The sequence below is a fragment of the Aeromonas sp. s12 genome (genome assembly GCF_040907925.1).
GTDB classification, from domain to species: Bacteria; Pseudomonadota; Gammaproteobacteria; order Enterobacterales; family Aeromonadaceae; genus Aeromonas; species Aeromonas veronii.
In genome coordinates, this window is the sequence record NZ_JBFOCT010000024.1 from 122,673 (window position 1) to 170,555 (window position 47,883).

Sequence of the window (47,883 nt, forward strand, 5' to 3'; positions counted from 1 at the left end):
GGCCATCCCGCGGGATGGCCCTTCTCTTTATCGCCAGGCGATCACTTCTTCTTTTTCTTCTTGGCGGACTTCTTCTTGTCGACCGGCTTTTTCTTCTTCACCGGTACCCGCGCTTCCTTGTGTTTCGGGCGCAGCTCGTCGATCACCCGGCGCTTGAGGCGCTCCTCGGTGTAGCGCTCGATCTTGGCGACCATCGCCATGTCGTGGGCTTCCACCAGGCTGATGGCACAGCCACGGTTGCCAGCGCGGCCAGTACGGCCGATCCGGTGGACGTAGACATCGGCGCCGTAGGGCATGTCGTAGTTGATGACATGGCTGACGTTCGGCAGGTCGATGCCGCGTGCGGCGACGTCGGTGGCGATAAGGAAGGGCACTTCCCCTTCGTGGAACTTGCGGATCGACTCGATACGCTTGCTCTGCTCCATCTCGCCACGGATCCAGGCGCAGGAAATACCTGCAGCCTGCAGCTGGCCGGAGAGCTCCGCCAGACGCTCGCGAGTCTTGACGAAGATGATGGCTTTCTGGGTTTCCGGATCTTTCAGGATGTGGGTCAGCAGCGCCAGCTTGTGGGTGGCGTCATCGGCCAGATGGATCCACTGGGTGATGGGGCGACGTTCGCTGCGGGGCGGCTCGGCGTGCAGCTCCACCGGATCCTTGAGGATCTCGTTGGCGAACTTCTCAAGGCCGGCCCCTTCCAGGGTGGCGGAGAAGAGCATGGTGTGCTTGCGGTAGCGCGCCTCTTCCACGATGCGGTTCACATCCTTGATAAAGCCCATGTCCAGCATGCGGTCCGCTTCATCCAGCACCAGCACTTCGATGTCGTGGCTCTCGAACTCCTCTTTCTCGATGTACTCGAGCAGACGGCCCGGGGTGGCCACCACGATGTCGGTGGTCTTGGTCAGGGCAGGCAGCTGCTCTTCATGGCTGACGCCGCCAATGATGGTCTCGATGCTGAGGTTGGTATGGGCCGCCAGCGCCTTGGCGTGTGCGGTCACCTGCAGCGCCAGCTCGCGGGTCGGTGTCAGGATCAGCATGCGGCAGGGGCCCGGCTTGCGGCGCGGGAAGTCCAGCAGGTGCTGGAGTGCCGGCAGCAGGAAGGAGGCAGTCTTGCCGGTACCGGTCGGAGCGGATGCCAGAATATCGCGGCCGTCCAGGGCTGGCTCCAGCACCATCTGCTGGATGGTGGTGGGGCGGGTGAATCCCATCTCGGCCAAGGCCCGGTTGAGGGCGGGGTGCAGGTCGAAATCATCAAAGGACTGGCTCATGGCAATACTCGGTCATTAAGGAAACGGCAGATTATAGGCGATTATCTCGTCGGCTCCTATTGGTGAGTGTGTCTTAGCCGCTATAATCGCCCACCATTTTTGCAGATGACGGGGGCCAGATGGGACGTAGTCGCGGATTTACCTTCAAACAGTTCCATATCAATCACGATCGCTGCGCCATGAAGGTAGGCACCGATGGCATTTTGCTCGGTGCCTGGGCGCCGGTCGAACAGGCGCGTCGAGTGCTCGATATCGGCACCGGCAGCGGCCTGATCGCCCTGATGCTGGCCCAGCGCAGCAGATCTGACTGCCGTCTTGATGCGGTTGAGCTGGATATTAATGCGGCCAATCAGGCGCGGGAGAATGCGGCTGCCTCTCCCTGGGCCGATCGGGTGACCGTCATAGAGAGTGCCATTCAGGATTATCAGGCAGCCCCTTACGATCTTGTCGTCTCCAACCCTCCCTATTTCGTGGCAGGCCAGTCATTTAGCGATCCGGCGCGGGCGTTGGCCCGCCATACCGGCGCCCTCGACAGCCACGCATTACTGGCGGCCTGCGATCGTTTGCTGAGCCCGAACGGGCAGGTGGCGCTGGTGCTGCCGACGGCGATGGCCGATGAAATTTTATGCATTTCGGCGAATTATGATCTGCATGGCATTTGTTATACAGCTGTTATCACCAGAGAGGGTAAAGAGGCAAATCGTGTTTTATTGCTACTTGGCAGAGGATTAAACAGGTGTGAGAGGGGTGAAATTGTGATCCATTCTGCTGATGGGGCCTATTCCGACAGATATATCCAACTGACCAACCCCTTCTATTTGAAGATGTAAATTTCGTCTTGAACTATTTTTTCACGCCATTATGCTGGTTCCAGATCGAGCGCCCGCTCCAGACCAGCTAAAACCACTGGTTGCGATGAAAAAACATGCGGGGCTCTTTTTTTATACCCCCTGAACACACCCGGTCAGCGACCGATAAAAACTATAACAAGCAATAATTTACAAGACAGACGAGGTTGAACTTGACGAAATCACTCACATTGTCCGATGTACTCGGATTAGGGTTTATGACCTTCGCCTTCTACCTGGGCGCCGGTAACATCATTTTCCCGCCGTTGGCCGGTTACATGGCTGGTGAGCACCTCTCCCTGGCGATGTTTGGCTTCCTGGTTACTGCCGTGGGCCTGCCTCTGGTGACCATTCTGGCCGTGGCGAAAGCCGGTAACGGTTGGGCTGGCATGACCAAGCTGCTGCCTGCCGGTGTTGCGACTGCGCTGGCCGTTGCCATCTATATCATCATAGGCCCGGCTTTTGCCGCGCCCCGTACCGGTCTGGTTGCCTATGAAATGGGCCTCAAGCCATTCATCGGTGACATGGGGCAGGCGGGTCTGGCGGCCTATACCGTGATCTTCTTTGGTGTGGCCATTCTGGTCTCCATGAACCAGGGCAAGCTGATGGACGCCATCGGCAAATACCTGACTCCGGTACTGATGCTGCTGCTGCTGACTCTGGCGATCGGTGTATTCTTAGCACCGCAAGGCTCCATGCCTGATGCGTCCGGTGACTATCAGAACAGCCCCTTCGTGAAAGGGATCCTGGAAGGCTACAACACCATGGACACCCTGGCGTCCCTGATGTTTGGCGCCCTGATCGTCGATCTGCTGCGCCAGAAAGGCATCAACGATTACAAGAGCCAGTTCAAGTATCTGGCCATTGCTGGCTTTATCTCTGCCGTTGGTCTGAGCGTGGTGTACGTATCCCTGTTCCAGCTGGGCAACACTGCCGCCGGCGTGGCGACCGATGTCAGCAACGGTGGCGCTATCGTCAACGCTTACGTACTGAGCCTGTTTGGTCAGCCGGGTCAGTTCATTCTGGCGGCCATCATCACTCTGGCGTGCTTTACCACTGCAGTCGGTCTGATCTCTGCCTGTTCCGATTTCTTCCACAATCTGACCGGTATGGCTTACAAGAAGCTGGTGGTGTTGCTGGGCGTTATCTGTGCCGTGGTGGCCAACGTGGGCCTGAGCCAGCTGATCAGCCTCTCCATTCCGGTGCTGGTTGCCATCTATCCAGTTGCCGTGGCGCTGGTACTGGTCACCTTCATGAAGGGTTACTTCGGCCGTCCCCGTCTGGTGTTCCGTGGCGTGTTGATGGTTGCCTTCCTGTTCGGTTGCCTGGATGGTCTGGGTGCTGCCGGTATGAAGATGGATGCGTTTGCCTTCCTGCCGCTGTTCGACAAAGGCCTCGCCTGGCTGATGCCGACCCTGCTGGCCTGCGTAGTTGGCGTGATGGTGCGTCCAACCGAGATGGCTGCCGAAGCTGCCTGATCACACCCGATCTGATATTGCCAAGAGCCTGCCCCGTGCAGGCTCTTTTGTTTTCTGTGAGCCTCGCTTCTCGCCTCGCTTTGCTGCCGTAATTGTCACTGTACGCAGATAGCATCTGAGCAGCCGTATCTTGCCGCTATAACCAGTTCCCCCTTCTACAACCCCTTCTCACTTCCCATAGGGCACGTGCGACACCTGTTTATGGAGCGCCGAGTTGTTCGACGATTAATTCCGCAGCAGTAAATTGTTTCAAGATATTAATTGGTGATTGAGATCGAACTCCTCTTCTTTATGCTAAAGGTGGTGCGCCTCATCCGGTCCGCGGGCCGTGTGGGGGCGAGAGGTATTGTTACCGGTTATCTGCCAGGCAGTGGGTGCAATCAATAACAAGCTGATAAGGCAGATGAGGTTGAGTTTGACGAAATCATTGAAGTTGTCCGACGTATTCGGATTGGGGTTTATGACGTTTGCCTTCTATCTGGGGGCTGGCAATATCATTTTTCCGCCGCTGGCCGGTTTTATGGCTGGTGAGCATCTGCTGGCCGCCATGTGCGGCTTTTTGCTGACGGCAGTGGGCTTGCCGCTGATCACCCTGATTGCGGTGGCCAAGGGGAGTTCGGGGGGCGGCGCGAGTGGCTGGACCGGAATGACCCGCTATCTGCCCGCCGGGGCGGCGACAGCGCTGGCCATCGCCATCTATATCATCATGGGGCCCGCCTTTGCCATTCCCCGCACCGGTCTGGTCGCCTACGAGATGGGGCTCAAGCCCTGGCTCGGTGATGCCGGTCATGAGGGGCTGCTGATCTACACCCTGAGTTTCTTTGCGCTGGTGATCCTGGTGGCGCTCGATCGGGGCAAACTGCTCGATGCGGTCGGCAAGTATCTGACCCCAGCCCTGATGGCGATGCTGCTTATTCTGGCGGTCGGGGTCTTTATGACGCCGCAGGGCACCATGCCAGATGCCAGCGGTGAGTACATAGATGCGGCTCTTACCAAAGGAATGCTGGAGGGGTACAACACCATGGATACCCTGGCCTCCCTGATGTTTGGCGCCCTGATCATCGGGTTGCTGCGCCAGAAGGGGATCGAGGATTATCGCAGCCAGTTCAAATACCTGACCATCGCGGGGTTGATCTCGGCGGTCGGGTTGTCGGCGGTGTATGTCTCGCTCTTTCAGCTGGGCAACAGCGCCGGTGGGGTGGCGAGCGATATCAGTAATGGCGGCGCCATCGTCAATGCCTACGTCCTGAGCCTGTTTGGCCAACCGGGTCAGTTTATTCTGGCTGCTATCATCACCCTGGCCTGTTTTACCAGCGCGGTCGGCCTGCTCTGTGCCGGTGCCGACTACTTCCATGGCCTGACAGGTTGGGCCTATCGCAACTGGGTGATGCTGCTGGGGGCGCTCTGTGTGCTGGTAGCCAATGTGGGGTTGAGCGAATTGATCGGCCTCTCCATCCCGGTGCTGGTGGCTATCTATCCGGTTGCCATCGCGCTGGTGCTGGTGACCTTCCTCAAGGGATGGTTTGCCCAGCCACAGCTGGTGTTTCGCGGTGTGCTGACGGTCGCCTTTCTGTTTGGTTGCCTCGATGGGCTGGGGGCTGCCGGGATGGCGATGGACGGCTTTGCCTGCCTGCCGCTGTTAGACAAGGGGCTTGCCTGGCTGCTGCCGACACTGTTGGCCTGCATCGTCGGCATCCTGGTGCGACCAAGCGGGAAGTTGGCTGCCGAAGCGGCTTAATTCAGAAACAACGAGATAGCAAAGAGGCCAGCATCTGCTGGCCTCTTCTGTTTCTGCCGGATCCGTTACCGGATCAGATTTGCGGGCCTGACGGCTTGGGTTTGCCCTCCAGACCATACCAGTGGGTTTCTACCCGTCCGGCATGCCACTCGAAGGTGCCCCAAGGCTGCTTGGCTTCCCAGCGCGGGAAGTTGATGAGCACCCGGTTATCTTCGTACTTGTAGAGGGAGGTGCTGATCTGAATGTCCGACAGGATCAACAGCAGGGCCCAGCAGATGAAAATCCATTTCAATGCTTTCCACATAGGGTTACTCAAAGCAAATTTCGATAGTGGCGCGACCGAAATCCGATTCGAACGGCATCATGATCTTGGTGCCATCGGCACGGTGGGTAATGGTGTGGTTGGGGCCGGAGACGATGATGGGGGTCGCCATGTCAAACTCGTAGCCCTTCTCGCCCAGCATCCGCTTGGCACCGCCAGTCACCATGTTGGTGATTTCACCGACCATGTCGGTCACCTCTTCGTTGATGTTGGCGGGCGCTTCCCCCAGCATGCGGCGCATGATCTCCAGCGCCAGCCCCTTCTCGAAGCTGATTGAGAGGGAGCCACGGGTCTGCGGGCCGACCATGCCGATCAGGCCGGAGACGTCGCCGCGCGCCAGCTCATCCATCTTGCGTTTCGGTTTGCCCGGTTTGAGTTCCAGCTGTGCCATGGTCGAGAGCACATTGAGCAGGGATAGCAGGAACGGATTTACAAAATCAGCCTTCATGATGACTTCCTACAGTGGGCGTACAACGGGCACATTGGCCATGTGCCTCTATCGTCTTATTGGTAATAGTAAAACCATGCAAGTGGGCCTGCTCGGAAAACGCGCTATCGATCGCCGTATCGTGAAGCTCGACCACATCCCCGCACTCGTCGCAGATCAACAACTGCATCGGGTGAGCGTGATCGAAGTGGCAGCAGAAGATAAACGCGTTGAGAGATTCCACCTTGTGAGCAAAGCCCTGTTCGAGCAAAAAATCGAGTGCCCGATAGACGGTTGGCGGCTTGGCATTGGCTTCGGTTTGTTGCAGCTGGGCCAACAAATCATAGGCGCTGATGGCGTTGCCGTGTGCCGCCAGCAGCCGAAATACCTGACGTCGGGTCGGGGTGAAGCGGATCCCTCGCTGTATACAGAGTCGCTCGGCTCGTTGTAAAAGTTGGTCTTGATTCATGATCGCGCAGATACCCTTTCTATTAGCCGGATACTATCACAGGGCCTCGCATGGCGCGGCGACAAAATTCATTTTCTGGGGCTGCTTCACGTTGTGATAAAATCCGCCCCTTTCTTTAGCCAACCCGGATGATTTTTATGCAGGCGCAGCGTTTTTCCATCGCCCCCATGCTGGACTGGACTGATCGGCATTGCCGTTACTTTCATCGACTGATGAGCCGCCAGACCTTGCTCTATACCGAAATGGTGACCACCGGCGCCATCATCCACGGTAAGGGGGATTATCTGGGTTACAGCGAGCAGGAACACCCCATCTCCCTGCAGCTGGGTGGTAGCAATCCGGCCGATCTGGCCCACTGCGCCAAGCTGGCCGAGGAGCGCGGCTATGACGAGGTGAACATCAACGTCGGTTGCCCCTCCGATCGGGTGCAGAATGGCCGCTTTGGCGCCTGCTTGATGGGTGAACCGGCGCTGGTGGCAGACTGCGTCAAGGCGATGCGCGATGTGGTCGATATTCCGGTGACGGTGAAGACCCGTATCGGTATCGACGATCAGGACTCCTACGAATTTCTGCAGGCCTTCATCGAACAGGTGCGCGATGCCGGTTGCGACACCTTTATCGTCCATGCCCGCAAGGCGTGGCTGAGTGGCCTGAGCCCCAAGGAGAACCGCGAGATCCCGCCCCTCGATTATCCCCGCGTCTATCGGGTCAAGCAGGATTACCCGGATCTCACCATCGCCCTCAACGGTGGCGTCACCTCCATGGAGCAGACCCTTGAGCACCTGCAACACGTCGATGGCGTCATGATGGGGCGCGAAGCCTATCAGAACCCCTACATTCTGGCGCAGGTGGACAATCTGGTGTTCGGCCAGAACAACGCCGTGCCGAGCCGCCACGAAGTGGTGCGGATGATGCTGCCCTATATCGAGCAGGAACTGGCCAAGGGCAACTACCTCTCCCACATGACCCGCCACATGCTGGGATTGTTCCAGAATATGCAGGGGGCCCGCGCCTGGCGTCGTCACCTGAGCGAGAACGCCTGCAAACCGGGCGCCGGTATTCAGGTGGTGCTGGATGCCATGGCCAAGGTGCCGGAGTTTGCCAGCAGCGAGACGGCCGAATAAGCCTGTTGTGCCAAGGCAAGAGCAACAAAAAGCGCGTCAGTTGACGCGCTTTTTTATTACTGTCGCTTCAATATCTGAACTGGTTGATCAGCCGCGAGAGATCCTGCAGCCGCTCTACCAGCAGGGTGATGCCATCGAGGGCCTGCCTGCTGTTGTCGGCGGTGTGGCTGGCCAGTTGGTGGATCTGGTGTACCCCTTCATCGAGGGTCGCCGTGACGTCGGCCTGCTGACTCACCGCCTGGGCGATCTCGTCGCTGGTGCGGGTTACCTGCCCCAGCATCCGGTTGATCTGGGTGAGCACGTCGGCGGTGGTGCCCGCGTGCTGCTGGCAGCGTACCGAGGTCTGCGCCCCTTGTGTCATCCCGTCCGACAGCTGTTGTGTAGTCTGTTGCAGCGCCTGGATCATCTCGTGGATCTCGCTGGTCGAGGCTCGGGTCTTCTGGGCCAGCGCCCTCACTTCATCCGCCACCACGGCAAAACCGCGCCCCTGTTCGCCCGCCCGGGCGGCCTCGATGGCCGCATTGAGGGCGAGCAGGTTGGTCTGGTCAGCGATTTGACTGATCACCTCCAGAATACCGCTGATCTTCTGGCTGTCGCTGGTGAGCTGGGCCAGCACGGCATGGTTGGCATCCAGCTCCTGATGAAGTTGGTTGACGGCGGATCGGGTGGTCGCCAATGCTTGCAGCCCCTCATCGGAGACCTGCTGTACCTCTATAACCAGATTGCTCGCCTCATGGGCACTGTGGGCCACATCGCGAATGGAGTGGCTCAACTCGGTGATGGCGGTCGCCAGCTGCTCGCTGTGGGCGCGCTGCTGCTGCAGATGAGTATCAATGGTCTGGATATTGCCCCGGTCATCTTCGGCTGCCTGCAGGATCTGCTGGTTGGTGTCGGCGCTGCGCCCGACCACGGCCTTGAGCTCGGCCTGCTTCATTCGCAGGGCCAGTTCGACGGCCGCCAGGGTATCGCGCCGTCGGGTGTAGAGCACCTGACAGAGGTGGGTTCCCTTGTCTTGATCGGCAAGGGTGAGCAGATGAGCCAGCCGCTGCTGCAATCGCCAGCCGTGGATTGCCTGTGCCAACAGCAACAAGGCGGTGGGCAGCAGCCATAACAGGTTGCCGGTGGCAAAGGTAGCAAGGATGGTGAGCAAGGCAGAAGCGGAGAGCCAGAGGGTCAGCTGACCCGGTTCAATGTGAAACCGGCTCAGCCAGGGAAGTGCCTTGCCGCTGCGCAGCAGGCCATAGAGCTGCTCGGCCCAGGCCACATCGCTGGCGGCGGGTTTGGTGCGCACCGACTGGAACTCGACGATCTCCTTCTGCGCATTGAGGATCGGGGTGACGTAAGCGTTTACCCAATAGAACTGACCGCTTTTGGAGCGGTTCTTGACCAGCCCCATCCAGCTTTTGCCCTGTCGCAGCCGCTGCCACATGTCGGCGAAGGCCACCTTGGGCATGTCGGGGTGTCGCACCAGATTGTGGGGCACCCCTTCCATTTCGGCAGCACCGTACCCGGCCACATCACAGAAGTGCTGGTTGGCATAGGTAATATGACTGGCGGGATCCGTGGTCGAGATGAGTGCGATGTTGTCGGGGAAGTGTATCTCCCCCTCCTGATGGAGTCTGGTCATGTGTCATTCCTGAAAAAGCCAACTAACTGATAACTATGTTTTTTATTGTCGTTCTCAGTTAATCATTCTAAGGCTCTTCAGTGACCCGAACTTGGCTTGGGTCAATTAATCAACACAATGAATTGATGAAGTGAGGGTCAGCTGGCCGGTGTGAAATCGTGAACTTCGCCGCTTCTCGGTTTAAAGCGCGGATCGCTATCTTTGTAGCTGCGCACCAGCTCCATCGTCTTGCAAAAGCTGGTCTGCTTGTCGTACTCCTGACGAGCCAACTCGATGGCCCGTTCGGCACGGCGCCGCTCCATCTTGTCAGACTTGCGATCGCTGAACTGTTGCTGCTGGTGCAGCATCCAGCCGACAAACTCTTGCTGGCATTGGGATTCGCTATTGGCCTGCGCGGGCAGGGTCCACAACAACGAGAGCAGTATCAAATAACGCATGTCTGACTGGGCATTGAAGATTAATTGAACAGAAGGGGCGACATTTTAGGCTGGAAATCAGGGTGTGAACAGTATCAATAGCGAGGCCCTGCGGGGCCTCGCATCGTTGTGGCCGGTGTCAGTGTTTGACGAGGTACAGCTGGCGGCTGTAGGCCACATCTTCCGGGTTGTTGATGGGGTAGCCCTTGAGCCATGGCTTGATGAGTCGGGCATTGGTGTACTGGTAGATGGGGGCGATGGGGGCTTGATCCAGCAGGATCGCCTCCGCCTCGCCAAACAGCTTGCTGCGGCTGGCGGCATCCTGAGTGCTGGCCGCCTCTGCCAGTAGCTGGTCATAACGGGCATTGGCAAAGCCAGCCATATTGCCGCTGTGACGAGAGCCCCACAGGCCAAGGAACGCTGAAGGGTCGTTATAATCGGCGACCCAGGAGGAGCGGATCACCTCGAACTGACCACTCTGGCGGCTGTCGAGATAGGTTTTCCACTCCTGATTGGTCAGCTCGACCTCGGCGCCCAGCTTCTGCTTCCACATGCTGGCGATGGCCAGCGCCATCTTCTTGTGAATTTCCGCGGTGTTGTAGAGCAGGGTCAACTTGAGCGGCTTGTCCGGGCCGTAACCGGCCTCCTTGAGCAGGGCCTTGGCCTTGCTGTCCAGCGCCGGTTGGCTGCTGGTGGAGAGCAAGTTGACGGCCGGGGTAAAGCTGGCGGTCACATCCGGAGTGAAGTGATAAGCAGGTTTCTCGCCAGTGCCGAGCACTTTGTCGGCGATCAGGGCGCGGTCGATGGTGTAGGAGAGCGCCTTGCGCACCCGCACATCGTTCAGTGGTGCCTGACGGGTATTGAAAGCGTAGTAGTAGGTACCGAGCTGATCCGGGGTGTAGACCTCATTCGGGATCTGCTGCTTCAGCTTGTCGTACTGCTCCTTGGGGAAGGATTCGGTGATATGCAGATCGCCCGCCAGATAGCGGTTGGTCGCCGCGCTCTCCTGATTGATCGGCATGAAGATCACCTTGGTCAATACGGTATGGGCCCGATCCCAGTAATAAGGGTTGGGGGTCAGCTCCAGCTTCTCGTTGACCACCCGGTTGTTCAGCACAAAGGCACCGTTGCCCACCAGTTTGCCGGGTTGGGTCCACTGGTTGCCGTACTGCTCGATGCTGGCCTGATGGAGCGGCGACAGGCTGGGGTGGCTCAGCAGGTTCAGGAAGTAGGGCACCGGCTGGGAGAGGGTCACTTGCAGGGTGTGATCATCGAGGGCCTTGACCCCCAGCTCGCTGGCAGGCAATTTGCCAGCCACGATCTCGTCCACCTTGTCGAAACGGGCCAGTTGGGCAAACCAGGCGAAGGTGGCCGCCTCTTTCGGGTCGACCAGCTTGCGCCAGCCGTAGACGAAGTCGCCGGCCTTGACCGGATCGCCGTTGGACCAGCGCGCATCCGGGCGCAGATGGAAGGTAAAGAACTGGTTGCCCTTGTTCTCCCAGCTGGCCGCCACCCCGGCAACCGGTTTGCCATCCGGCCCCTGGGTCAGCAGCCCCTCGAACAGATCCCGCAGTACCTGCAACTCCGGCAGGCCGACCAGCTTGAGAGGGCTCAGGCTCGCAGGTTCATCCTTGAGGTGGCGAACGACAATCTGCTCGGCGGCGAGTTGTGTTCCGGCGGGAATATCGGCAGCCTGGACAGCAGCACAGCCCAGCAGGGCCAGCAAGGGGCTCCATCCTTTCATGGGTCGGATCCTTCAAATAGTGTGAAGCGGGGAGAAAACTCGGCGAGAAAATATCGCCGACAGATGGGAAATCATGATATCCCGTTTGCTGGTCTGACCGCCAGCATTCGACTCTCACTCCCAATCGGGGTAGAAGAGCGTTCCCGGCGTCTGTGCAGTTCAATGTGGTGAGGAGTGTCAAACGATGAAAGCATGGTTATTGCTGGCCTGTGTGCTGAGCCAGGGTGCCTGGGCGTTGGCCCCGTGCCAGAGCGACACGGCGGTGGGCAACTGGTGCGAGATCGGCATCGATGCCTTGCACCCGACCCAGGGGGGCGTCGGCCAGATCCAGGTCGATGAGACCCAGGCCATATTGGCGGGCATGAGCGCAAAGCAGCTCGACAAGTTGATGAAAAAGAAAGAGATCCCCGTGGTGATTGCGCCGGATGGCAGCTACTGGCTGGTGGACCGCCACCATCTCACCAAGGCGCTGTGGCAGCAGGGCGTCAAGGATGCCCGGGTCAAGGTGATTGGCCGTCTGCAGGACAAGGCCAACTTCTGGAGCCAGATGCAGAACAACCATTGGGCCTGGCTCAAGGATGAGAAGGGGCAACCACTGACCCCGGAGCAGTTGCCGACCAGCATCGACAAGCTGCCTGATTACCCCTATCGCACCCTCGCCGGACTGCTGCAGAATGCGGGCTACTTTCGCAAGGACAAACAGGTCTATTTCGTCGAGTTTGCCTGGGCCAGCTGGCTCGGCAAGCAGATGCAGTGGATGCCGGTGGACAGCGCCAATCTGGCGGCCCGCCTGCAACAGGCCAAACGGCTCGCCTGCGGCAGCGATGCCAAGGAGCTACCCGGTTATCCCGGCAAGCAGTGCAGCCTCAACCAGTCCAAAAGCGCGCAATGAGTGGATGTGCGATGACGGCATCCAGAGCATGCCGGAGATAAAAGAGGGCGACCCCAGGGTCGCCCTTATGCTGTCAGCGACTGGTTAGCGGTGGTCACTCATGGCGCTCCGCCCAGCGGGCAGCCGCCTGCTCAAGCAGGGCGACGTCACCTTGCTGGATCAGCGGTAGCAGATCGTTGACCTGTTGATCCGGCCAATCCCACCAGGCGAGAGCCTGTAGCCGGGCAATCTCCTCCTCGCCAAAGCGCATTCGCACCACCCTGGCCGGGGTGCCCGCCACCATGGCATAGGGCGGCACATCCTGATTGACCAGCGAACGGGCGGCGATGATGGCGCCGTCGCCGATGGTGACGCCGGGCATGATCAGCGCCTCCATGCCGATCCAGACATCGTTGCCGATGCGGGTATCGCCTGCGGGGCGGTAGCTGCGCTGGAGCGCCGCCAGCTCGGCGAACGGATAGGTGCTGATGAAGGCTGTGTTGTGGGTGTGGTTGCCGCCCATGATGATCTTTACCCCGGCGGCAATCTGCACATAGTCGCCGATATGGAGCCGGTCGATATGCCAGAGCGGCTCCCAGCCGGTTTCCGGGCTGCGGCTGAAGGGATCGCCATGGAGGTAGCGCACCGCCACCTCTTCGAAGGGGCCATCCCAGGCACCCGAGTAGTAGCTGTGCTGCCCCTTGAGGCAGATATTGGGGTTGGCCACCGTCAGGTGCAGGTATTCGACCTGCGACCAGTGTTGGCAGGTGTTCATGCTGGAACTCCTTTGCTGAATGGATCGGATGGGTTGCGTTCGCGTGAGCGCAGCTAATAGATCCAGACCAGCATGCGGGGCACGCAGAGCAGGGAGCAGCCCAGCATCTGCGGGAGGCGTGGTCGCATTGTGGTGTGCACCAAAGAAGGGGGGAAGGGCACGATCATAAAGTCGGGTGCCGGGTTTGCCAAGGTTGCGCAGAGATCCTGCACTAACCCTCTGGTTGATATTTATTCTCAATTAGCCATGATAATACTCCCACCATGACGGATTCGGGAGAGCGAAATGACACCGCAAAGTTGGCAACGATACATGCTGGAGGCGGAGCGTGCCTGGCAGGCCGGTTCGCTGGGGGCGGCGATCTGCTTTTATCAGCAGGCGCTGGGGGATGTTTACGAGATGACCCAGGTCGAGTTGACCGAACTGGCCACCATGCGAGTCGCCACCTGCCACCGGCTGGCCGACTTCTGGCGGGCGATGGATGAGCCGACTTACGAGCTGCGCTACCTGAAACTTGCCTCCGAGCTGGTGACTGCGCTGGTGCCACAGTGCCCCAATCGGGAGTGCGAGGCACTGATCAGCGAGTTGGGTTGCTGTCGTGGTGCCCTGCTCGCCTTTCTCAAGCGCCACCCCAATCCGGAAATTGCCCGGCTGATCCAGCTGCAGGACAAGGTGCAGGGTTGCGAGCTGATCGGCCGTTTTCGTCTCAACTGAACGGATGTGGGCGCGGCTCAGCCCCGCCGTTTGAGTTTCTGGGCGATCCGCTGCTGCGCCTCTTCCCCTTGCAGTGCCTGGGCGAAGGCGCGCGCCTCTAGATCGATGACAAAGTGCACCGCCTGTTTGAGCTCCTGTTTCAGCAGCGCCTTGCTCTTTTGCAGCGCTCTGGGCGGCTTGGCCGCCAGCTTCAGCCCCTGCTCGCGGGCAAAGGAGAGCAATCCATCGGCCGCCACCACCTTGTTGGCCAGCCCGAGTCGCAGCGCCTCCTCGGCATCAATCGCCTCAGCCAGCAGCAACAGTTCGGCTGCCTTGAGGTGTCCCACTAGACGTGGCAGCAGCAGGCTGGAGGCGAACTCCGGCACCAGTCCCAACTCGACGAAAGGAAGCTGCAAGCGGGCGTTATCCGCTAGATAGACCAGATCGCAGTGCAGCAGAATGGTGGTGCCTATCCCTACTGCAGGACCTGCAACAGCGGCGATCACGGGTTTGGGGAAGTCGGCAAGGGTGTGGAGGAACTGCAGTATGGGGTCGTCGGGCTCCAGCGAGCTCTTGCCCATAAAGTCAGCCAGATCATTGCCCGCGGTAAAGCAATCCTGCTGCCCCTGCAACAACAGGACATGCACCTCCTCATCGGCTGCCGCCTCTCGCAGCGCTGCCACCAGTTGCTTATAGAGCTCGGTATTGAGGGCGTTGCGCTTGTCGGGGCGGTTGAGGGTCAGGGTGAGCAAGCCATCCTGCTGCTCGGCAATGAGAATGGGGGCCATGTCTAAATCCTTGTTATTGAAAGGTGCAAAAAAGGTTGCTGCTGGGGTAACCTTGGCGCCGTTTAACAACATCATAAAAGGATTTCAACCATGTTTAAACGTGCGTTTTATTCTCTGCTGGTTCTGGGTATGACGGCGCCTGCACTGGCCAAGGTCGAGGCTGTCGACGGCTATGTGCGCCTGTTGCCGCCGGGCTCCCCCAACACTGCCGCCTTTATGGTGCTCAAGAATGACGCCGATCAGCCGGTCAAGCTGGTGGCGGCGGCTTCTGCTGCAGCGGGTCGTGCCGAGCTGCACACTCACCTGCACGAAAATGGCGTGATGAAGATGCGTCAGGTCGAGAATATCGAGATCCCGGCCAAGGGCGAAGCGGTGCTGAAACCGGGCAGCCTGCACATCATGTTGTTCGAGGTGGGCACGCTCTCCGAGCAGACCCCTTTCCCGCTCACCCTCACCATGGATGATGGTCAGAAGCTGGATCTGTCACTGCCGGTGAAGCCGATTGAGCCGATGGCAGAGATGAAGCATATGAAGCACTGACATTTGTCGTCGTTTGTTCAGGATTGACGCTGGGTATTTTGGCTGCACCGAGTAAAATAGTGCTCTTTTCCATGTATGCAAGAGGAAGTGACGTAATGAAAAAGACGCTGATTGCCGGTTTTGTGCTGGCTCTGTGCAGCCAGAGTGCCATGGCCGCTGACGACTGGCGTTTTGCCGCCGGTGCCGACGTATGGGCCGCCAAGGGCAGTGGTCAGGCTTATGGCACCAGTGCTGATGGCAGCTATGACGACAGCTACAACTGGAACGGCTATCTGCAACTGGAACACGGCATCATCTTCCTGCCGAACGCCAAGTTTGAAGTCTCCGATTTCAGCACCTCCGGCGGCAACTTCAAGAACGATCTGACTGCCTACGATCTGAGCCTCTACTACCGTCTGTTCAACAACGATCTGTTCAAGATCGATCTGGGTATGACCGGTCGTCACTACGATGGCGAGCAGGTCTACTCCGGTCGCAAGGGTTATGACGAAGATACCCTGATGGCCTATGCCGGCAGTGAAGTGAAGATCCCGGGCACCGGCATCGCCTTCTTCGGCGATCTGCGCACTCACGATGCGGACAACTATGACTACCGTCTGGGTGGTTCCTACAAGTTCTCCTCCATGCCGATCAAGCTGCGTGCCGGCTGGCGTGAAGCCAAGGTCGACTTCGCCAATATCGACCAGTCTGTCGATGGCTGGTTCATGGGCGGCGAATTCACTTTCTAATCTGACGTTGTCTGACAACGGGGGTGATATTCTTCGCCAACATCTATCAGAGTATTCTGTCGATGGATGGTTCATGGGCGATGAATTCACTTTCTAATCTGACCGTCGACTGACGACGAGGAGCGATAATGGGCCACATCATAGTGACAGGTGCCGGTTCTGGTCTCGGCCGGGCGCTGACCATCGGACTGGTTGAGCGGGGCCATCAGGTCTCCATGATGGGGCGCCGTTATCAGCGACTGCAGGAGCAGGAGCAACTGCTCGGCAGCGCGGTGATCGGCATCGCGGCCGATCTGGCGCACCATGAAGAGGTTGATGTCGCCTTCGCCGCTGCGGTGGAGTGGGGCGGGCAGCCCGACATGGTGATCCACTGCGCCGGGGTGGGCGAGTTTGGCCCGGTCGGTGTCTACACCGCTGAACAGATCCGCCGGGTGGTGGAGAGCAACCTTATCTCCACCATTCTGGTGGCCCAGCAGACGGTGCGGCTTATCGGTGAGAAAGGCGGAGTACTGGCCAATGTGCTCTCCTCCGCCGCTCAGGTGGGCAAGGCCAACGAGAGTCTCTACTGCGCCTCCAAATGGGGGATGCGCGGCTTTCTGGAGTCACTGCGCGCCGAGCTGAAAGGCTCGCCACTGCGGCTGGTCAACCTCTACCCGAGCGGGATCCGCAGCGAATTCTGGGATAACTCGGATCACGTGGACCCGAGCGGTTTCATGACCCCGGAAGATGCGGCGGCCTATATGCTCGACGCACTGGAAGCCAGAAGCAGCTGCCACGTGACCGACCTCTTTATCGGTCGCAATCCTTGAGGCGAAGCCAGCCATCCGGTTGCCGTCGTCAGCACACAGAAACAAAAAGCGCGCCAAATGGCGCGCTTTTTTATATCGGGAAGAGGGCGGAATTAACGGCCCAGCTTGGCCTTGAGCATGGCGATGATGTCGCTGATGGCCACTTCCTGCTTCTCGCCGGTGCGGCGGCACTTGTACTCCACCACGCCGTTGTCCAGACCGCGATCGCCGATGACGATGGCGTGCGGGATGCCCAGCAGCTCCATGTCGGCAAACATCACGCCCGGGCGCTCTTTACGGTCGTCGAACAGCACGTCCACACCGGCGGCTTTCAGCTCGGCGTAGAACTGTTGTGCCTGCTCGGCCACGCGCTCGGACTTGTGCATGTTCATCGGCACGATGGCCACTTCGAACGGAGCGATGGCGTCCGGCCAGATGATGCCGTACTGGTCGTTGTTCTGCTCGATGGCAGCGGCCACCAGACGGGAAACCCCGATACCGTAGCAACCCATCTCCATGGTGACGGATTTGCCAGCTTCGTTCAGCACGCTCGCCTTCATCGCTTCGGAGTACTTGGTACCCAGCTGGAAGATGTGGCCCACTTCAATACCGCGCTTGAGCAGCAGCTTGCCCTGGCCGCACGGGCTCGGGTCGCCTTCTACCACGTTGCGCAGGTCGGCAACTTCGTAAGAAGCGATGTCGCGATCCCAGTTGGCACCGGTCAGGTGGAAGCCGGTCTCGTTGGCGCCGCAGACGAAGTCCGCCAGATGGGCGGCGCTGCGATCGACGATGATGCGACCGGCAAAGCCGACCGGGCCGATGGAACCTGCGTCGCAACCGGCGGCAGCTTTAATCTGCTCGTCGTTGGCGAAGGTCAGCGGGTTGGCTACGCCAGAGAGCTTCTCGGCTTTGATTTCGTTCAGCTCGTGGTCGCCACGCAGTACCAGCGCGATGACGGCCTGCTTGCCGTGCTCATCTTCCTCTGCCAGTACCAGCAGGGTCTTGGCGATGGTAGTCGGAGCCACGTTCAGGAAGGCTGTCACTTCGTCGATAGTGTGGACGTTCGGGGTGGCAACCTTGGTCAGGGCTTTGGTTGCGGCAGCGCGCTCACCAGCCGGTGCCAGCGCTTCGGCCATCTCGATGTTGGCGGCGTAATCGGAGCTGTCGGAGAAGGCGATCAAGTCTTCACCGCTCTCGGCCAGCACCTGGAATTCGTGGGAACCGGTACCCCCGATGGAGCCGGTATCGGCCTGCACCGGACGGAAGTTCAGGCCCATGCGGGTGAACGCCTTGCAGTAGGCGGCGTGCATCTTCTCGTAGGTATCGACCAGAGACTCTTTGTCGATGTGGAAGGAGTAGGCATCCTTCATCAGGAATTCGCGGCCACGCATCACGCCGAAACGGGGGCGTACTTCGTCGCGGAACTTGGTCTGGATCTGGTAGAGGTTGAGCGGCAGCTGCTTGTAGCTGTTCACTTCGTAACGCACCAGCGCAGTGATCACCTCTTCGTGGGTCGGGCCCAGCACGAAGGGACGGTTGTGGCGGTCGGTCAGACGGCACAGCTCGGGACCGTAGTCATCCCAGCGGCCGGACTCCTGCCACAGCTCGGCGGGTTGTACCACCGGCATGGAGACTTCGACGGCACCAGCATTGTTCATCTCTTCGCGAACAATGTTCTCGATTTTCTTCAGTACCCGCAGACCGGTTGGCAACCAGGCATACATGCCGGAGGCCAGTTTACGGATCATCCCGGCGCGCAGCATCAGCTGGTGGCTGACAACTTCAGCGTCGGAGGGGGTTTCCTTGAGAGTGGAAAGCAGATATTGGCTGGTACGCATCGCGGTAGACCTTAGCTAGAACGGGCGCGGGGCCCAGGATAATTTCAAGGGCGGAATTTTAACAGGCTGGGCGTTATGGCCCAAGGGCTAAATTTGCCGCAGCCCGAAAGGTGGCAACGCCTGGCAGATAGCCTGGGGTAATGACCATTGCAACAAGCAGGCTTTTTATGCCTGCAATTTGGCCGGATCTCCGCTAAACTCTGCCACCTTTTCTCGATGGGCATGGCTTTGCCGCGTTCATCACCCCCCATTTTTAGTACTTTTGGAGCCGCTCATGCCGTTAGTGGGACATCAACACCAGATCGAGATCCTGGAACTGACCGACAAAGGAGATGGCAAAGGACGCCTGTTCGATCGCCCCCTGTTTGTCGAAGGTCTGCTGCCCGGTGAGCAGGCGCTGGTGGAGCTGACCGAGGTCAAGCCGAACTATCTGCACGGCAAGGTTGCCGAGCTGCTCCAGCCCTCTGCCGATCGGGTTGCCGATTTCTGCCCCAACACCGAGTGTGGTGGCTGTCAGGTGCGCCCGCTGGCCTATCCGGCCCAGCTCAAGCTCAAGCAGGCACTGGTGCAGAGCGCACTGGAGCAGGTCGGGCTGGGTGACACTCCGGTCAAGGATATCCTTGGCATGGAAAGCCCGTTCGCCTATCGCAACAAGGCGCAATATGCGGTGCGTGGCTGTGACGCCGGTGCCGAGATCGGTTTTTATCGCAAGCACTCCCACGATCTCATCACCGCCGATGATTGTGCGGTGCAGGACTCGCTGCACGTCGAGCTCAACGCCCGGGTGCGCAACTGGATGCGCGAGCATGACATCGCCGCCTATGACGAAGTGAACCACAGCGGCTGCGTGCGCAACCTGATGACCCGCAAGGGCTTCAAGAGCGGCGAGCTGATGGTGGTGCTGGTGACCCTGGGCGAGGAGCTGCCGTTCGAAGCCGAGCTGCTGGCAGCCCTGAGCGATCTGCCGGTTACTACTCTGGTGCAGAACATCAACGATGAGCGCACCAACCGCATTCTGGGCGCGATCAACCGGGTGCTGCTCGGCGAAGGGGTGATCCGCGACAAGATCCATGAGCTCGAGTTCGAGATCTCGCCGCTCTCCTTTTTCCAGAACAACCCGACCCAGACCGATGTGCTCTACTCCAGTGCCCTCGAGTATGCCGAGCTGACCGGCAACGAGACGGTGTTCGACATCTATTGCGGTATCGGTACCATCTCCCTGTTCCTGGCTGGCAAGGCCGCCAAGGTCGTCGGGATCGAGTCGGTGGAGAGCGCTATCAGCGATGCCCGCCGCAACGCTGCCCTCAACGGCATCGAGCACACCGAATTCCACGTCGGCAAGGCCGAGCAGCTGATGCCCGAGCTGCACGCCCAGGGTGTGACCGCTGATGTGGTGGTGATGGATCCGCCCCGCAAAGGCTGTGACAAGGCGGTGCTGCAGACCCTGGTCGCCATGGCGCCCCGCCGTCTGGTCTATGTCTCCTGCAACCCGCAGACTTTGGCCCGCGACCTTGCCTGGCTGGTCAAGCAGGGCTTCGTGCTGGACGAGGTGCAGCCGGTCGATATGTTCCCGCACTCCATGCATGTGGAAGCGGTTGCCCGCCTGAGCCTGCCCGCCAAGGCGTGAGTCATCGCCTGATACTCGCAGATAAAAAAACGACGCCAGCTGGCGTCGTTTTTTTATCTCTGCAATCGGCGGATGGGCGATTAGCTGGCGCTCTGGCGCACCTCGGCGGCGATCTGGTCGAGCAGCTGTTGCCAGCCCTGACCCAGTTCGTTCACCAGCGCGTTATAGCCATCGGCCGGCAGTACTCGCTCCTGACGGAAGGGGGCATCGCGCAGCACGGTGCCATCTTCCGCCAGCAGGCGCCAGCGGCCGCTCAGCACGGCGCTGCCGTCATGACGGCCCTGAAAGCGCTCCACCAGAATGGTCAGCACCGGCCCCTTGCGGGCGCCATCCTGCCGTACCACCCAGCCCGGCAGGCGGGTGGAGAGGCCATTGAGGGTGAGCTGGTTGAGCTGATCGTCCAGCGCACCGGCCCAGCGATGGTACTCGGTGAAGTGCAGCTCTTGCCCTTCCAGCTGATAGACCAAACTGATCCGGTCGAGCTGGCTGGCCAGCGCCACCGGGCGCAGCACCAACTGGTGCTGCGGTTGGGCCGGGGCCGTCACGGGTTGCTGGCTGTCGGCATCGAGCGAGTAGTAGTGCAGGCTTGGCTGGCTGCTGCAACCCGCCAGCAGGCCCAACAGGGCCAGCGTCAGGATCTCTTTTTTCATTGTTTGCCTCGCTTGGGCTCAGGGTCCGATGGATGCGCGCGATCGAAGATCAGCGAGCTGGGCTGCTCGTTGAGGGAGTGCACCAGCGGCTGCAGTTCGCGCATCAACTGATTGAGGGTCTGCACCGACTGGCGCAGGTCCTGATTGGTCTGCGACTGGGCATCATAGGCCTGCAAGGTCTCCTGCAACTGCTTGAGGCTCTCGTTGAGCGAGGCGGGCAGCTGCTGGGTGGAATCCTTGGCAGTGAGCTTGTTCAGGTTGGCGCTGACTGCACTGATGTTCTTCAGGGTGCCATCCAGGGTGGTGAGTGACCCGTTGACCTTGGTCAGGGTGGTCGCCATGTCCATGTCGACAAACTTGTCGAGGATGAGGTTCACCTTGCGCTCGATCTGATCCAGCCCGCCCTGCACGGTGGGGAAGACCTGATAACCGGCCAGCTTGGCCTGCTCGAAACGTGGCGCGTCCGGATAGAAGTTGAGATCGATGATCTTGCCGCCGGTCAGCAGGCTCGAGGTCTTGAGGCTGGCACGCAACCCCTCCTTGAACTGCTTGCCGAACAGGGCACGCCACTGATCCTTCTCCGCCTTGGCATAGCGGTGGGAGAGGCGCTGCACCTCGATGCGGGCCAGCACCGGGATCTGGCGGCTCTTGAAGATCTGCACGCCCTTGTCCTCGATGAGGTAGGGGGCGGAGATGACGGTACCGACCCGAATGCCGCGATACTGCACCGCCGCGCCCGGGTGCAGGCCACCCACGTTGTCATCGAACAGGAAGACGTAGTCGATGAACTGATCCAGACTACCGGCCAGCACGCTCGCCTCATCCTGGAACAGGGTGAACCCTTCCATCTGTTTGACCGGTTCGCCAGGCGCCCAGCCGGGTGGCAGACCCATGGTGATGCCGCCATCGATCAGGCTCTCCAGCGAATCCATCTTCACCTTCATCCCCTCGCTGCTCATGGAGACCTCGAAGCCCGGGGTCATCCAGAAGCGGGAGTTGCTGCTCACCAGAATGTCATAGGGGGCGTGGATGAAGATTTGATACTGCATCTCGCTCTTTTCCGGCAGGAACTTCGCCTCTTCCACCTGACCTATGGTGAAGCCCTGATAGTTGATGGGGGAGCCTTCCCCCAGCGCGCGGGTGTCGCGACTGCTGAGGGTGAGACGCAGCCCCTTGGCATCGAGGGAGGCGAGTGGCGGTTTATCGAGCATGGCGTACTCGTCCCGCGCCCGACCTTTCTTGCCGGGGGCGAGCTCGATATAGGCGCCGGAGAGCAGGGTGCTCAGACCCGATACCCCTTCACGGCCCACTCTGGGCTTGACCACCCAGAACTGGCTGTCACCGCGCAGCATGCCGGAGGCGGCATTGGTCAGCCGTCCTTTCAGCACGGCATGGCTGTAGTCATCGCTCAGCTCGACGGCCTCGATGCGGCCGACGTCCACTTCGCGGGAGCGGATCACCGTCTTGCCAGCGACTATGCCCTCGGCAGTGGCGACTGTCAGGGTGAAACTGGGGCCCTGGGAGTACCAGTGCTGGAACAGCATCCAGAGACCGATGAACAGCGCCAGCAGGGGCACCATCCAGATTGCGGCGGCAGAGCTCAGAAAGTCAGAGCCCGGTTTCCACCTTTTTTTACGCTCACTCACGTTCGCGTTCTCCTTGTTGTAAATCCCAGATCAGGCGGGAGTCGAAACTCATGGCAGCGACCATGGTGATCAGCACCACACCTGCAAATGCGACGGCCGCAGGGCCGGGATAGATGGTCATCAGATTGTCGAGCCGGATCAGGCCCGCCAGAATGGCCACCACGAAGACGTCGATCATCGACCAGCGTCCGACAAATTCGGTCATGCGATAGAGTTTGAGCTTGCCGAGGGGGGAAGTGACATTGCCGCGCTGCACCATATAGCAAAGCCAGAATAGCGCCAGTATTTTCACCAGCGGCACCACCACGCTGGCGAAAAAGATCACCGCCGCTATGGGGTAGGAGCCCATGGCCCAGAGCAGCACCACACCGCCGAGGATGGTAGAGGGGCTGTCATCACCGAGAAACACCGTATCCATGATGGGATAGACGTTGGCCGGAATGTAGAGAATGGCGGAGGTAAACAGCAGCGCCCAGGTGCGGTTCAGGCCGCCTGGCTTGCGCGCATGCAGCTTGCCGCCGCAGCGGGAGCAGCTGTGGCTGCCCACCTCGCTCAGGGCGCCACAGATATGGCAGCCCACCAGACCTGATTCCAGCGCGCCCGCTTCCGGGTCGATCTCCCGCGCCTCGGTCGGGCCGAACAGCCGCTGCCACAGCCACATCTGATCCAGTGAGGAGATCATCTTGATGAGCAGCACGGTGTAGCCGACGAAAGCCCAGAATGACAGCCCCATCTTGATGTCGGCCATCCCCATCAGCTTGACCAGCGAGATGAGCACTCCCACCAGAAAGACATCCACCATCAGCCAGGGTTTGATCCGGCAGAGCAGACGGCCGAGGGAGCGCAGGGCATTGCTGTGCAGATCTTTATCGACCCGCCACAGCACCAGCATGATGGAGCCCATATAAACCAGCGGCAGGCCGATCAGGGTCAGGCTCAGTACCGCGCCGAGAAACAGATAGCCCTCATCCACCAGGGTGGTGATGCTCTGCAAAAAGGTCATCTCCTGGCCCACCCCTTTGGCCGAGAAGGACATAAAGGTAAAGGCATTGGCGAGCACGAACATGATAAGTGCCGCGAACCCGTAGGAGATCGGCCGCAACTCCTGCTGTGGCAGGTGGCGACTCAGGGTGTGTCCGCAACGGGGGCAGCAGCTGGCCTGTCCCACCTCGAGCGGTGTGGCCGGTATCAGCAGGTCACACTCTTCGCAGGCAGTGGCATCATGGACATAGGTGGTGTGGTGTTGGTGTGAAACCGGATGCAAGATAAAACCCCAGATAAGGCCCGTGGTAGAGCCAGAGCTGGCGATTATCGCAGTTGTGCTGGTCAGCGACCAGCCCCCGGAGGCCGCTATTGCTGGCGGGAGTGAGAATGACTTTGACAAGCCAGTGCCCATTTAGCACAATCAAACGCCACTTTTTTTCCGCGGGACAATAATTTATGACAACTGAATCCCCCAGCTACTCCACGATTGAGCAAGCCTTCTCCCTCGGGAACGGGCAAGATTCTGCCCTCAACTGGTTGCGCAAGAACCGCAGTCAGGTCGCTATTTTTCTGGTGAGCGGCATCAAGCTGGAAGGCACCATCAGCGGGTTCGACCAGTACAGCGTGCTGCTGACCGATGCTCATGGTAACCAGCAGCTGGTCTACAAGGCCAAGATCTCCACCATCGCCATGCACACCGGCCGTCCGCAGGTGAACATCCAGCGTGCTCGCAAGCCGCGTGTCTCCATGGCGCCGCGCCCCCACGGTGCGCCGGGTCGTTATGATGACAATCAGGGTGGCGGCAACAACGAGTAATCGTCTGCCCCGCACTCCTCGTTGACGCGCCCTGCGTCAGCGGCTGACGGAGCCTGCTCTCATTTTTCATTCATGTCCCGTATGAGAGCCGGTTCCAGTTATCGCCCCTTGCAGGGCGATATTTTTTCCGCACTACGCCGTTATGCCGACCGGTTGACCCTCTTTGACCATGCAGGTCTGCATACCCGCCGCTTCTCCGGCCTGTACCCCGATACCGGTATCTTCAAACACCAGACAGCCTGATGGCTCGACCCCCAGCTTGCTGGCGACCAGCAGGAAGGTGTCTGGATTGGGCTTGTGCAGCTCCACATCGTCTGCGGTGACCACCACAGAGAAGTAGCGATCCAGCCCTGTGTTGCGCAGCACCGCTTCGGCGTTGACGCGGGGCGAGCCGGTGCCGATCCCCATCGGGATGACGCCATGATAGCGCTCGACCAGCGCCTGCATGGCCGAAAAGACGGTCGCCTTGTGCAGGTTGGCCACATAGTGGGCGGTCTTGCAGCGGGTGACTTCGAGCGGATTGAGGGGGATCTGCTGCTCCTGTGCGACCAGCAGGGCTATCTTGCGGCTCGGCATGCCCCCCAGCTCATAGAACCAGTCGGCATCGAAGCGAAAGCCAAACTCGCGGGCGGTATGTTCCCAGGCGGCGAGGTGCAGCGGCATGGAGTCGACCAGGGTGCCATCAAGGTCAAAGACCAGGCCTTGGAATCCGGAAAGCGTCATGGTGCGGGTCAGTCTCTGAAAAAAGGGAGCCCATTCTAGCCAGTGGCTCCCCGCCTCGCCATCACCTAGCTGGTGAGAAACGCTTGCCCCCACATTTGTGACTGAAAATAGACGGGGGTGAGCTGGGCCGGATCGAGTTGATATTTGGGGGCAAGCTGTTCCAGCAGGGCCCAGTTGCCCTGTTCATAGGTGCTGACCAGCTGAAACAGATGAAAGAGTGGCCCTTCGTGCAGTTCGATGGCGCGCTGCACGCTCTTGGGCAGGTGGGCCATCAGCGGCTCCGACAGCAGGGAGCCATCGAGCACCAGTCCTACCAGAAAGGCCCAGCTTGCCTCTGCTTTACCGAGGGCGGTGAGGGCAATCAACTCGCAGAAGCGGCCGCGGGCGATGGCCATGCGGGTGCAGGCCTCCGGCATGTGCTGGCTTACCCGGGCCAGACCGTTGATCAGCACGAACTTGCGGATCTCCTGCTCCCCCAGATAGGAGAGGGCGCGGGGCACCGAGGTGATGGGGGCGGCATGATCGAAGCCGGGGGCGTTGACGTAGGTGAGCAGCAGGCCGGGCAGCCAGGCATCCTGCTCCAGCAGGCGGGCTACCTGGGCGAAGGAGAACTCTTCGTGGCAGATGAGCTGGAGGATCTGCTGTACCAGCGCCATATCGGGCTGGTTGGCCCGCTGATTGACCAGTTCGGGACGGGCGAGAAAGCCGCCGGCAAAGAAGTCGACCCCCGCCTCCCGCAGCGGCAGAAAATCCGCCCAGGTTTCGATGTTCAGCGCCATCCGCTTGTGTTCGGTGGGCTGGCAGATCCCCTCTTCCCCCATCCAGTACACCAGCAAGCGGCTGGCGCCGAGCCAGCGCGGATCCCGGTTGGCGCCGTGCACCGCCAGTCTGCGCCGACTGTCGCGCCACTGCTCCAGCACCGGGAACGAGTTGGGCTGGCGTTCACTGGAGGCTTCAACCAGCGGGATCGCGTCCTGATCCAGCAGCATGGGACGCTGTTCATCGAGCTGTTCGTGGGTGAAGGGCACCAGATATTGACGCCCCTGCGCCAGCAGGCGGCAATGTTGCGCCAGTGAAGGCCATTCGGCCGGGGAACTGAGCTGATAGTCGATGCCGTAGGCCACCAGAGCCAGGCGACGATTGAAGATAGGGTAGCGACGCAACAGCATGGGATCACCGATAGGCCAGAGTGCGGGCCCTCCCTTGTGACTTGGCGTGGTAGAGCGCCTGGTCAGCCTGTTCAGTCAGGGTCTGCCATGCTCCGTCCAGGGAGGGAACCAGATAGCTAAAGCCTATGCTAACCGTAATGAAATCAGCAACCCGCGAGGCGGGATGGGGCATTTTCAAGCGGGCAAGACCATCGTGGATCCGTCCGGCCAGCTGTTCGGCCTCACCGGGTTGGGGGGCGCAGAGCAGAATGACGAACTCCTCCCCGCCGTAACGGGCGACCAGATTGGTGCAGCGCCGCTCAGCATCCCGCAGCACATGGGCCACCTGTTGCAGGCAGAGATCCCCCTTGGCATGGCCGAAGTGGTCGTTGTAGGCCTTGAACTCGTCGACGTCGATCATCAATACCGCCAGCAGGTTCTGGGTGCGCCGTGCCCACTCCCACTCCCGCTGCATGGTGATGTCCCACTGGCGCCGGTTGGCGATGCCGGTGAGGGGATCTTCCAGCGACAGCAGGGAGAGGCGGTGATTGGCCTCCTCCAGCGCCCGGTTGGTCTCGGCCAGTTGCATGGTGCGCTCGGCGACCCGGGCTTCCAGCTGGCGGTTGAGGGTTTCCAGCTGCTCCTGGGTGCGCTGGCGGATCAGCAGTTGCGACAGGATGGCGGCGTACTGTTTGAAGATCTCGCTCTGATAGGCTTTGAGCGGACGGTGCCAGAGCAGGTTGTCGGCGGCGATCCAGCCGATGGGGGTGGTGCCATCCCATAGCGATACCATGGCGTTCCAGCCACGGCCCACCTGCTGCTTCTCGTAGTAGAGGGGAGTATCTTCCATCACCAGTACGTAGTCCTTGCGCCTGAGCGCCTCTTGCACCGTGGGGTGATCTGGAATGGGGCTGATGAAGTTGTGTTCATCCATCAGCTCGCCTTCTTCGCTGGTGCCCCAAGTGCCGCGCATGGTCTTGCCATCGGGTTCGATCAGGAAGATGGCAACCCGATCGAACTGCAGCTCCTTGCGGGCCAGCAGCACGGCATCCCGCAGCAGATCGTTCTCGCTGCGACTGCGGGAGAGGGTAACGCTGACCATGTGCAGCGCCTGCAACATGGTGAGGAAGGAGCCCTGCAGTGCCTGACTCTGTACCAGATCGGTCTGGGTATGGAGCCGCTGGTCCCGCTCCTGATTGACCTGGCTGGAGAGCAGGTGATTGCTGAGCTCGGCAGTCAGATAGTGGATAAGGAGCTGGATGCCCTGACGCTGGTGGGAGGAGAGGCGATCGATGCGGCGGCGGGTCTCCAGATAGATGACCCCTTCCAGTTTCATGTGACGTTTGAGAGGGAAACAGGCGCGTAACTGCGGCTGGGCGGGCTCCACATTTTCGCCGGGATCCGGCGGTGGTGGGAGCTGCTCGATCACCAGTTGTCCCTTCTCCATCGCCTTGTCGATCAGGTGGTGGGGCAGGGTCAGTTGACCGAGATGGGCGAGATCAAGCGTGGTCAGCCCCTGATCGAGCTGAAAGCTGTAGAGCTGCGGTTCGGGGGCTTTTAGCCAGAGGTAGAGGCGTTCGGCATCGGTCTTTTCACGGATGGTGGCGAGGCTCACTTCGCATAACTGAGCGAAGTTGGTGAAGTGTTCCGGGTCCCATTCCTGCATACCAATATCCCTTGGATTGTACCCAAGCGAGTATAGACATATTTCTCCTTGATTAATATGTCAGAAAGGAGAGGCAGCGCACATAACGGTTGCTTTCAGCCATTCTGGTGGAGACATTCACTGTGTTCTCTGCCAATCGTGGCTAGAACTGTGTGCCATAACGGTATATATGGCAGCTTGTAAGGCGGGGTGTTGGGTAAAAAAGAGCCCGCACGATGGCGGGCTCTCGGGCAGATCAGATGATTCTGCGCGGCTTATTCTGCCTTGGGGGCAGCCTCAGCGGGCGTTTCACTGCTATCGGTTGGCGCACTCTCGGCCGCCGGGGCTTCCGGTGCCGGACCCGGTACCAGATCGACCGCCGGTTTGGCGATGAGAGAGCGGGTCTCTTCTACCGCTTCGGTCAGCTTCACCTCGATGATCTGGCCGAGCTCGTAGACCACCTCGGTCTTGTCCAGATAGACGCGGCCGTTGTCCCAGTTGCACTCCAGCCGATCCTTGTTGTCGAGAATATGGCGGGCAGGCAGGAAGACCACAGCGCCGTTCTCCTGCAGACGGAGCTTGAGGCCGGCACGCATCACGTCGATGATCTCGGCGTTGAACACCTGATCGGTGCCAGCGGCGGCTTTCAGGTAACGGACATAGAGCCAGTCGCCGATGTCGCGCTCCACCATGCGGTGCAGACGGCGGCAGGCGGTCAGATGCTCGGTGAGCTCGGTGCTCGGGCGCTCACCCGGGGTCTTGCCGGCGATAACCGCTTTGAGCAGACGATGGTTGACCATATCGCCGTATTTACGGATCGGGGAGGTCCAGGTGGCGTAGGCATCCAGACCCAGACCGTAATGGGCGCCCGGTTCGGAGGACATCAGCGCATAGCTCTGGAAGCGGCGGATCTTGCCGTCCAGCCAGCGGGTGTCGAGGTTGTCGATCCAGCGGCGCAGGGCACAGAAGCCGGAGAGACTGGCGATCTCGTCGCGCTCGAACGGGGCTTCGGCACTCTTCAGCAGGTCGATTGCGCCGTCGAGAGACTCTTCGTCAAAGCCGGTGTGAACGTTGAAGATGCCGTAACCGACGCTCTTGCCCAGTACGCGACCGGCGCAGATGTTGGCGGCGATCATCGACTCTTCCACCATGCGGTTGGCGATGCGGCGCGGCTCGACGTGGATAGCCAGCACTTCGCCATTCTCGCCCAGCTCGAAGTCGTAGTCGGGACGATCCGGGAATACCAGCGCATGCTCGGTGCGCCACGCGATGCGTGCTTCGGTCATCGCCTTCATCAGCGGCAACTGGGCCAGTACGCCTGCGTCGATAGACAGCTCTTTGCCATGCTCGGCCCAGTCGGAGACGTCGTCATAGTTGAGGCGGGCGTGGGAGCAGATGCGGGCGGCGAAGAACTCGGTCTCCTCCAGCAGCAGACCATCTTCGGCGATGAGCAGACGGGCACACAGGGTGTTGCGCTCCTCACCTTCTTTCAGGGAGCAGAGCTCGTCGGAGAGGGTGCGCGGGATCATCGGCACGTTGCGGCCGGGCATGTAGACGGTAAAGGCGCGCTGGGCCGCCTCTTTGTCCAGCTCGCTCCCTTCGGCCACATAGGCGGTCGGGTCAGCGATGGCGACCAGCAGCTCCCAGCCGTTGTCCAGCTTGGTGATGGCCAGCGCATCGTCCATGTCCTTGGTCTTGGCACCGTCGATGGTGAAGAAGGGCACCTTGGTCAGGTCACGACGGGGTAGCTCTTCCTCTTCGATGACCTTCCACTCCGGCAAATCAGCCGGCTCGACCTGGGCCAGATTGTGGCGCGCCAGCACCACCCACCAGGGCACATTGTGATCTTCCTGGGCGGCGATCTTCTGGATGATCTCGGCAGAGAAGTTGCCGTCGACCAGCGCATGGCGCTTGAGCGTAGCCACCACCCAGTCACCTTCCTTGAACTCTTTCTCATCCAGCCCCTTCTTGACGCGGGCCTTGATGGCATCCTTGATCAGCGGGTGGTCGGCGACCACGTTGAGGCGGTCGCGGAACATCTTGACCCGGGCCACGAAGCGGGTGATGGACTGCTCCAGCAGGGTATCCGGCTCGGCCACTTCCTTCTCTTTTTCGGTGCGGATCAGGGCGGTCACCCGGTCACCGTGCATCACCTTCTTCATGTAGGGAGGCGGCACGAAATAGCTGGTCTTCTCATCGACTTCCAGAAAGCCGAAGCCCCGGTCCGAGGCGCGGATCACACCCTCTTTCTTCGGGATGTTTTCGCGGATTTGTTGCTTGAGCTGGGCCAGCAGCGGATTGTCTTGGAACATAAGTGAGGAACCTGAAGTGAAAACCTGGGTGGAGACCTGATGAAGGATCGCCCAGCACTATACGTTTTTAGCCCTGCAAAGCCAAGGTGAATGGCCTGTTCAGCGTGGTTTCAACTGCGATCTGGCATGGTCGATAAGCCGTTGGGAGAGCTGCTTGTGAACCCCTTTTTCCAGTACCCAGCGGTGCCAGTAGAGGCGTTCCGTCAGGACGTGGTCGGGACTGAGGTTGAGTAGTGACCCGCCTGCCAGCTGGCCTCTTATCTGCAATTCGGGAATGAGACAGTAGGCCAACCCCTGCTCGGCCATGGCGACGAAGGCCTCTGACGAGTGGACCGTATGGCAGGGATAACCGCCGGGCTCCAGCCCGAAGTGTTCCCTCATAAAGCTCACATGCATGTCATCGCGCTGATCGAACGCCACCGCCGGTGCCTTGGCCAGCGCCTCGCGGGTCAGGCCGCGAGGGAAGTGGCGGGCAACGAAGGCGGGGCTGGCGGTAAGTAGATAGTTCATCTCACCTAGCTCGTCGACGCAGCAACCCGCCAGCGGCTGGGGATGCAGGCTGACCGCACCAAAGGCCTGACCCTCGCGGACCTTGTCGAGGGTGCGGCTCTCGTCATCGACCAGCAGGTTGAGTTCGATGGGGTGCTGTTTCAACAAGGGGGCAATGGCGGGCAAAAACCAGGTGGCCAGGCTGTCGGCGTTGACGGCGATGCTGATCTGGATTGGCCCCTGCGGTTCATCGGGAGCCAGCTCCCCCGCTAGTTCGAGCTCGAGCTGATGTACCTGCCGATAGTGGGCCAGCAGCTTCTGACCGAGCGCGGTGGCCTGCAGCGGCTGGCTACGAATGAGCAGCGGCTCGGCAAACTGTTGCTCCAGCTGCTTGATCCGCTGGGAGATGGCCGACTGGGTGATATGGAGCGACTTGGCCGCCCGATCGAAGTTTTGTTCCTGCAGTACCGCATCCAGCGCCCGCAGCAGTTTGTAGTCCAGCTCTTTCATCTTCTCCCCCTTCCGTTGCCCAAGGGCTGACTCTACGTCACTCGGCAGGGGACAACAATGGGCGGTGGAAGGGGCGTTGCGCTGTGATTTTTGACAGTAGTGGTCAGGCCATTGAGGGAGGATACTCTCTGGTGCCGCATGGGGTAGCCCTGCGCAGATCGTAGCGACATCTTTATCCCGGGTCTGTTTTCCCGGGATTTTTTATGAGTGAACTGCCAGCACCGGTGACGGTTGCTGCAGTGGATAATGGCTGGTTTGATAATGGCCCAGCAGAGGTTGGGAGACCGCCTGCGCGAAGCGCTCATCCAGATGGAAGCGGATGCCAACGCCCCTTACAGCCCCCAGATCGACCGCCTGCCGATGACCGAGCCGCTCGATGGGCAGGCCAAGTCGGCGGAAGATGCGCTCCACCGGCAGGCTGACGACGGCGACCAGCTCCCGGATCCCGTGGGCATGGGCGAAGGCATAGACCTCGCGGAAGATGACGCAAGTGAGTTCGCTGACGCCATTGCTCATGCGCGGTGCGCGCTGGGCATCGATAGCCAGACGGGTGAGTTCCCAGACATCGGGGGTGCGTGGCGCGCTTTCACCGGCAAGGGCGGTGGGGAAGATGGTGGGCAGCATATAGGCATCGGCACAGTTGAGCAGACGAATACAGCCACACAGCCCTTGCTCGTCCTCGATCAGAACCCAATGGGTGTCTGGCGTGTCGAAGCTGTCACGCTCCAGGCCCCGATGAGACTCGACATCCCAGCCTAGCCGGTCGGAAAAGACGCGATTTCGAAAGCGATAGAGTTCATTCTCCACCTCGTTTCGTGGATGTTCTCTCAATTTTCCTTTAAAAACCAACATTATGGACCCTCTATCTTGCTATTCGCCGTTATAATCACATGTCTGGCCAAGGGGGCTTTCATATGAACAGAGACCAACTGCTTGAGTACCTCGAACATTTCACTTCGGTGACGGACGGCAATCGTCTGGCCGAACTGATCGGTCGCTTTACGCTCGGGATGGGCTATGACTACTATCGCTTCGCCCTGATCCTGCCGATGTCGATGCAAAGGCCCAAGGTGGTGTTGTTCAACCAGTGCCCCGATTCCTGGGTGCAGGCCTATACCGAAAACAACATGCTGGCGTGCGATCCGGTGATCCGGCTGGCACGCAAGCAGACGCTGCCCATTTACTGGAACCGCCTCGATGAGCGGGCCAGTTTTCTGCAGGAGGGAACCATGGACGTGATGGGGTTGGCAGCCGAGTTCGGGTTGCGTAACGGCATCTCCTTCCCTCTGCACGGTGCTGCCGGGGAGAACGGTATTCTCTCCTTCATCACCTCCGAACGGGCCTCGAGCGACCTGCTGCTGGAGTCCTCGCCGATCCTCTCCTGGATGTCCAATTACATCTTCGAGGCGGCCATTCGGGTGGTGCGTTTCAGCATGATGGACAGTGCGGGTAAAGACCCCTTGACCGAGCGCGAGACCGAGTGCCTGTTCTGGGCCAGCGAAGGGAAGACCTCTAGCGAGATCGCCTGCATCCTCGGGATCACGGAGCGCACGGTCAATTACCATCTCAATCAGGTCACCCGCAAAACCGGCTCAATGAACCGCTATCAGGCCATTGCCAAAGGGGTTAGTACGGGGCTGTTGCTGCCCAATCTGGAGCAAGTCGTGGTTACCAACTTCCCCAGATTGCTGCAGTAGGCTGAGCCCACAGGCGCAACAGATTCTCCTGCCGCACTCTGAGGGTCACAATTGTCAGATCCGGTAATTGACAAGGGCTGGAACAGCGGCTGGGTATGCCGGTTTTTATTAGCAAAATGAATCAATCAGTAAATCAATGAATTTCTAAGAGGGAACTACCATCGCTATAGTGCCGCTCATTCATCATTTCGAACGGTACTCTCCATGATGCTCGCAACGACACTGCAAGGCTTCACCATCGGTCTGACCATGATCATCCCCATCGGCGCCCAGAATGCCTTTGTGCTGAGCCGGGGCATCCATCGCAATCACCATCTGCTGACGGCCACGCTATGCAGTTTCTGCGATCTCACCCTGATTGCTATCGGCGTATTTGGCGGGGCCAATGTGCTGGCCACCAGCCCCCTCGGCATGGCGCTGCTCACCTGGGGGGGCGTGCTGTTTCTCGGCTGGTTTGGTGGCCGTTCTCTGCTCAGTGCCTGGCGTGGTAAAGGGGAGGGGCTTGCCGAGTCTGCTCAGCAGATGGGGGCCAAAAGCGTGTTGGCGATGACGCTGGGAGTTACGCTGCTCAATCCTCACGTCTATCTCGATACATTGATGCTGCTCGGCTCCCTTGGCAGTCAGGTGAGTGAGTCCCTGCGTCCGGCCTTTGCTGCAGGGGCCATGCTAGCCTCGCTGGTGTGGTTCTACTCGCTGGCGCTGGGGGCCGCGGCGCTGGCGCCCTGGTTGGCCCGCAGCCGGGTGCAGCAGGGGATCGATCTGCTGGTTGGCATCATCATGCTGAGCCTGGCTGTTCAACTGGCCATAGGACGTTGAGGAAGTTAAGGCGGCAGGAATGAACGACCGGTAATAAAAAGATGCCACTCACATGAGTGGCATCTTTGCTATTGAAAGGGGTCAGACCCTGAACTGGGAGAGCAGGCGCTGTTGCAGCAGGCTGGCTTGATGGAGCGAGGAGGCGAGCTGCAGGCACTCCTGCGCCTCCTGTTCGCCGGTTCTGGCTTGCAGACTAATGCCGGAGACCTTGTCAGAGGAGTGGCTCAGAGTGTGTGACAGTTGCCCGGTAGCCACGGCCACCTGCTGTACCATGTCGGCCAGTTGGTCGATGGCGCCTTCCACCTTGAACAGGATCTGCTTGGTGTTCTCGGAGTCCTGCATGCCGGACTCCACCGTCTTGAGGTTGCGTTGCATCATCAGATAGGCGGTCTCGGTCTGCTGCTGGATGCTGCTGATCACCTGGCTGATCTCGGCGCTTGATGTCGCGGTGCGATTGGCCAGGGTGCGCACCTCGTCCGCAACCACCGCAAAGCCACGCCCCATCTCCCCCGCGCGGGCCGCTTCGATAGCCGCATTGAGGGCAAGCAGGTTGGTCTGCTCCGAGATGCCACTGATGGTGGAGATGATCTGGCCAATCTGACCCGCCTGCTCCTTGAGGGAGTTGATGGCGATGGCACACTCGCTCACCTCCTGTACCACCCGCTGCATGCCCGCGCTGGCGGAGGCGACATACTGGCTGCTCTCGGTGGTCAGCTGGCGCACCTCATTGGCATTGTGGGCCGCCATGCTGCAGTTGTCCGAGATACCTGTGGCGACTTGCACCATCTGTTCACTGTCGTGGTGCAGGGCCAGCGCATGTTCGGCGGTCTGGCGGCTGCTCTGGCTGATTGCCTCCACCCGGTTGACCGAGGTGTGAACGTGTTCGCTGATGTGTTGGTTGTTGTCCATGGTGGAGCTGATCATCTTCTGCAATTTCTCGATGAAACGATCCACGCTGTTGGCCAGCGAGCCTATCTCGTCATCCCGTTGCAGGTTGATGCGGGCGTTGAGGTCCCCATCGCCGGCGGCGATATCCTGCATTCGTTTGTCCACTTGCAGCAGTGGGGTTACCAGTTTGCGGGTCAGCCAGAAGCCGCAGAGGGTGACCATGATCAGGCTCAGCAACAGGCCACCCAGCAGCAGGGTTCGGATCTGGCTGATGATGCCGTTGAGCTGGGCCACCTGATCCTCGACAGTGGCATCGCCGCTCTCCTCGATGGCAACCAGCTGTTGTCGCAGCTCATCGGCACTGACCTCATAGGCGGACTGCTGGGCCTGATAGCTGCCGAGCGCATCGACCCACTGTCCCATCAGTTGCTGATGCCGGGCCAACAGGGCGCGATACTCTGCCGACAGTGTCTTGCCGGCAAATTCGCCGGTTCCCTCGATATCGAACAGCCCGGTGCCGAGCATGCTGTCGATTGCTTCGTGGTAGAACTCGGTCGCTTCTTTCAGCTCGGCCTTGATCGCCTCTGTGACTCCTTGTCTGCGCATCTTCTCCAGCGCATAGAGCTGGCGCAAAAAGCCTATGTTGGACTCCATCCCCCCATCGGCCGCTTCCCAACGGGTGGAGAGGCCGCTGTTCCAGCTAATGGTCTGGTCGGGGGATTGGGTCAGCGCCTCGACTGCCCCATCGCCGACCACCTCCAGCTGGGTCGAGAGGCGGGCCATCAGATCGGCGTTGTGATGCAGTGCCTGATCCACCTTGGTATAGGCGTGATAGAGCGCCAGCAGCTTCTCTTGTTGCTGTTGATAGTCCTGCTTGTGCTGTTCCATGGTGGCAAGGGCTGCACCATCAATGAGCTGCCCCTGGCTGACCCGGGCCAGCGCGTCATCGGTCGCCGCCTTGGCTGCATCGAGTTCGGCGCGATTGAGCGGGGTTCCGTTTTGCATCTTCTGAATCTGTAGCTGTTGGTTGCCCAGCTCTATGGAGCCCTCCATGGCACCGTCAGCGGTCTGCCAGGCGGCGCCCAGGACATAGGAGAGCAGATTGGCTAGCCGCTGGCTGCCATACCAGCCAACGACCCCCATGCCCAGCGTACAGCCGAGCAATATGGCAAGACCCAGATTGGAGGTGGTAACAATTTTCATGTGATGGCCTTCCTTGGTATCGACATTGGCACCAGTTTCGGTTCCGAACGGGTTTAGTGTAGTGATTTATCCCCCGCTCGGGGGGCGGTGCGGCGCTTAAACATCCCGTGCACTGGCTGCACCCGATCAAGCATGGTGGAAAATTGGATAAAAAGCCTCTCTGACCACAAGGGGGTTGCTGCCCTATGCTGGATACTTATCCAGTTATTCTTTATGCTATGAGCCAATTTACGAATAGTTGTATTGGTGAGGAGAGAGCCGTGATTGGTCGCTTGAGAGGCATTGTCATTGAAAAGCAGCCCCCCGAGGTCCTGCTGGAAGTGGGCGGGGTTGGCTATGAGGTGCAGATGCCGATGAGCTGCTTCTATGATTTGCCGGAGATCGGCAAGGAAGCGACCATCCATACTCACTTCGTGGTGCGGGAAGATGCCCAGTTGCTCTATGGTTTCAACCACAAACAGGAGCGGGCACTGTTCCGCGAGCTGATCAAGACCAACGGAGTCGGCCCCAAGCTGGCGCTGGCTATTCTCTCCGGCATGACAGCTACCCAATTCGTGCTGAGTGTCGAACGTGAAGAGATAAGCTCTTTGGTCAAACTGCCGGGAGTCGGCAAGAAGACCGCAGAGCGGCTGGTGGTGGAGATGAAGGATCGCCTCAAGGGGTGGGTCAGTCACGACCTCTTCTCCCCGGCCATGGTCACCTTGCCAGCCAGTGAACCAGAATTGCGGGCACCGGATGTGACCGAAGAGGCGGCCAGTGCGCTGGTGGCCCTCGGTTACAAGCCGCAGCAGGCTAGCCAGATTGTCAGCAAGATCGCCAAAGAGGGGATGTCGGTGGAAGATATCATCCGTGAATCCCTGCGTAGCCTGGTATGAGGTAGTTGATGATTGAAGCAGACCGCCTCATTTCGGCCAGTGCTGCCCGTGAGGATGACATTATTGACCGGGCGATCCGCCCCAAGAAGCTGGCTGATTACACCGGTCAGGATACCGTCTGCGAGCAGATGGAGATCTTTATCGAAGCGGCCCGTCAGCGGGGTGAAGCGCTCGATCACCTGTTGATCTTCGGCCCGCCGGGCTTGGGCAAGACCACCCTCGCCAACATCGTCGCCAACGAGATGGGGGTCAATATCAAGACCACCTCCGGCCCGGTGCTGGAGAAAGCGGGGGATCTGGCGGCGCTGCTCACCAACCTCGAACCGAACGATGTGCTGTTCATCGACGAGATCCATCGCCTCAGCCCTGTGGTGGAGGAGGTGCTCTATCCGGCGATGGAGGATTACCAGCTCGACATCATGATCGGGGAGGGACCCGCAGCTCGCTCCATCAAGCTGGATCTGCCTCCCTTCACCCTGATTGGCGCCACCACTCGGGCAGGTTCACTGACCAGCCCGCTGAGGGATCGCTTCGGTATCGTCCAGCGGCTGGAGTTCTACAACGTCAAAGACCTGACCGATATCGTCTCCCGCAGCGCCCGTTGTCTGGGGCTAGACATGACGGAAGATGGTGCCATTGAGGTCGCCCGTCGCTCTCGCGGCACGCCGCGGATTGCTAACCGTTTGTTAAGGCGGGTGCGCGACTTTGCCCAGGTGAAATCCGATGGCCGGATCGACGGCCCCATTGCTGCTCGCGCCATGGACATGCTGGATGTCGATAATGAAGGCTTCGACTTCATGGACCGCAAGTTATTGTTGGCTGTGATAGACAAGTTTATGGGGGGCCCGGTGGGTCTCGATAATCTGGCCGCCGCGATCGGGGAAGAGAAAGATACTATCGAAGATGTGCTGGAGCCTTATCTGATCCAGCAAGGGTATCTGCAACGTACACCCAGAGGACGGATTGCGACCACACGAGCCTACGCTCATTTCGGTCTTCAGCGACCAGATGAGAAGTAAAAACAGTCGTTTGAACATGAAACCGCCGTCAAAGGCGGTTTTTTATTATCCGGGCAAAAAAAAGCCCACGGCGGATGCGGTGGGCAAAGACAATTCAGGATGGATGTTCACAGACAGTGAGTGCGTCTGGACACAGACCGGAAAATAAACAGGTGAGCCGTCGCGAGCTCTCAGAGTCGGTTCAGTTGATAGAGCTGAACAAAGGAAAGCTTGTAGTAACGGATGGTTTTAGCAACAAACTTTTTCATCTTCGATTCCAATAGACAGGTTCAAATTGATCGTCGAATACGTACCGTGAACCCGGATTAACCGGCCTGTATCCAAGGGTATGCCCTCACTGCGAGGCGCATTGTAGGAGTTCGAATCGACCCCGGCAAACAAGAAAAATTGCACTCTTCGAATTAGTTTATCTAATGTCTTTATTGATGAAATTGGTTCGCATGAGTATGCATTCTTTGCAATTTTAAATTGAGTTTTCGAATCAGATTGCCTGACTCGGATAACATGGAAAAAGGCGCGTCATTCACGCTTTTCAAATTAAACCGAGCGGCGGGATGTTAAATTCTTAAATTGATTTAAATCAATGTTTTACGCTTTATCGTGTTTTGTGATCTGGCTCGCGTCAATAATCGTGAAATAGATTAAAAATGCCTTTCAAAGCCATGTATGGCGGGTCCTTTTACATTGATTTCAATCAAATAAAGGTGATATAAAAACCCGGTCATCATGGGCGAGAATAAATTTAGGCTGATTGTTTTGGAATTGTTAAACATTAGCTTTATTTGTGTTCTCGTATTGCCTTGTTGTTAATGCCAGTGGTTACTGAACGCGTTTTGTTGTGACACGTCCCAATAAGGCTCATTCGCTAACCTCCAACGGAAGCTTTGTGCTTAAAACTTAAAATAGCCGTGCCAATAATCGGTGAGGAAACATCATGATTGCTGAGCATGTGGTAGACCTATCGCGGTTCCAGTTCGCTGCGACGGCCCTTTATCACTTTTTGTTTGTACCCCTGACGCTGGGAATGGCCTTTCTCCTGGCGATCATGGAATCCGTCTATGTGATGACCAACAACACCATCTACCGGGACATGACCAAATTCTGGGGTAAGTTGTTTGGTATCAACTTTGCTTTGGGGGTCACCACAGGTCTGGCCATGGAGTTCCAGTTCGGGACGAACTGGGCTTACTACTCCCATTATGTCGGCGATATCTTCGGGGCCCCGCTGGCTATCGAAGGGCTGATGGCCTTCTTCCTGGAGTCCACCTTCGTCGGGATGTTCTTCTTTGGTTGGGATCGTCTGAGCAAGCATCAGCATCTGGCTGCCACCTGGTTGATGGCGCTGGGTACCAACCTCTCCGCCCTCTGGATCCTGGTCGCCAACGGCTGGATGCAGAACCCGGTCGGTGCCGAGTTCAACTTCGAATCCATGCGGATGGAGATGATGAGCTTCGCTGACGTGGTGCTCAACCCGGTTGCTCAGGTCAAGTTCGTCCACACTGTGGCGGCTGGTTATACCTGTGGCGCCATGTTTGTGCTGGGTATCTCCTCCTACTACCTGCTGAAGAATCGTGATGTGGCGTTCGCCCGTCGCTCCTTCGCCATTGCCGCCGCGTTCGGTATGGCTTCCATCGTGTCCGTGCTGATCCTCGGTGACGAATCCGGTTACGAGACCGGTGAAGTGCAGAAGGTGAAACTGGCCGCTATCGAAGCTGAGTGGGAGACTGAACCTGCTCCGGCCGCCTTTACCCTGTTCGGTATTCCGAATCAGGAAGAGATGCGCACCGACTACGCCATCAAGATCCCCTATGCGCTGGGCATTATCGCGACCCGTTCTCTGGACGGTCAGGTAACCGGTCTGAAGGATCTGAAGAGCGAGCACGAACTGCGCGTTCGTAACGGTATGACCGCTTACGACCTGCTGACCAAGCTGCAATCCGGTGACAAGTCTGACGAGACCCGCGCTCGCTTCGACGAAGTGAAGCAGGATCTGGGCTACGGTCTGCTGCTCAAGCGCTACACCAGCAACGTGACCGATGCTACCGACGAGCAGATCAAGGCCGCAGTGGATGACTCCATCCCGCAGGTTCTGCCGCTGTTCTTCGCCTTCCGCATCATGGTTGCCGTCGGCATGCTGATGCTGGTGCTGATTGGTATGGCCTTCTATGACAGTGCCCGTCACCAGATCGGCAAGCGCAAGTGGCTGCTCAAGGGTCTGCTGTGGGGTATCCCGCTGCCGTGGATAGCTATCGAAGCTGGCTGGTTTGTTGCTGAATATGGTCGCCAACCGTGGACCATTGCAGAGGTGTTGCCGACTTCCCTCTCTGCATCCAACTTGCCTGCAGCCGAGATCTGGTTCTCTCTGATCGGTATCTGCCTGTTCTATACCGTACTTCTGGTTATCGAGATGTACCTGATGTTCAAGTATGCCCGTCTTGGCCCCAGCAGCCTGAAGACTGGCAAGTATCACTTTGAACAGATCAAGGCATAAGGAGAGCGACCATGTTTGATTACGAAACTCTGCGTGTCATCTGGTGGGCTCTGGTCGGCGTACTGCTGATCGGTTTTGCCATCACTGACGGCTTCGACATGGGGGTAGGCGCACTGCTCCCGTTCGTCGGCAAGAAAGATGTCGAGCGCCGCGTGATGCTCAACACCATGGGACCGCACTGGGAAGGTAACCAGGTTTGGCTGGTCACTGCCGGTGGTGCCTTGTTCGCCGCCTGGCCGATGGTGTATGCCGCGACCTTCTCCGGCTTCTACATCGCCATGATCCTGACTCTGATGGCGCTGTTCCTGCGTCCGGTCGGTTTCAAGTACCGCTCCCTGCGTGCTGATGCAAAATGGCGCAGCAACTGGGACTGGGCCTTGTTCGCCGGTAGCGCCGTACCGCCCATCGTCTTTGGTGTGGCCTTTGGCAACCTGCTGCAAGGCGTTCCGTTCGAGTTTAACCAGTTCATGATGTTGACCTATCACGGCAACTTCTTTGGTCTGCTTAACCCGTTCGGCATTCTTGCTGGTCTGGTGAGCCTGTTCATGCTGCTCACCCAGGGCGCAACCTGGTTGATGATGAAGACCGACGGTGAAGTGCTGGCACGTTCCCGCACTGCCGCCATGATCTGCTCACTGCTGACCCTGGTGCTGTTTGCTGCCGCGGGTTGGTGGGTAAGCGGTATGGAAGGGTATGTCATCGTCAAGGCTGCCGCGACTGACGCGGTATCCAACCCGATGAACAAGGAAGTTGTCCTGCAGGCTGGTGCCTGGATGAACAACTACACCCTCTATCCGTGGATGGTGGCCGCCCCTGTACTGGGTCTGGCCATGAGCCTGCTGACTGCGCTGTTTGCCCGCATGAACATCGGCTGGCTGGCGTTTACCAGCTCCTCGCTGGCGATTGCCGGGGTCATCCTCACTGCCGGTTTCTCCATGTTCCCGTTCGTGATGCCCTCAAGCCTTGAGCCGTCACTGAGCCTGACCATGTGGGATGCTACCGCCTCTTTCAACACCTTGCAGGTGATGACTGTGGCTGCAGCGATCTTCGTACCGATTGTGCTGGGTTACACCATCTGGACTTACATCAAGATGTTTGGCCGGGTAACCAACAAGCACATCGAAGATAACCAACAATCTCTCTATTAAGAGGTGCGCTGACAATGTGGTATTTCACCTGGATCCTGGGACTGTTGCTGGCCTGTGCATTTGGCATCATCAATGCGCTATGGCTGGAACACACCGAGAACATGGATCGTCAGATCGATGAAAACAAGTGATCGACTCGCCAGGCTGGCCGCTCCACTGGAGCGGCAGCCGTGGCAGGGGTTGATGTTACTCGCGGCGGCCTTGTTGGCCGTCGCTATTTTACAGGCCCCCAATCTGATCGCGGCCAACACCAGCGAGCATGGTCTCTGGCTTGCTCCCTGGCTGATGTGGGCCGTCTGTTGTGGCGTACTTAACGGGCTTGGCTTTCATCTGAAAAGCCTGCCCGGACGTGTGCTGTTCAACCCCTGGCTCGCCTGGCCCAGTTTGTTGTATGGCCTCTGGCTGACACATTCATATTTCCTTTCATAAAAAACGGGGGGAGGCAGGATTTCCCTGTCTCCCCCTGCTTCTTTCCTATTCAGCCCTGCGCTATGATAGCCCCCCATCTGACTGTCGAATGGATCACAGATTGTTATGGGGGAAGTCTTTGAGTTTCCGGTGCGTGTCTACTACGAAGACACCGACGCCGGGGGCATCGTCTACAACGCCAATTATCTCAAGTTTATGGAACGTGCTCGCACCGAGTTTCTTCGTGCCAAAGGGGTCGAACAGGACGTCTGGCTGCAGGAGGGATATGCCTTCGTGGTGAGCCGAACTGAGATCGATTTCCGCTCGGCGGCCCGTTTTAATGAACTATTGAATGTATTAACGCAAGTGATTGAAGTGAAACGCGCATCCCTGCGCTTTTCGCAGCAGATCCTGGCGGCTGATGGACGACTGATCACCCAGGCCATGGTACAGATAGCCTGTGTCAGTCATCCGCAAATGAAACCTGTAGCTATACCTGAAAAAATCAAGGGAGTGCTGTTAAGTGCACGCTGAAATTTCGTTTATTGGCCTGTTTTGGCAAGCCAGCCTGTTGGTAAAACTGGTCATGATGACCCTGATGAGCATGTCTATTGTCTCGTGGGCGCTGATTATCCAGCGTTCAAAGGCGATCAAGGCGGCCAATCTCGCATCGGAACAGTTTGAAGATCGCTTCTGGTCAGGGGTCGATCTCAATCGGCTCTATCAGGAGTCCTCTTCCCGCCGCGATGATATCGAAGGCATGGAAGATATCTTCTACTCCGGCTTCAAGGAGTATGCCCGCTTGCTCAAGGCCGGTGCCCGTGGTCAGGATGCGGTGATGGATGGTACCTACCGCGCCATGCGCGTCTCCCTCTCCCGCGCGGTGGATGATCTGGAATCCAACCTGCCGGTGCTGGCGACAATCGGCTCCATCAGCCCCTATATCGGTCTGTTTGGTACCGTATGGGGGATCATGAACGCCTTTATCGCCCTGGGTCAGGTACAGCAGGCCACCCTGCAGATGGTGGCACCGGGTATCGCGGAAGCGCTGATCGCTACCGCCATGGGTCTGTTTGCCGCTATCCCGGCGGTTATCTTCTACAACCGCTTCTCCAACAAGGTCGAGCGGCTGGAGAACGCCTACGCCAACTTCATGGACGAGTTCACTACCATTCTGAACCGTCAAATTGCACAGCAGCAGGGTGATCAGTAATGCAAACCTATCAGCGGATCCGGCGCAAGAAGGTGGCCGAGATCAACGTGGTTCCCTATATCGACGTCATGCTGGTGCTGCTTATCATCTTTATGGCGGTCACGCCGGTGATCACGCAAGGGGTCAAGGTGGATCTGCCACAGGCTGAGTCCGAGCAGTTGCCGGAAGATGCCAAGCCGCCCTTCATCGTCAGCGTCAATACCGAAGGCGAGTATGTCATCAAGGCTGGCGAAGCCGATGACGAGCCGGTGCCAAGCGGCACGCCAGAGGCGATGCAGCAATACATCACCGAAAAAGCCATGGGCTATCTGGCGATCAACCAGAATGCCCCCGTGGTGGTCGCGGGTGACAAGGCCGTGCGCTACGAAGAGGTGATCCTGTTGATGGTGGCCCTCAAGAAAGCGGGTGTGCCTCAGGTTGGCCTGATGACAGATCCGGTGAACTAACGGAGATGGATGTGAAGCGTGGTATTTCCGGTTATCTCATCGCGTCGTTTCTGCTGCACCTGATCATCGGCATCATCCTGTTTGTCGGGCTCGATTTCAGCAAACCGAAACGACCCGAATCGAAGGGGCAGATCGTCAATGCCGTCATGCTCGATGAGAACTTCCTCAACGAACAGGCCAAGCAGATCCAGCAGCAGAAATCTCAGCCCAAGCCTCAAAAGGTAGAGAAAGAGAAGGATAAGGAAGACACGGATCTCGCCAAGCGCGAGTTGGCTCAGAAACAGGAGCAGCTTCGCATCGCCGAGGCCAAGCGCAAGCAGGCCGAAGAGGCGACTCGCAAGGCCGAGGCCGAGAAGCAGAAGAAGGTTGCCGAGCAGAAGCTGGCGGAAGAGAAGGCCCAAAAAGCCGAGGAAGCCCGCAAGCTGGAAGAACAGAAGGCCAAGAAGGCTGAAGCCGAGCGTAAAGCGGCGGAAGCCGAAAGCAAGGCGTTGGCGCTGAAGAAGAAAAAGGAACAAGAGAAGAAAGAGGCCGAAGAGAAGGCAAAGGCGGCAGAAGCCAAGGCCAAGAAAGCGGAAGCTGACAAGAAGGCCAAAGCCGAAGCCGAGAAGAAAGCCAAGGCAGAAGCAGAGAAAAAAGCCAAAGCCGAGGCCGAGAAGAAGGCCAAGGAAGAGGCTGAGAAAAAGGCAAAAGCTGACGCAGAGAAGAAAGCCAAGGCAGAGGCCGAAAAGCAGGCCAAGCTCGCGGCTGAGCGCAAGCGTAAAGCGGCCGAGCAGGCCAAGCTGCAAAAAGAGATGGAGGAGATGATGCAGCAGCAGCTGTCGGCTGAGGCCAATGCTCGCAGTCAGGCGGCATCGGCAGCAGCCCAGGGCGAAGTCGACAAATATGCGGCGCTCATCAAGGCCACTGTTGAGCGGTATATGATTTTGGATCCCACCATGCGGGGCAAAACATGTACTATCGGCGTACGTCTTGCGAGCAGTGGCTTTGTCATATCGGTAGATAACGGCCAGGGTGACCCGGCGGTTTGTCGTTCCGGTAAGGCGGCTGTTCTGAAAGCCAATCAACTGCCTGTGCCCAAGGATCCTGCGGCATTCGAGATGTTGAAGGAATTTAACCTGAAGTTAGAACCGAGTATCTAAGCGTGATAAAACGAGGTTGCTTGCCTCCGGTTGGCAACCTCTCGCCGAGAAAGGAATTTAACCTCTCATCTATATTGGAACCGAGTATTTAAGCCATGATCAGAAAAGTATTTTTTGCTTTGGTTGGCTGTTTGTTGCTGGGCCAGAGTGCCCAGGCGGCCCTGGACATCGTCATCACCGGCGGTATTGATAGCGCACGCCCCATCGCCGTTGCTCCCTTCAAGTGGGAAGGCAACGGACAGTTGCCGCAGGACATCGCGGAAGTGGTCTCCAACGACCTGATGCGTAGCGGCAAGTTCAAGCCGCTGGCCCGTGGCCAGATGCCGCAAACCCCGAGCAGCAGCAGCGAGATCAACTTCGCTCCCTGGGCCTCCCAAGGGGTTGAAGCCGTGGTGGTGGGTTCCATTTCGGCAGTCGGTGACGGCACCTACAAGGTCAACTTCGAGCTGGTCGATGTGCTGAAAGGCCAGCTGGCCAAGGCACAAGGTGGCGAGAGCAACGGTTACATCCTGGATAGCCGCATGGCGACCATCCCGGGGGCCCAGATGCGCCAGTTTGCCCACCGTATCTCCGACATCGTCTATGAGCGTCTGACTGGCGAGCGCGGTGCCTTCCTGACCCGTCTGGCTTACGTCTCCGTACAGCAGGGTACACAGTTCCCGTACCAGCTGCGTATTTCTGACTACGACGGTTACAACGAGAAGACCCTGCTGCGCTCCCGCGAGCCCTTGATGTCTCCTGCCTGGTCGCCGGATGGCAGCAAGCTGGCTTACGTGAGCTTCGAGAACCAGAAGTCCGAAATCTACGTGCAGGATATCTACACCCAGCAGCGCAGCCTGATCACCAGTTTCCGCGGTATCAACGGGGCGCCGGAGTGGTCTCCGGATGGTCGTCGTCTGGCTATCGTTCTCTCCAAAGATGGTTCACCGAACCTCTATGTGGTTGATGTCGCTAGCAAGCAGCTGACCCGCGTCACAACCAGCCGTGTGATCGACACCGAACCCTCCTGGATGCCGGATGGGCAAAATTTGTTGTTCACCTCTGAACGTGGTGGCAAACCCCAGATTTATAGCGTAAATTTGGCGACTGGTATGACTCGCCGGATGACTTGGGAAGGTGAATCCAACCAGGGTGCATCCATTACTCCTGATGGCAAAATCATGGTGATGGTGACCCGTGTTCAGGGACAGTATCGTATTGCCCGTCAGGACATGGAAAACAATGCCCTGTTGGTCCTTACCCAGAGCGCTCTGGATGAGTCGCCAAGTGTGGCTCCCAATGGCAGCATGATCATTTATGCCACCATCTATCAGGGTCGTAAGAGTCTCGCGTTGGTGTCGACTGATGGTCGCTTCAAGGCTGTGCTTCCGACCAGTAGCGGTGAAATTCGTGCACCAGCTTGGTCGCCCTTCTTGAATTGATAAAAATCCAATTGTTTTTTGTTTTGTTATAAAGGTTTAAGGAAATAGCATGCAACTCAATAAACTGCTCAAGGGTTTGGCCATCGCACTGCCACTGTTCACCCTGGCCGCTTGTAGTTCTTCTTCTGATTCCGACGCCGCTGGCGCTGAATCAGGTATGACCGACGGCATGGGCGGTGTACAAACCGGCGGCGCCAACGGCATGTTGTCCCCGGAAGAGCAGATGCGTCAGAAGTTCGAAGCACTGCAGCGTGACAACGTGATCTACTTCCCGTTCGACGGTTACGATATCCAGGGTCAGTACGCTGATCTGCTGGATGCCCACGCCAGCTACCTGCGCGAGCGCCCGAGCGTTAAAGTCCTGATCGAAGGTCACGCCGATGAGCGCGGTACTCCGGAGTACAACATCGCCCTGGGCGAGCGTCGTGCCAAGGCTGTTGCCAAGTATCTGCAAACCCTGGGTGTGCAGGCCGAGCAGCTCTCTATCGTCAGCTATGGCGAAGAGAAGCCGCTGGACATGTCCCACACCGAGGATGCCTTTGCCAAAAACCGCCGCGCGGTTCTGGTTTACTAAGGTTTAAACCGAACGAAGTTCGTTTATATGCAAGCGGCCATTTCGATGGCCGTTTTATTTGCACTAAACGCCAAGGTTTGATCCGAATGAAATCTGTATATGCGAGCGACGATGGCGCTGGCCGTTTTATCTGTACTAAACGCTAAGGTTTGATCCGAATGAAATCTGTGTACAAGCAAGTTGTCGTTGCGCTGGCCGTAATGGTTGCTCTGAATGCGCAAGCTGCGGCACCGGTCAGCGATCTGGGCGGTGACTCAAGTGGTGGGGTTGTCCTTAGCGGCAACAACGGCGCCATCGTGCCCACCGGTAGCCTGGAAGATCGGGTTGCCCTGCTGGAGCGCACCCTCAATGCCCGTCTGCGGCTGCAAGCTGAATTGCAGCAACAGGTCGACTCCCTGCAAGGGGAGGTTTCCGAGCTGCGTGGTCAGCTGGAGCAGCAGACCTACCAGATGGAACAGTCGCAAGAGCGCCAGCGTCAGCTCTACCAGGAGCTCGACAAGGTTGCCAGCAGCCAGCAGGCTGCTCCAGCCGCCCCGGCCCCTGCTGCTGCCACACCGGCTGCTGCCGCCAATTACTCAACCAATCAGGATGAGAACCAGGCCTACGACGCAGCGGTCAACATGGTGCTCAAAGAGAAGAACTACGACAAAGCCATTCCGGCTTTCCAGGGCTTTATCAAGCAGTACCCCAATTCGGGCTATGTTCCCAATGCACACTACTGGCTCGGCCAGTTGCTGTTCAACAAGGGTGACAGAGCCGGTGCCTCGGCCCAGTTCTCGACCGTGGCCAACAAATACAGCAAATCCCCCAAGCGAGCCGATGCGCTGCTGAAGCTGGGTATGCTGGCGCAGCTGGATGGCAAGAAGGCGGAAGCCAAATCCTTCTATGAGCAGGTGATCAAGGGCTATCCCAACACCTCGCCGGCCCAGTTGGCCAAACAGAGTCTGGCCAAGCTGTAACATTGCTGTATGTCACTGTTTTCGTAACGCTACTGTAAAAACAGCCTGCATTTGTACGCACAGTGAGCAAACGGATTTAAATTACGAATTTTCTGTTGCACCGGAAATTTAAATCCGTAATATAGGCCGCCGTCAGAGCCGAAGCAGTAATGCAGTCGGAACTGGTCGTGGTGAGGGTCGTTAGCTCAGTCGGTAGAGCAGTTGACTTTTAATCAATTGGTCGCTGGTTCGAATCCAGCACGACCCACCATTTTCTCCACTCGGTGGAGACAGAATTCCCAGGTCGTTTAGCTCAGCTGGGAGAGCACCTCCCTTACAAGGAGGGGGTCACTGGTTCGATCCCAGTAACGACCACCAGTTTGTAGAAAAAATGATTTAGATGGGTCGTTAGCTCAGTCGGTAGAGCAGTTGACTTTTAATCAATTGGTCGCTGGTTCGAATCCAGCACGACCCACCATCATTTCAAGAATCCCAGGTCGTTTAGCTCAGCTGGGAGAGCACCTCCCTTACAAGGAGGGGGTCACTGGTTCGATCCCAGTAACGACCACCAGTTTGTA

General features: G+C 58.7%; 46 protein-coding genes and 4 tRNA genes. 30 read left to right on the top strand and 20 right to left on the bottom strand.

Features of this window, described 5'->3' with window-relative positions; all coding sequences use genetic code 11:
* Positions 1-41: 41 nt before the first annotated feature.
* On the bottom strand, positions 42-1,265 hold the full coding sequence (gene srmB / locus AB5Y67_RS12305; protein ID WP_064339387.1) for an ATP-dependent RNA helicase SrmB: 1,224 nt from the start codon (positions 1,263-1,265) through the stop codon (positions 42-44).
* A 119-nt stretch (positions 1,266-1,384) separates the two neighbouring features.
* Between srmB and AB5Y67_RS12310 the strand changes: the two genes are divergently transcribed.
* The 3 genes from AB5Y67_RS12310 to brnQ (AB5Y67_RS12320) all read left to right on the top strand — a co-directional run bounded on the left by AB5Y67_RS12310 (position 1,385) and on the right by brnQ (AB5Y67_RS12320) (position 5,329).
* The gene (locus tag AB5Y67_RS12310; protein WP_199427758.1) at positions 1,385-2,095 is read left to right on the top strand and encodes a tRNA1(Val) (adenine(37)-N6)-methyltransferase; all 711 of its coding nucleotides are present in this window, start codon (positions 1,385-1,387) and stop codon (positions 2,093-2,095) included.
* A 191-nt stretch (positions 2,096-2,286) separates the two neighbouring features.
* Positions 2,287-3,591 carry a branched-chain amino acid transport system II carrier protein gene (gene brnQ, locus AB5Y67_RS12315; protein WP_123172335.1) on the top strand — a complete coding sequence of 435 codons (1,305 nt, stop codon included), beginning with the start codon at positions 2,287-2,289 and terminating at the stop codon, positions 3,589-3,591.
* A gap of 460 nt (positions 3,592-4,051) precedes the next feature.
* Positions 4,052-5,329: a branched-chain amino acid transport system II carrier protein gene (gene brnQ, locus AB5Y67_RS12320; protein ID WP_234881671.1), complete on the top strand. Its 1,278-nt coding sequence runs from the start codon at positions 4,052-4,054 to the stop codon at positions 5,327-5,329.
* A gap of 73 nt (positions 5,330-5,402) precedes the next feature.
* Here brnQ (AB5Y67_RS12320) and AB5Y67_RS12325 read toward each other — a convergent pair whose 3' ends face one another.
* The 3 genes from AB5Y67_RS12325 to zur are packed head-to-tail and all read right to left on the bottom strand — an operon-like array spanning position 5,403 to position 6,547.
* Entirely contained in the window at positions 5,403-5,633 is a 231-nt protein-coding gene (locus tag AB5Y67_RS12325) for a hypothetical protein (protein ID WP_040066994.1), read from the bottom strand.
* 4 nt (positions 5,634-5,637) lie between these two features.
* Complete coding sequence (locus AB5Y67_RS12330; RefSeq protein ID WP_005335807.1) at positions 5,638-6,099, bottom strand: chemotaxis protein CheX; 462 nt, start codon at positions 6,097-6,099, stop codon at positions 5,638-5,640.
* On the bottom strand, positions 6,089-6,547 hold the full coding sequence (gene zur / locus AB5Y67_RS12335) for a zinc uptake transcriptional repressor Zur (RefSeq protein ID WP_005335805.1): 459 nt from the start codon (positions 6,545-6,547) through the stop codon (positions 6,089-6,091). Before zur ends, AB5Y67_RS12330 begins: the two co-directional genes overlap by 11 nt.
* A gap of 137 nt (positions 6,548-6,684) precedes the next feature.
* Between zur and dusA the strand changes: the two genes are divergently transcribed.
* Complete coding sequence (gene dusA / locus AB5Y67_RS12340; RefSeq protein ID WP_159144370.1) at positions 6,685-7,671, top strand: tRNA dihydrouridine(20/20a) synthase DusA; 987 nt, start codon at positions 6,685-6,687, stop codon at positions 7,669-7,671.
* Between the two features lie 67 nt (positions 7,672-7,738).
* Here dusA and AB5Y67_RS12345 read toward each other — a convergent pair whose 3' ends face one another.
* The 3 genes from AB5Y67_RS12345 to AB5Y67_RS12355 all read right to left on the bottom strand — a co-directional run bounded on the left by AB5Y67_RS12345 (position 7,739) and on the right by AB5Y67_RS12355 (position 11,458).
* On the bottom strand, positions 7,739-9,298 hold the full coding sequence (locus AB5Y67_RS12345) for a PAS domain-containing methyl-accepting chemotaxis protein (RefSeq protein ID WP_159144369.1): 1,560 nt from the start codon (positions 9,296-9,298) through the stop codon (positions 7,739-7,741).
* A gap of 137 nt (positions 9,299-9,435) precedes the next feature.
* The gene (locus tag AB5Y67_RS12350) at positions 9,436-9,735 is read right to left on the bottom strand and encodes a hypothetical protein (protein ID WP_005335795.1); all 300 of its coding nucleotides are present in this window, start codon (positions 9,733-9,735) and stop codon (positions 9,436-9,438) included.
* 118 nt (positions 9,736-9,853) lie between these two features.
* The gene (locus AB5Y67_RS12355) at positions 9,854-11,458 is read right to left on the bottom strand and encodes an ABC transporter substrate-binding protein (protein WP_139440959.1); all 1,605 of its coding nucleotides are present in this window, start codon (positions 11,456-11,458) and stop codon (positions 9,854-9,856) included.
* 184 nt (positions 11,459-11,642) lie between these two features.
* On the opposite strand from AB5Y67_RS12355, the gene AB5Y67_RS12360 reads away from it, so the two are divergent.
* Positions 11,643-12,350 (top strand): ParB-like protein, encoded by a 708-nt coding sequence (locus AB5Y67_RS12360; RefSeq protein ID WP_236367976.1) that lies wholly within the window; start codon positions 11,643-11,645, stop codon positions 12,348-12,350.
* A gap of 94 nt (positions 12,351-12,444) precedes the next feature.
* On the opposite strand, the gene AB5Y67_RS12365 is transcribed toward AB5Y67_RS12360, so the two are convergent.
* Complete coding sequence (locus AB5Y67_RS12365; protein ID WP_236367977.1) at positions 12,445-13,104, bottom strand: CatB-related O-acetyltransferase; 660 nt, start codon at positions 13,102-13,104, stop codon at positions 12,445-12,447.
* A 285-nt stretch (positions 13,105-13,389) separates the two neighbouring features.
* Between AB5Y67_RS12365 and AB5Y67_RS12370 the strand changes: the two genes are divergently transcribed.
* Positions 13,390-13,818: a DUF2753 family protein gene (locus AB5Y67_RS12370; protein ID WP_005335785.1), complete on the top strand. Its 429-nt coding sequence runs from the start codon at positions 13,390-13,392 to the stop codon at positions 13,816-13,818.
* A 17-nt stretch (positions 13,819-13,835) separates the two neighbouring features.
* On the opposite strand, the gene AB5Y67_RS12375 is transcribed toward AB5Y67_RS12370, so the two are convergent.
* The gene (locus AB5Y67_RS12375) at positions 13,836-14,585 is read right to left on the bottom strand and encodes an enoyl-CoA hydratase-related protein (protein WP_201933911.1); all 750 of its coding nucleotides are present in this window, start codon (positions 14,583-14,585) and stop codon (positions 13,836-13,838) included.
* 90 nt (positions 14,586-14,675) lie between these two features.
* Between AB5Y67_RS12375 and AB5Y67_RS12380 the strand changes: the two genes are divergently transcribed.
* The 3 genes from AB5Y67_RS12380 to AB5Y67_RS12390 all read left to right on the top strand — a co-directional run bounded on the left by AB5Y67_RS12380 (position 14,676) and on the right by AB5Y67_RS12390 (position 16,662).
* On the top strand, positions 14,676-15,125 hold the full coding sequence (locus AB5Y67_RS12380; protein WP_005335782.1) for a copper chaperone PCu(A)C: 450 nt from the start codon (positions 14,676-14,678) through the stop codon (positions 15,123-15,125).
* 95 nt (positions 15,126-15,220) lie between these two features.
* On the top strand, positions 15,221-15,853 hold the full coding sequence (locus AB5Y67_RS12385; RefSeq protein WP_005335781.1) for a TIGR04219 family outer membrane beta-barrel protein: 633 nt from the start codon (positions 15,221-15,223) through the stop codon (positions 15,851-15,853).
* A 128-nt stretch (positions 15,854-15,981) separates the two neighbouring features.
* Positions 15,982-16,662 carry an SDR family oxidoreductase gene (locus AB5Y67_RS12390; protein WP_042052437.1) on the top strand — a complete coding sequence of 227 codons (681 nt, stop codon included), beginning with the start codon at positions 15,982-15,984 and terminating at the stop codon, positions 16,660-16,662.
* 92 nt (positions 16,663-16,754) lie between these two features.
* On the opposite strand, the gene AB5Y67_RS12395 is transcribed toward AB5Y67_RS12390, so the two are convergent.
* Entirely contained in the window at positions 16,755-18,479 is a 1,725-nt protein-coding gene (locus AB5Y67_RS12395; protein WP_236367978.1) for a proline--tRNA ligase, read from the bottom strand.
* Between the two features lie 274 nt (positions 18,480-18,753).
* Between AB5Y67_RS12395 and rlmD the strand changes: the two genes are divergently transcribed.
* On the top strand, positions 18,754-20,106 hold the full coding sequence (gene rlmD / locus AB5Y67_RS12400) for a 23S rRNA (uracil(1939)-C(5))-methyltransferase RlmD (RefSeq protein WP_236367979.1): 1,353 nt from the start codon (positions 18,754-18,756) through the stop codon (positions 20,104-20,106).
* A gap of 80 nt (positions 20,107-20,186) precedes the next feature.
* On the opposite strand, the gene AB5Y67_RS12405 is transcribed toward rlmD, so the two are convergent.
* The 3 genes from AB5Y67_RS12405 to AB5Y67_RS12415 are packed head-to-tail and all read right to left on the bottom strand — an operon-like array spanning position 20,187 to position 23,666.
* Positions 20,187-20,756: a membrane integrity-associated transporter subunit PqiC gene (locus AB5Y67_RS12405; protein WP_042656389.1), complete on the bottom strand. Its 570-nt coding sequence runs from the start codon at positions 20,754-20,756 to the stop codon at positions 20,187-20,189.
* Positions 20,753-22,402 carry an intermembrane transport protein PqiB gene (gene pqiB / locus AB5Y67_RS12410; RefSeq protein ID WP_005335774.1) on the bottom strand — a complete coding sequence of 550 codons (1,650 nt, stop codon included), beginning with the start codon at positions 22,400-22,402 and terminating at the stop codon, positions 20,753-20,755. Before pqiB ends, AB5Y67_RS12405 begins: the two co-directional genes overlap by 4 nt.
* A complete protein-coding gene (locus tag AB5Y67_RS12415; RefSeq protein WP_058059687.1) occupies positions 22,395-23,666 on the bottom strand; it encodes a paraquat-inducible protein A in 1,272 nt (423 codons plus the stop codon). The genes pqiB and AB5Y67_RS12415 overlap by 8 nt, the downstream gene beginning before the upstream one ends.
* A 176-nt stretch (positions 23,667-23,842) precedes the next feature.
* Between AB5Y67_RS12415 and hfq the strand changes: the two genes are divergently transcribed.
* The gene (gene hfq, locus AB5Y67_RS12420) at positions 23,843-24,202 is read left to right on the top strand and encodes an RNA chaperone Hfq (RefSeq protein ID WP_005335772.1); all 360 of its coding nucleotides are present in this window, start codon (positions 23,843-23,845) and stop codon (positions 24,200-24,202) included.
* A gap of 132 nt (positions 24,203-24,334) precedes the next feature.
* Here hfq and AB5Y67_RS12425 read toward each other — a convergent pair whose 3' ends face one another.
* From AB5Y67_RS12425 to AB5Y67_RS12450, 6 genes are all read right to left on the bottom strand, one after another.
* Complete coding sequence (locus AB5Y67_RS12425; RefSeq protein WP_236367980.1) at positions 24,335-24,925, bottom strand: HAD family phosphatase; 591 nt, start codon at positions 24,923-24,925, stop codon at positions 24,335-24,337.
* 65 nt (positions 24,926-24,990) lie between these two features.
* Positions 24,991-26,094 carry an EAL and HDOD domain-containing protein gene (locus AB5Y67_RS12430; RefSeq protein WP_005363003.1) on the bottom strand — a complete coding sequence of 368 codons (1,104 nt, stop codon included), beginning with the start codon at positions 26,092-26,094 and terminating at the stop codon, positions 24,991-24,993.
* A 4-nt stretch (positions 26,095-26,098) separates the two neighbouring features.
* Complete coding sequence (locus AB5Y67_RS12435; RefSeq protein ID WP_127006090.1) at positions 26,099-27,739, bottom strand: sensor domain-containing diguanylate cyclase; 1,641 nt, start codon at positions 27,737-27,739, stop codon at positions 26,099-26,101.
* Between the two features lie 254 nt (positions 27,740-27,993).
* Positions 27,994-30,030: an exoribonuclease II gene (locus tag AB5Y67_RS12440; protein WP_236367982.1), complete on the bottom strand. Its 2,037-nt coding sequence runs from the start codon at positions 30,028-30,030 to the stop codon at positions 27,994-27,996.
* A gap of 99 nt (positions 30,031-30,129) precedes the next feature.
* Positions 30,130-31,029, bottom strand: a complete 900-nt coding sequence (locus tag AB5Y67_RS12445) for a LysR family transcriptional regulator ArgP (RefSeq protein ID WP_236367983.1) — start codon at positions 31,027-31,029, stop codon at positions 30,130-30,132.
* A 201-nt stretch (positions 31,030-31,230) separates the two neighbouring features.
* Positions 31,231-31,881 (bottom strand): acyl-homoserine-lactone synthase, encoded by a 651-nt coding sequence (locus AB5Y67_RS12450; protein WP_042081537.1) that lies wholly within the window; start codon positions 31,879-31,881, stop codon positions 31,231-31,233.
* A 62-nt stretch (positions 31,882-31,943) separates the two neighbouring features.
* On the opposite strand from AB5Y67_RS12450, the gene AB5Y67_RS12455 reads away from it, so the two are divergent.
* Together AB5Y67_RS12455 and lysE are read left to right on the top strand one after the other, a co-directional pair.
* Entirely contained in the window at positions 31,944-32,726 is a 783-nt protein-coding gene (locus tag AB5Y67_RS12455) for a LuxR family transcriptional regulator (protein ID WP_005335753.1), read from the top strand.
* Between the two features lie 207 nt (positions 32,727-32,933).
* The gene (gene lysE, locus AB5Y67_RS12460) at positions 32,934-33,542 is read left to right on the top strand and encodes an L-lysine exporter (RefSeq protein ID WP_236367988.1); all 609 of its coding nucleotides are present in this window, start codon (positions 32,934-32,936) and stop codon (positions 33,540-33,542) included.
* Positions 33,543-33,623: 81 nt separating this feature from the next.
* On the opposite strand, the gene AB5Y67_RS12465 is transcribed toward lysE, so the two are convergent.
* Entirely contained in the window at positions 33,624-35,633 is a 2,010-nt protein-coding gene (locus AB5Y67_RS12465) for a methyl-accepting chemotaxis protein (RefSeq protein ID WP_201992468.1), read from the bottom strand.
* A 260-nt stretch (positions 35,634-35,893) separates the two neighbouring features.
* On the opposite strand from AB5Y67_RS12465, the gene ruvA reads away from it, so the two are divergent.
* From ruvA to AB5Y67_RS12550, 17 genes are all read left to right on the top strand, one after another.
* The gene (gene ruvA, locus AB5Y67_RS12470) at positions 35,894-36,508 is read left to right on the top strand and encodes a Holliday junction branch migration protein RuvA (protein ID WP_005335746.1); all 615 of its coding nucleotides are present in this window, start codon (positions 35,894-35,896) and stop codon (positions 36,506-36,508) included.
* Positions 36,509-36,516: 8 nt separating this feature from the next.
* Positions 36,517-37,527 carry a Holliday junction branch migration DNA helicase RuvB gene (gene ruvB, locus AB5Y67_RS12475; protein WP_005335744.1) on the top strand — a complete coding sequence of 337 codons (1,011 nt, stop codon included), beginning with the start codon at positions 36,517-36,519 and terminating at the stop codon, positions 37,525-37,527.
* 934 nt (positions 37,528-38,461) lie between these two features.
* Entirely contained in the window at positions 38,462-40,018 is a 1,557-nt protein-coding gene (locus AB5Y67_RS12480; RefSeq protein WP_005335743.1) for a cytochrome ubiquinol oxidase subunit I, read from the top strand.
* A gap of 11 nt (positions 40,019-40,029) precedes the next feature.
* Complete coding sequence (gene cydB / locus AB5Y67_RS12485) at positions 40,030-41,166, top strand: cytochrome d ubiquinol oxidase subunit II (RefSeq protein WP_005335741.1); 1,137 nt, start codon at positions 40,030-40,032, stop codon at positions 41,164-41,166.
* 14 nt (positions 41,167-41,180) lie between these two features.
* Positions 41,181-41,297: a cytochrome bd-I oxidase subunit CydX gene (gene cydX / locus AB5Y67_RS12490; RefSeq protein WP_005304933.1), complete on the top strand. Its 117-nt coding sequence runs from the start codon at positions 41,181-41,183 to the stop codon at positions 41,295-41,297.
* On the top strand, positions 41,284-41,595 hold the full coding sequence (locus tag AB5Y67_RS12495; protein ID WP_041202810.1) for a cyd operon YbgE family protein: 312 nt from the start codon (positions 41,284-41,286) through the stop codon (positions 41,593-41,595). Before cydX ends, AB5Y67_RS12495 begins: the two co-directional genes overlap by 14 nt.
* A gap of 105 nt (positions 41,596-41,700) precedes the next feature.
* Positions 41,701-42,108, top strand: coding sequence for a tol-pal system-associated acyl-CoA thioesterase (ybgC, locus tag AB5Y67_RS12500; protein ID WP_005335737.1), 408 nt, complete (start codon positions 41,701-41,703; stop codon positions 42,106-42,108).
* On the top strand, positions 42,098-42,787 hold the full coding sequence (tolQ, locus tag AB5Y67_RS12505) for a protein TolQ (protein ID WP_005335735.1): 690 nt from the start codon (positions 42,098-42,100) through the stop codon (positions 42,785-42,787). Before ybgC ends, tolQ begins: the two co-directional genes overlap by 11 nt.
* Positions 42,787-43,233 (top strand): protein TolR, encoded by a 447-nt coding sequence (gene tolR / locus AB5Y67_RS12510; RefSeq protein WP_005354757.1) that lies wholly within the window; start codon positions 42,787-42,789, stop codon positions 43,231-43,233. Before tolQ ends, tolR begins: the two co-directional genes overlap by 1 nt.
* Positions 43,234-43,238: 5 nt before the next feature.
* Positions 43,239-44,372, top strand: a complete 1,134-nt coding sequence (gene tolA, locus AB5Y67_RS12515) for a cell envelope integrity protein TolA (RefSeq protein ID WP_199427767.1) — start codon at positions 43,239-43,241, stop codon at positions 44,370-44,372.
* 95 nt (positions 44,373-44,467) lie between these two features.
* Positions 44,468-45,793, top strand: coding sequence for a Tol-Pal system beta propeller repeat protein TolB (gene tolB, locus AB5Y67_RS12520; RefSeq protein WP_005335728.1), 1,326 nt, complete (start codon positions 44,468-44,470; stop codon positions 45,791-45,793).
* 49 nt (positions 45,794-45,842) lie between these two features.
* Complete coding sequence (gene pal / locus AB5Y67_RS12525; protein ID WP_005304908.1) at positions 45,843-46,367, top strand: peptidoglycan-associated lipoprotein Pal; 525 nt, start codon at positions 45,843-45,845, stop codon at positions 46,365-46,367.
* Positions 46,368-46,525: 158 nt separating this feature from the next.
* Positions 46,526-47,326 (top strand): tol-pal system protein YbgF, encoded by an 801-nt coding sequence (gene ybgF, locus AB5Y67_RS12530; RefSeq protein WP_162515189.1) that lies wholly within the window; start codon positions 46,526-46,528, stop codon positions 47,324-47,326.
* 174 nt (positions 47,327-47,500) lie between these two features.
* Positions 47,501-47,576 (top strand) — tRNA-Lys (locus tag AB5Y67_RS12535).
* 31 nt (positions 47,577-47,607) lie between these two features.
* Positions 47,608-47,683, top strand: a tRNA-Val gene (locus tag AB5Y67_RS12540).
* Positions 47,684-47,707: 24 nt separating this feature from the next.
* Positions 47,708-47,783: transfer RNA gene (locus tag AB5Y67_RS12545), tRNA-Lys, on the top strand.
* Between the two features lie 17 nt (positions 47,784-47,800).
* A tRNA-Val gene (locus AB5Y67_RS12550) sits at positions 47,801-47,876 on the top strand.
* Positions 47,877-47,883: the final 7 nt, after the last annotated feature.

Bases quoted from the DNA above. Each gene is read 5' to 3' on its own strand.
- lysE (WP_236367988.1), top strand. From the start codon at position 32,934: ATGCTCGCAACGACACTGCAAGGCTTCACCATCGGTCTGACCATGATC.
- AB5Y67_RS12380 (WP_005335782.1), top strand. From the start codon at position 14,676: ATGTTTAAACGTGCGTTTTATTCTCTGCTGGTTCTGGGTATGACGGCG.
- hfq (WP_005335772.1), top strand. From the start codon at position 23,843: ATGACAACTGAATCCCCCAGCTACTCCACGATTGAGCAAGCCTTCTCC.
- AB5Y67_RS12350 (WP_005335795.1), bottom strand. From the start codon at position 9,735: ATGCGTTATTTGATACTGCTCTCGTTGTTGTGGACCCTGCCCGCGCAG.
- AB5Y67_RS12360 (WP_236367976.1), top strand. From the start codon at position 11,643: ATGAAAGCATGGTTATTGCTGGCCTGTGTGCTGAGCCAGGGTGCCTGG.
- AB5Y67_RS12375 (WP_201933911.1), bottom strand. From the start codon at position 14,585: ATGGCCCCCATTCTCATTGCCGAGCAGCAGGATGGCTTGCTCACCCTG.
- srmB (WP_064339387.1), bottom strand. From the start codon at position 1,265: ATGAGCCAGTCCTTTGATGATTTCGACCTGCACCCCGCCCTCAACCGG.
- AB5Y67_RS12365 (WP_236367977.1), bottom strand. From the start codon at position 13,104: ATGAACACCTGCCAACACTGGTCGCAGGTCGAATACCTGCACCTGACG.
- AB5Y67_RS12355 (WP_139440959.1), bottom strand. From the start codon at position 11,458: ATGAAAGGATGGAGCCCCTTGCTGGCCCTGCTGGGCTGTGCTGCTGTC.
- AB5Y67_RS12390 (WP_042052437.1), top strand. From the start codon at position 15,982: ATGGGCCACATCATAGTGACAGGTGCCGGTTCTGGTCTCGGCCGGGCG.
- ruvB (WP_005335744.1), top strand. From the start codon at position 36,517: ATGATTGAAGCAGACCGCCTCATTTCGGCCAGTGCTGCCCGTGAGGAT.
- brnQ (WP_234881671.1), top strand. From the start codon at position 4,052: ATGACGTTTGCCTTCTATCTGGGGGCTGGCAATATCATTTTTCCGCCG.
- AB5Y67_RS12345 (WP_159144369.1), bottom strand. From the start codon at position 9,298: ATGACCAGACTCCATCAGGAGGGGGAGATACACTTCCCCGACAACATC.
- AB5Y67_RS12440 (WP_236367982.1), bottom strand. From the start codon at position 30,030: ATGTTCCAAGACAATCCGCTGCTGGCCCAGCTCAAGCAACAAATCCGC.
- AB5Y67_RS12330 (WP_005335807.1), bottom strand. From the start codon at position 6,099: ATGAAGGCTGATTTTGTAAATCCGTTCCTGCTATCCCTGCTCAATGTG.
- tolR (WP_005354757.1), top strand. From the start codon at position 42,787: ATGCAAACCTATCAGCGGATCCGGCGCAAGAAGGTGGCCGAGATCAAC.
- zur (WP_005335805.1), bottom strand. From the start codon at position 6,547: ATGAATCAAGACCAACTTTTACAACGAGCCGAGCGACTCTGTATACAG.
- AB5Y67_RS12370 (WP_005335785.1), top strand. From the start codon at position 13,390: ATGACACCGCAAAGTTGGCAACGATACATGCTGGAGGCGGAGCGTGCC.
- ybgC (WP_005335737.1), top strand. From the start codon at position 41,701: ATGGGGGAAGTCTTTGAGTTTCCGGTGCGTGTCTACTACGAAGACACC.
- dusA (WP_159144370.1), top strand. From the start codon at position 6,685: ATGCAGGCGCAGCGTTTTTCCATCGCCCCCATGCTGGACTGGACTGAT.
- AB5Y67_RS12405 (WP_042656389.1), bottom strand. From the start codon at position 20,756: ATGAAAAAAGAGATCCTGACGCTGGCCCTGTTGGGCCTGCTGGCGGGT.
- AB5Y67_RS12425 (WP_236367980.1), bottom strand. From the start codon at position 24,925: ATGACGCTTTCCGGATTCCAAGGCCTGGTCTTTGACCTTGATGGCACC.
- AB5Y67_RS12430 (WP_005363003.1), bottom strand. From the start codon at position 26,094: ATGCTGTTGCGTCGCTACCCTATCTTCAATCGTCGCCTGGCTCTGGTG.
- AB5Y67_RS12310 (WP_199427758.1), top strand. From the start codon at position 1,385: ATGGGACGTAGTCGCGGATTTACCTTCAAACAGTTCCATATCAATCAC.
- ybgF (WP_162515189.1), top strand. From the start codon at position 46,526: ATGAAATCTGTGTACAAGCAAGTTGTCGTTGCGCTGGCCGTAATGGTT.
- AB5Y67_RS12325 (WP_040066994.1), bottom strand. From the start codon at position 5,633: ATGTGGAAAGCATTGAAATGGATTTTCATCTGCTGGGCCCTGCTGTTG.
- AB5Y67_RS12385 (WP_005335781.1), top strand. From the start codon at position 15,221: ATGAAAAAGACGCTGATTGCCGGTTTTGTGCTGGCTCTGTGCAGCCAG.
- AB5Y67_RS12455 (WP_005335753.1), top strand. From the start codon at position 31,944: ATGAACAGAGACCAACTGCTTGAGTACCTCGAACATTTCACTTCGGTG.
- AB5Y67_RS12480 (WP_005335743.1), top strand. From the start codon at position 38,462: ATGATTGCTGAGCATGTGGTAGACCTATCGCGGTTCCAGTTCGCTGCG.
- cydB (WP_005335741.1), top strand. From the start codon at position 40,030: ATGTTTGATTACGAAACTCTGCGTGTCATCTGGTGGGCTCTGGTCGGC.
- rlmD (WP_236367979.1), top strand. From the start codon at position 18,754: ATGCCGTTAGTGGGACATCAACACCAGATCGAGATCCTGGAACTGACC.
- tolB (WP_005335728.1), top strand. From the start codon at position 44,468: ATGATCAGAAAAGTATTTTTTGCTTTGGTTGGCTGTTTGTTGCTGGGC.
- AB5Y67_RS12435 (WP_127006090.1), bottom strand. From the start codon at position 27,739: ATGCAGGAATGGGACCCGGAACACTTCACCAACTTCGCTCAGTTATGC.
- tolA (WP_199427767.1), top strand. From the start codon at position 43,239: ATGGATGTGAAGCGTGGTATTTCCGGTTATCTCATCGCGTCGTTTCTG.
- AB5Y67_RS12465 (WP_201992468.1), bottom strand. From the start codon at position 35,633: ATGAAAATTGTTACCACCTCCAATCTGGGTCTTGCCATATTGCTCGGC.
- AB5Y67_RS12445 (WP_236367983.1), bottom strand. From the start codon at position 31,029: ATGAAAGAGCTGGACTACAAACTGCTGCGGGCGCTGGATGCGGTACTG.
- AB5Y67_RS12450 (WP_042081537.1), bottom strand. From the start codon at position 31,881: ATGTTGGTTTTTAAAGGAAAATTGAGAGAACATCCACGAAACGAGGTG.
- AB5Y67_RS12395 (WP_236367978.1), bottom strand. From the start codon at position 18,479: ATGCGTACCAGCCAATATCTGCTTTCCACTCTCAAGGAAACCCCCTCC.
- cydX (WP_005304933.1), top strand. From the start codon at position 41,181: ATGTGGTATTTCACCTGGATCCTGGGACTGTTGCTGGCCTGTGCATTT.
- AB5Y67_RS12495 (WP_041202810.1), top strand. From the start codon at position 41,284: ATGAAAACAAGTGATCGACTCGCCAGGCTGGCCGCTCCACTGGAGCGG.
- pal (WP_005304908.1), top strand. From the start codon at position 45,843: ATGCAACTCAATAAACTGCTCAAGGGTTTGGCCATCGCACTGCCACTG.